Annotated in this window: 47 protein-coding genes, 1 tRNA gene, 1 pseudogene and 1 CRISPR repeat array (2 of these 50 cut by a window edge); of the genes and pseudogenes, 29 read left to right on the forward strand and 20 right to left on the reverse strand. The window is 72.1% G+C overall.

Annotation, left to right across the window (positions count from 1 at the left end; translation table 11 throughout):
- Positions 1–3,847: a CRISPR direct-repeat array (repeat unit 37 nt; unit sequence ATTCCAGCCGCTCGATTGAGCGGCTGAGGGTTGAAAC); it begins 830 nt to the left of the window's first position.
- A gap of 143 nt (positions 3,848–3,990) precedes the next feature.
- From EV699_RS08385 to EV699_RS08395, 3 genes are all read right to left on the reverse strand, one after another.
- Positions 3,991–5,685: a SulP family inorganic anion transporter gene (locus EV699_RS08385; RefSeq protein ID WP_132541452.1), complete on the reverse strand. Its 1,695-nt coding sequence runs from the start codon at positions 5,683–5,685 to the stop codon at positions 3,991–3,993.
- A gap of 67 nt (positions 5,686–5,752) precedes the next feature.
- Entirely contained in the window at positions 5,753–6,337 is a 585-nt protein-coding gene (locus EV699_RS08390; protein ID WP_165904080.1) for a class I SAM-dependent methyltransferase, read from the reverse strand.
- A gap of 125 nt (positions 6,338–6,462) precedes the next feature.
- Positions 6,463–7,407: a LysR family transcriptional regulator gene (locus EV699_RS08395; protein WP_132541458.1), complete on the reverse strand. Its 945-nt coding sequence runs from the start codon at positions 7,405–7,407 to the stop codon at positions 6,463–6,465.
- A gap of 295 nt (positions 7,408–7,702) precedes the next feature.
- Between EV699_RS08395 and EV699_RS08400 the strand changes: the two genes are divergently transcribed.
- The 7 genes from EV699_RS08400 to EV699_RS08430 all read left to right on the forward strand — a co-directional run bounded on the left by EV699_RS08400 (position 7,703) and on the right by EV699_RS08430 (position 12,989).
- Entirely contained in the window at positions 7,703–9,043 is a 1,341-nt protein-coding gene (locus tag EV699_RS08400; protein WP_243662598.1) for an MFS transporter, read from the forward strand.
- Positions 9,044–9,130: 87 nt separating this feature from the next.
- Entirely contained in the window at positions 9,131–9,673 is a 543-nt protein-coding gene (gene uraD / locus EV699_RS08405; RefSeq protein ID WP_132541461.1) for a 2-oxo-4-hydroxy-4-carboxy-5-ureidoimidazoline decarboxylase, read from the forward strand.
- Between the two features lie 13 nt (positions 9,674–9,686).
- Positions 9,687–10,154 (forward strand): hydroxyisourate hydrolase, encoded by a 468-nt coding sequence (uraH, locus tag EV699_RS08410; RefSeq protein WP_132541464.1) that lies wholly within the window; start codon positions 9,687–9,689, stop codon positions 10,152–10,154.
- A 99-nt stretch (positions 10,155–10,253) separates the two neighbouring features.
- Entirely contained in the window at positions 10,254–10,682 is a 429-nt protein-coding gene (uraH, locus tag EV699_RS08415; RefSeq protein WP_132541662.1) for a hydroxyisourate hydrolase, read from the forward strand.
- Positions 10,683–10,888: 206 nt separating this feature from the next.
- Positions 10,889–11,764, forward strand: coding sequence for a DMT family transporter (locus EV699_RS08420; protein ID WP_132541467.1), 876 nt, complete (start codon positions 10,889–10,891; stop codon positions 11,762–11,764).
- A gap of 51 nt (positions 11,765–11,815) precedes the next feature.
- Entirely contained in the window at positions 11,816–12,706 is an 891-nt protein-coding gene (locus EV699_RS08425; RefSeq protein ID WP_243662600.1) for an adenylate/guanylate cyclase domain-containing protein, read from the forward strand.
- Positions 12,707–12,716: 10 nt separating this feature from the next.
- Positions 12,717–12,989 (forward strand): hypothetical protein, encoded by a 273-nt coding sequence (locus EV699_RS08430; protein ID WP_132541470.1) that lies wholly within the window; start codon positions 12,717–12,719, stop codon positions 12,987–12,989.
- On the opposite strand, the gene EV699_RS08435 is transcribed toward EV699_RS08430, so the two are convergent.
- Complete coding sequence (locus tag EV699_RS08435; RefSeq protein WP_132541473.1) at positions 12,986–18,982, reverse strand: PAS domain S-box protein; 5,997 nt, start codon at positions 18,980–18,982, stop codon at positions 12,986–12,988. The genes EV699_RS08430 and EV699_RS08435 overlap by 4 nt on opposite strands.
- 28 nt (positions 18,983–19,010) lie before the next feature.
- Complete coding sequence (locus tag EV699_RS08440; RefSeq protein WP_243662601.1) at positions 19,011–20,156, reverse strand: response regulator; 1,146 nt, start codon at positions 20,154–20,156, stop codon at positions 19,011–19,013.
- Positions 20,157–20,351: 195 nt separating this feature from the next.
- On the opposite strand from EV699_RS08440, the gene bmt reads away from it, so the two are divergent.
- Positions 20,352–21,305, forward strand: coding sequence for a betaine--homocysteine S-methyltransferase (bmt, locus tag EV699_RS08445; protein ID WP_132541476.1), 954 nt, complete (start codon positions 20,352–20,354; stop codon positions 21,303–21,305).
- A 10-nt stretch (positions 21,306–21,315) separates the two neighbouring features.
- Here the strand turns inward: bmt and EV699_RS08450 are convergent, their stop codons facing one another.
- Entirely contained in the window at positions 21,316–23,565 is a 2,250-nt protein-coding gene (locus tag EV699_RS08450; protein WP_132541479.1) for a copper-transporting P-type ATPase, read from the reverse strand.
- A 90-nt stretch (positions 23,566–23,655) separates the two neighbouring features.
- Here EV699_RS08450 and EV699_RS08455 point away from each other — a divergent pair, with 90 nt between their 5' ends.
- From EV699_RS08455 to EV699_RS08465, 3 genes are all read left to right on the forward strand, one after another.
- Positions 23,656–24,060 carry a MerR family transcriptional regulator gene (locus EV699_RS08455; protein WP_132541482.1) on the forward strand — a complete coding sequence of 135 codons (405 nt, stop codon included), beginning with the start codon at positions 23,656–23,658 and terminating at the stop codon, positions 24,058–24,060.
- A gap of 68 nt (positions 24,061–24,128) precedes the next feature.
- Positions 24,129–25,073: an AEC family transporter gene (locus tag EV699_RS08460; RefSeq protein WP_132541485.1), complete on the forward strand. Its 945-nt coding sequence runs from the start codon at positions 24,129–24,131 to the stop codon at positions 25,071–25,073.
- A gap of 55 nt (positions 25,074–25,128) precedes the next feature.
- Positions 25,129–25,506: a YajD family HNH nuclease gene (locus EV699_RS08465; RefSeq protein ID WP_132541488.1), complete on the forward strand. Its 378-nt coding sequence runs from the start codon at positions 25,129–25,131 to the stop codon at positions 25,504–25,506.
- A 10-nt stretch (positions 25,507–25,516) separates the two neighbouring features.
- On the opposite strand, the gene trxC is transcribed toward EV699_RS08465, so the two are convergent.
- Complete coding sequence (gene trxC / locus EV699_RS08470) at positions 25,517–25,942, reverse strand: thioredoxin TrxC (RefSeq protein ID WP_132541491.1); 426 nt, start codon at positions 25,940–25,942, stop codon at positions 25,517–25,519.
- 93 nt (positions 25,943–26,035) lie between these two features.
- On the opposite strand from trxC, the gene EV699_RS08475 reads away from it, so the two are divergent.
- Complete coding sequence (locus EV699_RS08475; protein WP_132541494.1) at positions 26,036–26,686, forward strand: cupin domain-containing protein; 651 nt, start codon at positions 26,036–26,038, stop codon at positions 26,684–26,686.
- Positions 26,687–26,704: 18 nt separating this feature from the next.
- Here EV699_RS08475 and EV699_RS08480 read toward each other — a convergent pair whose 3' ends face one another.
- Entirely contained in the window at positions 26,705–27,337 is a 633-nt protein-coding gene (locus tag EV699_RS08480; protein ID WP_341540217.1) for a class I SAM-dependent methyltransferase, read from the reverse strand.
- Positions 27,338–27,743: 406 nt separating this feature from the next.
- Between EV699_RS08480 and EV699_RS08485 the strand changes: the two genes are divergently transcribed.
- Both EV699_RS08485 and EV699_RS08490 read left to right on the forward strand, forming a co-directional pair.
- Complete coding sequence (locus tag EV699_RS08485; RefSeq protein WP_132541497.1) at positions 27,744–29,450, forward strand: cation:proton antiporter domain-containing protein; 1,707 nt, start codon at positions 27,744–27,746, stop codon at positions 29,448–29,450.
- 72 nt (positions 29,451–29,522) lie between these two features.
- Positions 29,523–29,599 (forward strand) — tRNA-Arg (locus EV699_RS08490).
- A 44-nt stretch (positions 29,600–29,643) separates the two neighbouring features.
- Here EV699_RS08490 and yedA read toward each other — a convergent pair.
- Entirely contained in the window at positions 29,644–30,540 is an 897-nt protein-coding gene (yedA, locus tag EV699_RS08495; protein ID WP_207923000.1) for a drug/metabolite exporter YedA, read from the reverse strand.
- A gap of 116 nt (positions 30,541–30,656) precedes the next feature.
- Here yedA and EV699_RS08500 point away from each other — a divergent pair, with 116 nt between their 5' ends.
- A complete protein-coding gene (locus EV699_RS08500; RefSeq protein ID WP_132541500.1) occupies positions 30,657–31,097 on the forward strand; it encodes an Lrp/AsnC family transcriptional regulator in 441 nt (146 codons plus the stop codon).
- A 6-nt stretch (positions 31,098–31,103) separates the two neighbouring features.
- Here EV699_RS08500 and EV699_RS08505 read toward each other — a convergent pair whose 3' ends face one another.
- On the reverse strand, positions 31,104–32,288 hold the full coding sequence (locus EV699_RS08505; RefSeq protein ID WP_132541676.1) for an MFS transporter: 1,185 nt from the start codon (positions 32,286–32,288) through the stop codon (positions 31,104–31,106).
- 193 nt (positions 32,289–32,481) lie between these two features.
- Positions 32,482–32,943, reverse strand: coding sequence for a hypothetical protein (locus tag EV699_RS08510; protein WP_132541503.1), 462 nt, complete (start codon positions 32,941–32,943; stop codon positions 32,482–32,484).
- Between the two features lie 204 nt (positions 32,944–33,147).
- On the opposite strand from EV699_RS08510, the gene EV699_RS08515 reads away from it, so the two are divergent.
- The 3 genes from EV699_RS08515 to EV699_RS08525 all read left to right on the forward strand — a co-directional run bounded on the left by EV699_RS08515 (position 33,148) and on the right by EV699_RS08525 (position 35,972).
- Positions 33,148–34,155, forward strand: coding sequence for an SGNH/GDSL hydrolase family protein (locus EV699_RS08515; RefSeq protein ID WP_132541506.1), 1,008 nt, complete (start codon positions 33,148–33,150; stop codon positions 34,153–34,155).
- A gap of 153 nt (positions 34,156–34,308) precedes the next feature.
- The gene (locus EV699_RS08520; protein WP_132541509.1) at positions 34,309–34,779 is read left to right on the forward strand and encodes a substrate-binding domain-containing protein; all 471 of its coding nucleotides are present in this window, start codon (positions 34,309–34,311) and stop codon (positions 34,777–34,779) included.
- Complete coding sequence (locus EV699_RS08525) at positions 34,776–35,972, forward strand: hypothetical protein (protein WP_132541512.1); 1,197 nt, start codon at positions 34,776–34,778, stop codon at positions 35,970–35,972. Before EV699_RS08520 ends, EV699_RS08525 begins: the two co-directional genes overlap by 4 nt.
- Before the next feature lie 31 nt (positions 35,973–36,003).
- Here the strand turns inward: EV699_RS08525 and EV699_RS08530 are convergent, their stop codons facing one another.
- The 6 genes and pseudogenes from EV699_RS08530 to EV699_RS08560 all read right to left on the reverse strand — a co-directional run bounded on the left by EV699_RS08530 (position 36,004) and on the right by EV699_RS08560 (position 44,447).
- A complete protein-coding gene (locus tag EV699_RS08530) occupies positions 36,004–36,459 on the reverse strand; it encodes a chemotaxis protein CheW (RefSeq protein WP_165904081.1) in 456 nt (151 codons plus the stop codon).
- A 26-nt stretch (positions 36,460–36,485) separates the two neighbouring features.
- Positions 36,486–41,543, reverse strand: a complete 5,058-nt coding sequence (locus EV699_RS08535) for a hybrid sensor histidine kinase/response regulator (RefSeq protein ID WP_132541518.1) — start codon at positions 41,541–41,543, stop codon at positions 36,486–36,488.
- Positions 41,544–41,571: 28 nt separating this feature from the next.
- Positions 41,572–42,627 (reverse strand): annotated as a pseudogene (locus EV699_RS20085) (methyl-accepting chemotaxis protein); the annotation flags it as partial.
- 470 nt (positions 42,628–43,097) lie between these two features.
- Positions 43,098–43,628, reverse strand: coding sequence for a chemotaxis protein CheW (locus tag EV699_RS08550; RefSeq protein WP_132541521.1), 531 nt, complete (start codon positions 43,626–43,628; stop codon positions 43,098–43,100).
- A 5-nt stretch (positions 43,629–43,633) separates the two neighbouring features.
- A complete protein-coding gene (locus tag EV699_RS08555; protein ID WP_132541524.1) occupies positions 43,634–44,011 on the reverse strand; it encodes a response regulator in 378 nt (125 codons plus the stop codon).
- A gap of 76 nt (positions 44,012–44,087) precedes the next feature.
- A complete protein-coding gene (locus EV699_RS08560; RefSeq protein WP_132541682.1) occupies positions 44,088–44,447 on the reverse strand; it encodes a response regulator in 360 nt (119 codons plus the stop codon).
- 289 nt (positions 44,448–44,736) lie between these two features.
- On the opposite strand from EV699_RS08560, the gene gshB reads away from it, so the two are divergent.
- Genes gshB through EV699_RS08615 form a run of 11 tightly spaced genes read left to right on the forward strand, consistent with a single transcriptional unit; the run spans position 44,737 to position 53,148 of the window.
- On the forward strand, positions 44,737–45,684 hold the full coding sequence (gene gshB / locus EV699_RS08565; protein ID WP_132541527.1) for a glutathione synthase: 948 nt from the start codon (positions 44,737–44,739) through the stop codon (positions 45,682–45,684).
- Positions 45,681–46,751: an FAD:protein FMN transferase gene (locus tag EV699_RS20090; protein ID WP_132541530.1), complete on the forward strand. Its 1,071-nt coding sequence runs from the start codon at positions 45,681–45,683 to the stop codon at positions 46,749–46,751. Before gshB ends, EV699_RS20090 begins: the two co-directional genes overlap by 4 nt.
- A complete protein-coding gene (locus EV699_RS08575; RefSeq protein ID WP_243662602.1) occupies positions 46,748–47,149 on the forward strand; it encodes a NusG domain II-containing protein in 402 nt (133 codons plus the stop codon). Before EV699_RS20090 ends, EV699_RS08575 begins: the two co-directional genes overlap by 4 nt.
- A complete protein-coding gene (locus EV699_RS08580) occupies positions 47,146–47,697 on the forward strand; it encodes a Gx transporter family protein (RefSeq protein ID WP_341540218.1) in 552 nt (183 codons plus the stop codon). The genes EV699_RS08575 and EV699_RS08580 overlap by 4 nt, the downstream gene beginning before the upstream one ends.
- Positions 47,694–48,602, forward strand: coding sequence for an energy transducer TonB (locus EV699_RS08585; RefSeq protein WP_132541536.1), 909 nt, complete (start codon positions 47,694–47,696; stop codon positions 48,600–48,602). Before EV699_RS08580 ends, EV699_RS08585 begins: the two co-directional genes overlap by 4 nt.
- Before the next feature lie 54 nt (positions 48,603–48,656).
- Positions 48,657–49,217 (forward strand): YqgE/AlgH family protein, encoded by a 561-nt coding sequence (locus tag EV699_RS08590; protein WP_132541539.1) that lies wholly within the window; start codon positions 48,657–48,659, stop codon positions 49,215–49,217.
- A gap of 56 nt (positions 49,218–49,273) precedes the next feature.
- Complete coding sequence (gene ruvX / locus EV699_RS08595) at positions 49,274–49,744, forward strand: Holliday junction resolvase RuvX (RefSeq protein ID WP_132541542.1); 471 nt, start codon at positions 49,274–49,276, stop codon at positions 49,742–49,744.
- On the forward strand, positions 49,723–50,220 hold the full coding sequence (pyrR, locus tag EV699_RS08600) for a bifunctional pyr operon transcriptional regulator/uracil phosphoribosyltransferase PyrR (RefSeq protein ID WP_132541545.1): 498 nt from the start codon (positions 49,723–49,725) through the stop codon (positions 50,218–50,220). The genes ruvX and pyrR overlap by 22 nt, the downstream gene beginning before the upstream one ends.
- Complete coding sequence (locus EV699_RS08605; protein ID WP_132541548.1) at positions 50,217–51,197, forward strand: aspartate carbamoyltransferase catalytic subunit; 981 nt, start codon at positions 50,217–50,219, stop codon at positions 51,195–51,197. Before pyrR ends, EV699_RS08605 begins: the two co-directional genes overlap by 4 nt.
- Positions 51,197–52,480 carry a dihydroorotase gene (locus tag EV699_RS08610; RefSeq protein ID WP_132541551.1) on the forward strand — a complete coding sequence of 428 codons (1,284 nt, stop codon included), beginning with the start codon at positions 51,197–51,199 and terminating at the stop codon, positions 52,478–52,480. The genes EV699_RS08605 and EV699_RS08610 overlap by 1 nt, the downstream gene beginning before the upstream one ends.
- 2 nt (positions 52,481–52,482) lie before the next feature.
- Positions 52,483–53,148, forward strand: a complete 666-nt coding sequence (locus EV699_RS08615) for a hypothetical protein (protein WP_132541554.1) — start codon at positions 52,483–52,485, stop codon at positions 53,146–53,148.
- 13 nt (positions 53,149–53,161) lie between these two features.
- Here EV699_RS08615 and EV699_RS08620 read toward each other — a convergent pair whose 3' ends face one another.
- From EV699_RS08620 to gntR, 3 genes are all read right to left on the reverse strand, one after another.
- Positions 53,162–53,899 carry a PaeR7I family type II restriction endonuclease gene (locus tag EV699_RS08620; RefSeq protein ID WP_132541557.1) on the reverse strand — a complete coding sequence of 246 codons (738 nt, stop codon included), beginning with the start codon at positions 53,897–53,899 and terminating at the stop codon, positions 53,162–53,164.
- Complete coding sequence (locus EV699_RS08625; RefSeq protein WP_132541560.1) at positions 53,900–55,636, reverse strand: Eco57I restriction-modification methylase domain-containing protein; 1,737 nt, start codon at positions 55,634–55,636, stop codon at positions 53,900–53,902.
- A gap of 206 nt (positions 55,637–55,842) precedes the next feature.
- On the reverse strand, positions 55,843–56,009 hold the final stretch of the coding sequence (gntR, locus tag EV699_RS08630) for an HTH-type transcriptional regulator GntR (RefSeq protein WP_132541563.1). Its footprint extends 850 nt past the window's final position; the window shows 167 of its 1,017 coding nt (coding positions 851–1,017); the start codon falls outside the window, past its right edge — the gene reads right to left on this strand; its stop codon occupies positions 55,843–55,845.

Genomic DNA, 56,009 nt, shown 5'->3' on the forward strand with positions numbered 1-56,009 from the left:
GGCGCCGGCCAGCCACGGCGCTCCCGGGATTCCAGCCGCTCGATTGAGCGGCTGAGGGTTGAAACTTTCGTTTCCGGGGGGCCGATGCCGCAGCACCGACATTCCAGCCGCTCGATTGAGCGGCTGAGGGTTGAAACTGGCAACGACACGGCGCACACGAGCAACGACAACAATTCCAGCCGCTCGATTGAGCGGCTGAGGGTTGAAACGACATGCCGATGTTTTTGCCGACCGCCTCCTGCGTATTCCAGCCGCTCGATTGAGCGGCTGAGGGTTGAAACGGCAAAGCGTCGGTGGCACGAGGTCGGTGCGTGTCATTCCAGCCGCTCGATTGAGCGGCTGAGGGTTGAAACGCCGATCAGGCGATCCTGCTCGAGCGCGTCAAGGATTCCAGCCGCTCGATTGAGCGGCTGAGGGTTGAAACTTCTGGTCTCTGTCTACCTCCTGGGCATCGGCGGATTCCAGCCGCTCGATTGAGCGGCTGAGGGTTGAAACGTCGGCAACATCACGCCAGCGCGGCGCGCGCTCAATATTCCAGCCGCTCGATTGAGCGGCTGAGGGTTGAAACTACGCCGGGGCGCGGCCCAGCGCCGGGGCGGCGGATTCCAGCCGCTCGATTGAGCGGCTGAGGGTTGAAACTGGTACCGGTAATGGTCGGTGAAAAATGCCTCCCAATTCCAGCCGCTCGATTGAGCGGCTGAGGGTTGAAACAGTGCGAGAAATTGGTGAACATGCTTGAAACATTATTCCAGCCGCTCGATTGAGCGGCTGAGGGTTGAAACGAGGTACTACGAATGACAACGCCCAACGGAAACGATTCCAGCCGCTCGATTGAGCGGCTGAGGGTTGAAACTCAATGCGTCCGGCAGACTGCCATTCGGGCCATACATTCCAGCCGCTCGATTGAGCGGCTGAGGGTTGAAACCAAATAAATCGTCTCCACTTCAAAGTTATTCAAATATTCCAGCCGCTCGATTGAGCGGCTGAGGGTTGAAACAACGTCGGCATCATGACGCGATTGTTGCTGAAAGTATTCCAGCCGCTCGATTGAGCGGCTGAGGGTTGAAACTGCGATATGCAGGGCTCCGCGGCGGCCGAGCAGGATTCCAGCCGCTCGATTGAGCGGCTGAGGGTTGAAACAAATAACGCGCCACAAATTCGCCACGGAACCAAAATTCCAGCCGCTCGATTGAGCGGCTGAGGGTTGAAACGGCGATGCGCCGTTCAGCCACCTGTTCCGGCTGCATTCCAGCCGCTCGATTGAGCGGCTGAGGGTTGAAACACCGTCACGGCCTTTCGGGCGCGGCTGGTCACGGGATTCCAGCCGCTCGATTGAGCGGCTGAGGGTTGAAACGTTCGGGGTGAGCCAGCCGGGGGACTGGGTGCCGCATTCCAGCCGCTCGATTGAGCGGCTGAGGGTTGAAACAAGGGCCGCGGGCGGTTGCTCGCGGCCAAGGTCACATTCCAGCCGCTCGATTGAGCGGCTGAGGGTTGAAACGACTGGTCCTCTGCGATCCAGGCCGATCAACCGTATTCCAGCCGCTCGATTGAGCGGCTGAGGATTGAAACGGGATCGGCGCGAAGACAGGGGCCGCCGGCCTGGCATTCCAGCCGCTCGATTGAGCGGCTGAGGATTGAAACCATCGGCTCGCAACGGCTGCGGCTATGCGCCGTATTCCAGCCGCTCGATTGAGCGGCTGAGGATTGAAACTCGAGCTCGCCCATGCTCCACGGCTTGGGGATGCATTCCAGCCGCTCGATTGAGCGGCTGAGGATTGAAACAGTCCATCGACCACCGTGTCTTTGGTGACGCCGTATTCCAGCCGCTCGATTGAGCGGCTGAGGATTGAAACCCGGAGTTGACCGCCCGCGACACCACCCGCTGGGCATTCCAGCCGCTCGATTGAGCGGCTGAGGATTGAAACAGCAACGACCAGGTGACCTACAAGATCCGCCACATCATTCCAGCCGCTCGATTGAGCGGCTGAGGATTGAAACCTCTACCGCTTCGGGCTGCGCAAGGCGCTGATCGATTCCAGCCGCTCGATTGAGCGGCTGAGGATTGAAACCGGAGGCGGCAGGGCGGCCGGCTCCGACGCGGGATTCCAGCCGCTCGATTGAGCGGCTGAGGATTGAAACCTCTTAGGCGACACGAGCAAAAGGCGGCACTTGTATTCCAGCCGCTCGATTGAGCGGCTGAGGATTGAAACATCGCCGCCGTTGACGGCATCAGCGCTGGCCAGACATTCCAGCCGCTCGATTGAGCGGCTGAGGATTGAAACTGCTTGATCGGCTCGACGACCAGGTCGCCGTACCATTCCAGCCGCTCGATTGAGCGGCTGAGGATTGAAACAAGTACGCGACCCGGCTGCAATCGGAGGACCGCCATTCCAGCCGCTCGATTGAGCGGCTGAGGATTGAAACTGGGTCGGCTGGGTCTTTTGCCACGTCGTCGGCAGATTCCAGCCGCTCGATTGAGCGGCTGAGGATTGAAACGAAATCATCGCGTACCACAGCGGCTCACTCAGCGTATTCCAGCCGCTCGATTGAGCGGCTGAGGATTGAAACTCCGTCTTGGGCCGGGGCGTCAGCGCCCAGCTCACATTCCAGCCGCTCGATTGAGCGGCTGAGGATTGAAACGCCGGGCTGGTCGCCGCGGGCCGCGACGTCGGCATTCCAGCCGCTCGATTGAGCGGCTGAGGATTGAAACGGTGCGCCCGCCTTCGAGCAGACCCCAGGCCTCATTCCAGCCGCTCGATTGAGCGGCTGAGGATTGAAACCGCCGCGGCGAACCCTTCGACCCCGACACCCTGCATTCCAGCCGCTCGATTGAGCGGCTGAGGATTGAAACTGCGGCTGGGTGGCGGCGCAGAAAGGCCGATCGTATTCCAGCCGCTCGATTGAGCGGCTGAGGATTGAAACGCTGTTCTCGAACGACGTGATCACCTACAAGATCATTCCAGCCGCTCGATTGAGCGGCTGAGGATTGAAACTCGTGCACTTCGCCGCCCACAACCCCCGGGCGGCATTCCAGCCGCTCGATTGAGCGGCTGAGGATTGAAACGGCGTGCCGGTGCCCCCCTCGCGCGACTGCGTCGATTCCAGCCGCTCGATTGAGCGGCTGAGGATTGAAACGCGGCGATGGCCTGGGCGTCATCGTCGACGGCCGCATTCCAGCCGCTCGATTGAGCGGCTGCGGATTGAAACCACGACGGATGGCGGGCTCAGTGTGGCCATGTGATTCCAGCCGCTCGATTGAGCGGCTGCGGATTGAAACAAGTGGCGCCGGCATCCGTCGCGGGCCGACCTGCATTCCAGCCGCTCGATTGAGCGGCTGCGGATTGAAACCGGTCCCGCTGCACCTCGGGCACGGAACCGTCGCATTCCAGCCGCTCGATTGAGCGGCTGCGGATTGAAACGAGACACGCCTAGCTCGCTGGCTCGGTTGTGGACATTCCAGCCGCTCGATTGAGCGGCTGCGGATTGAAACAGCGGGGCGGAGAACGCCCAGCGCGCCATCAGGGCATTCCAGCCGCTCGATTGAGCGGCTGAGGATTGAAACGACCATACGCGCGCGTCGGTGCCTGCGGCACAAGCCATTCCAGCCGCTCGATTGAGCGGCTGAGGGTTGAAACCTTTAGTTCGCGCAACATCGCCCGTAAAAACGGAATTCCAGCCGCTCGATTGAGCGGCTGAGGGTTGAAACCGTCCCTCGCCGAGTCCTTGCGTACCTTCTCCGTATTCCAGCCGCTCGATTGAGCGGCTGAGGATTGAAACTGCCGCGTCGCGCCGATCGCCAAGACGGCCGGCATTCCAGCCGCTCGATTAAACGGCTGAGGATTGAAACACCGTCACCTGCTATATGGAGCCCAGATCGATGTATTCCAGCCGCTTGACCGATCCGGCGAGAAATTCTCGGTTCCTCACTCCGAGTCTTCACGGCCAACCACTCTCTGCAACCGATCCCGCCAAAGCACGACAACCACCACCTCACGCCCCATGACCATCACTCCGCGCCGGGCCGGCACGCAGCGCGGTGATGGCCTCGCGTTCGGTGCGGAAGCATTGCCGGCGGCCGAACACGTCGGCGGCGCCGGCGTGTTCGAGCAGCTCCCACACCGGGCGCTTGAGCGCGCACAGGTACAGCGTGACGCCGCGCTCGGCGAGGTTGGCGCGCAGTTGCAGCAGCATGTCGAGGCCGGTGGCGTCGAGGTCGTTGACGGCGCTGCCGACCAGCAGCACGTGCCGCACGCCGGCATGCAGGCGGTCGAGGATGAAGTCCTCGATCAGTGCTGCGGTGACGTAGACGATGGCCGTGTCGGGGCGCACCGCGAGCAGGTCGGGGGCGATCGGCCCCAGGCCGTAGCGGCTGCGCTCGCGCAGGCGGCCGTCGGGCAGCATGCCGAGCTCGACGATGCGCGGCTGGCTGCGCCGGTAGAGCGAGGCGATCATGCTCGCCATGAAGCCGGCGAACACGCCCCAGTGCAGGTGCGGCACCGAGAACAGCGTGGCGGCGAAGGCGATCGCGGCGACCAGGCCGTCGTCGGGCGAGATCCGCCACAGCCGGCGCATCGCGGCGACGTCCACCAGGCCGAGCACCGGGACGATGATCACCGCCGCCAGCACCGCCTGCGGCAGCGGCTGCAGGTAGTCCATCCCCCACAGCAGGCACAGCAGCACGCACAGCGAGGCGAACAGCGCCGACCAGCCGCTGCGCGCACCGGCGTAGAGGTTGAGCGCCGAGCGCGAGAACGAGCCGCTGACCGGGAAGGCGCCCGACAGGCCGCTGGCGATCTTCGCCAGCCCCTGGCCGATCAGTTCCTGGTCCTCGTCCCAGCGTTCGCCGCGCTTGCGGGCGAGCGTGCGGGCGCTCGACATCGCCTCGGTGAAGCTCACCAGCGCGACGATCAGCGCTGCCGGCAGCAGCGCGCGATGCTGCTCGAAGTCGAGTGCTGGCGGCAGTGCGAACTCGGGCAGGCCGCCGCCGACCGGCCCCACCACGCTGCCGCCGAGTTCGGCGAAGCCGCCGTAGTGGCTGACGACGATGCCCAGCACGCAGACGTAGAGCACGCCCGGCTGGCGCGGCCGGTAGCGCCGCAGCGCGAACAGCAGCAGCACCGCGCCGAGGCCGAAGGCGGCGCTGCCCGCGGTCGCCAGCGGGCGCTCGGCGAGCACGGTGAGCGTGCGCGCCGGCCAGCTGGTGTCGAGCCCCGACGGCAGGCCGAGCAGCGCCGGCAGCTGCGAGGCGACGATGATCAGCGCCGCGGCGTTGATGAAGCCGGTGATGGTCGGCCCCGACACCAGGTTGGCGATCGCCCCCAGGCGCAGCGCACCCAGCCCGAACTGGATCAGGCCGGCGTAGAGCGCGAGCCAGACGGCGACCCCGACCCATTCGACCGTGCCCGGCACCGCGAAGGGCTGCAGCGCGCCGAAGGTGAGCAGGCTGGTCAGCGCCACCGGGCCGGCGGCGAGCAGCGGCGAGGAGCCCCACAGCACGCCGACGATGCCCGGCAGCAGCGCCGCGTACAGCCCGGTCGGCGCCGGCATGCCGGCGAGCCTGGCGTAGGCGAGGGCCTGCGGGATCAGCACCAGGCCGACGGCGATGCCGGCGCCGGCGTCGGCGAGCAGGCCCGCCACGCTCGGCCGCGGCCAGTTCAGGAACGGCAGCAGGCGGCGCCCGTTCATCGTTCTCCCGCCGCTGTCACGCCGCGGATGCAGCGTCGGCCGCCACCCGCGCGCCATCTGGCCGGGTTCATCCGGCGGCGCCGACCTTCTTGGTGCGCAGCAGGAAGCGAACTTCCCGCGCCGGCACCATCCAGCACAGGAAGCGCTCGTAGACGCGTCGGGTGAACCACGAATGGTTCACCAACCGCTCCAGGATTCCCCTGGGCTGCGCGGTCCAGAAGCGGATGCTGGCATCCTCGACGCGAAAGCGCGCGCCCGGCCAGTAGTTGGGCACGTTGCGCCCCACCTGGTCGGCCGGATCGGCGAAATAGTTCATTGAGAACAGACCGAAGAAGCGCACGTGCGTGGGATCGGAATAGCCGTTCGGATTGGAGAAGTGCGGGACGATGATTTCCAGTTGCCCGTCATGGCGGACCAGGCGGTGCAGTTCCTGCATCAGGCCCGGCAGATTGTCGATATGTTCCAGCGTGTGCGACGAATACACCTCTTCGACGCAATCGTCGGGTAGCTCGGTGAGCCCTGCGTTGAGATCGGCGACGATGTCGACGCCCTTGCCAGCGCGGATGTCGACCCCGTAGAAGCCGGTGCGCCCGGTGTCCCCGCAGCCGATGTTGAGCCGTATCGGCCGCCCGCGGCCGATGTCGTCGATCACAGCCGGATTCAAGACCTGCATAGCGTTGATCTGCATTGTATTTTGATGATTTCAGGGCGCCGGCCGGCGCGCCGGTCGACACTATAGCGGCGCTCGGACAGCGTCAACGCGCAGACTGCAGCCGCTCAGCCGCGCGCGGGCGGGCGTTGCGCCCGCAGCCGGTCGCCCGCCTCGCCGAGCAGGCCGCGCAGCCAGCGGTGGCTCGCCGAGTAATGGGTGCGGTCGTGCCAGAGCTGATAGAAGCGCATGCGCGGGAAGTCGAGCGGTGTCGGCCGGATCACCAGCGGCAGCAGCGCCGCGTAATGCTCGGCGAAATGCCGCGCGGTGGTGAAGATCAGGTCGGTGCCCGGCAACAGGTACGGTGATTGCGCGAAGAACGGCAGCACCATGCGCACGTTGCGTTCGAGGCGCAGCGAGGCCAGGTGGGTTTCGACCACGCCACGCTGTGCCACGGAATAGGGCATCGGGGCGATATGCGGCGCCTGCAGATAGGCGTCGACGCTCAATTCGGTCCGCGCCAGCGGATTGTCGGCGCCCATCACGCAGACCAGTTCATCCTCGAGCAGCAGCGACAGACGCAGCCCCTCGGGCGGTTCGGGCCAGTTGCCGATGACGATGTCGAGTCCGCCGGTGGCCAGTGCCTGCTCGTAATCCAGATCGGGGCCGAGCGACTGCACGACCACGCGGGCGTGCGGCGCCTGCCGGCGCACCGAGACGGCGAGATGGGCGAGGAACGACGCGGCGAGGAAATCCGGCGAACCGATGCGGAAGGTCTGCTGGGTCGAGGCGGGCTCGAAATGCTCGCGCTGGACGAACAGGCGCTCGATCTCGCCCAGCGCCAGGCGCGCCGGCTCGCGCAGTTCCGCGGCGCGCTCGGTCGGCACCAGGCCGTCGCGCCCGCGCACCAGCAACTGGTCGTTGAAGATCTCGCGCAGGCGCTTCAGCGCGGCGCTGATCGCCGGCTGCGACTGGTTCAGGCGGATCGCGGTGCGCGACACGCTGCGCTCGGCGAGCAGCGTGCAGAGCACGCGCAGCAGGTAGGTGTCGAGTGGATCGCTGGCCCGGCCCATGCCGCCCCCCGACGGTCCGGGCGGCGGTCGCGACGCCGTCCGTGTTCATGCGCGACCACCGCGGATGGCTACGCCCGCACCGGCGGGGCCGGACTTGGGATTTCCTGATAGGGACTATAACAGACGCCCCGTAGTCGCCCGCCGGGGGCTTCCGGATACTCGTCCCACACACGCCAGCCGGTTAATGCAGGCGCCGCGATACCGGCAGCGTGGTGGTTTTACGAGAAATGCGACAGACACGAATGGCGCCCCGAGCTACCCGGCAGCGACTATCAGCAGTGGAGAAGAGATACCGATGAGTGCGAATGCAACGACGATGGCGGGGGAACTGGCACCCCCGCGACAGGCGGCGGTCGACAGCGTCTACAAGAAGATCACGCTGCGACTGATACCGTTCCTGGCGATCCTGTGGATTCTTGCCTGGCTCGACCGCGTCAACATCGGTTTCGCGAAACTGCAGATGCTCGACGATCTGAAATTCAGCGAAGCGGTCTACGGCCTCGGCGCCGGCATCTTCTTCCTCGGCTACTTCCTCTTCGAGGTGCCGAGCAATCTGCTCCTGGAGAAGATCGGCGCGAAGAAGACGATCATGCGCATCACCATCGGCTGGGGTATCACCTCGATGCTGATGATGTTCGTCAGGACGCCGGAAGTGTTCTATTTCCTGCGCTTCCTGCTCGGCGTGTTCGAGGCCGGCTTCTATCCCGGCATCATCCTGTTCCTGACCTACTGGTACCCGACCGACCGCCGCGCCAAGGCCTTCGGCATGTTCATGTCGGCGTCGGCGCTGGCCGGGGTGATCGGCGGGCCGCTGGCCGGCTGGATCATGACCTCGCTCAACGGCGTCAACGGCTGGTCCGGCTGGCAGTGGGTGTTCCTGATCGAAGGCATTCCGTCGGTGATCGCCGGCTTCGTCACCTGGTTCTACCTGACCGACAAGCCCGAGCACGCGCACTGGCTGAATGCCGACGAGAAGCGCCTGGTCGCCGAAGAGCTGAGCAAGGACCAGGCCGCGCTCGGCCACCGCGAGCACAGCATCCTGGCCGCCCTGCGCGACCCCAAGGTCTGGCAGTTGATCCTGATCTACTTCTGCATCATCGCCGCCAACTCGACGCTGACCTTCTTCGGCCCGTCGGTGGTCAAGGAAGTCGGCTTCGCGAGCCCGGTCGCGGTCGGCTGGATCATGGCCGGTGCCTACCTGTGCGGCGCGGCCGGCATGATCCTCAACGGCTTCTCGTCCGACCGCCACAAGGAAGCGCGCTACCACTGCGGCCTGGCCGCGCTGCTCGGCGCGGTGGCGATGGCGACGCTCGGCACGATGATCCCGCACAGCCCGCTGCTGTCGCTGCTGGCGCTGACGCTCGCGATCGTCGGCACGATGAGCGCGATCCCGGTGTTCTGGCAGGTGCCCAACTACTTCCTGTCGGGCAGCGCGGCGGCGGCCGGCATCGCGCTGATCAACTCGGTGGCCAACCTCGCCGGCTTCGGTGCGCCGTATGCAATGGGGTTGATCAAGACCAGCACCGGTCAGATGTCGCCCGGGCTGTATGCGGTCGCGATCATCGAGGCTTTGGCGACGGTGTTCCTGCTGTACTTCATCCCGCGCCGCGGCAGCGGGATCGACGGCAAGCGCTAATAAGCCCAGGCCAAACCGGATCCGCGGGACGCACGCCCCGCGGACACCGCCAGACGACGACGGCATTCCCCCGCGGAGACGAACCCGATGAACCCATCCCCTCTCAACCTCGACCGTATCAACCGCATGGACCGCGCCGAGTTCGTGCAGACCTTCGGCCACATCTTCGAGCACTCGCCTTGGGTGGCCGAGCTCGCCTGGGAAGCGCGCCCCTTCGACAGCGCCGAGGCGATCCACCGGGCGATGATCGCCGCGGTGGAGAGCCGCGACCGCGCGCAGCGCATCGCGCTGCTCGCCGCGCACCCCGACCTCGCCGGGCGCGAGGCGCAGACCGGCACGATGACGCAGGACTCGACCCGCGAGCAGGCGCGCGCCGGGCTCGACGCGCTGAGCGCGACGGAACTGGCGCGCATCGGCGAGCTCAACGCCGCCTACCGCGCACGCCACGGTTTCCCGTTCATCGCCTGCGTACGCCACTACACCAAGGACGGCATCCTGTTCGAGTTCGAGCGCCGGCTGACCAACGACACCGAAGCCGAGTTCCGCACCGCGCACGAGCAGATCTACGCCATCACCGGCTTCCGGCTGCGGGCGCTGTTCGCCGCCGCCCAGCGCGACTTGGCCGCCTGAGGAGGACACCACGATGGGCGACACCTCCCTGAAGCTCGACCGGCGCGGCTTCCTCGCCGCCGGTGCCGCCGGCCTCGCGGTGGCTGCGATCGGCGCCGCCGCGCCGGCGGGCGCGGACACCGCCGCCAAGCCGCCGCGGCTGACGCTGCACGTGCTCGACGTGCACCGCGGCCGCCCGGCGGCCGGGATGCGCATCGACCTCTCCCGCCTCGACGGCAGCGGCGCGCACGCCGTGAAGACGGTGCAGACCCAGGCCAACGGCCGCACCGCCGAGCCCGTGCTCGTCGGCGACGACCTGGTGCCGGGCGAGTACGAGCTGCTGCTGCACCTCGGCGACTACTACGCCGCGCAGGGCGTGCGCCAGTCCGAGCCACCGTTCCTGCGCCAGGTGCCGATCCGCTTCACCGTGTACGCGCGCGAGGCCTTCCACATCCCGGTGCTGGTCACCCCGTGGAGCTACTCGACCTACCGCGGCAGCTGACATCCGCCCCGCGGCCGGCGGCGGACGCCGCCGGCCCGCCCCGCGAGGAGACAAGACGACATGACCACCGACACCTCCACCGGCTTCAGCCGCCGCGACATGCTCGCCGCCGGCGCCGCCCTGGCCACGCTCGCGCTCGCCCCGGCCGCCCAGGCCGCCGACGGCGCGCCGAAGAGCCGCCTCACCACCCACGTGCTCGACACCTACAACGGCCGCCCGGGCGGCGGCATGCGCATCGACTTCCTGAAGCGCGACGGCGAGCGCTACGTGCTCGACAAGACCGTCAGCACCAACGCCGAGGGCCGCGTCGACACCCCGCTGCTGCCGGTCGAGGGCGCCGCGGCGATCGGCCGCTACCAGCTCGTGTTCCACGTCGCCGAGTACTTCGCGACGAACGGCGCCGAGCAGTCCAACCCGCCCTTCCTCGACAAGGTCACGCTGGAGTTCGCGATCTTCGAGGCCGAGGAGCATTACCACGTGCCCCTGCTATGCTCGCCGTGGAGTTACACCACCTACCGCGGGAGCTGAGTTCCCGCCTACGAGCAGTGGCCCGTGCGTCCCGGCCTGGATGGCCGGGCGCCGGGGGGGCGGCCGGCACGGCGACCGCGCCGCCGGGTCGGCCGCCCCCGGGCCATGCAACACCGTCTCGCACCTCAACGCCGTAGCCGCAGCCGACGGCGGCCGACGCCGGCTACCATGGACGGCCGCCCGCCGCGCCCGCCACAGGTTTCCCGATGTCCCCCGGTTCCGCCCGCCCCCGTCCGCTGCTCGGACTCGCCCTGACCCTGCTCGCCGTGCTCTGCTTCGCCGTCCTCGACAGCACCGCGAAGTACCTGTCGCAGTACTACCCGGTGCCGATGGTGGTGTGGGCGCGCTACGCGGTGCACCTGGTGCTGATGCTCGCAGTGTTCGCGCCGCGCCGCGGGGCGGCGCTGCTGCATACCCGGCGCCCGGTGCTGCAGGTGCTGCGCGCCGGGCTGCTGCTCGCCGTCACCGCGCTGTTCATGAGCGGCCTGCAGCACATCCCGCTCGCCGAGGCGACGGCGATCATCTACCTGACGCCGCTGCTGGTGACGGCGCTGTCGGTGCCGCTGCTCGGCGAGAAGGTCGACGCCGTCGGCTGGCTCGCGGTGCTGGCGGGCTTCGCCGGCGTGCTGGTGGTGGTGCGCCCGGGCGGCGCGCTGCTGACGCCGGCGGTGCTGCTGCCGCTCGCCGCCGCGCTCTGCAACAGCCTCTACCAGATCCTGACCCGCACCTTCGCCGGCAGCGAGAGCCCGCTGACCAGCAACTTCATCACCGGGCTGGTCGGCACCGCGCTCGCCAGCCTGCTGCTGCCGGCGGTGTGGACCACGCCGACGCCGGCGCACGCGGGGCTGATGGTGCTGCTCGGGCTGGTCGGCTACGGCGGCCACCAGCTGCTGATCCTCGCCTTCGGCCACATCTCGCCGGCCACCGTGGCGCCCTACACCTACGGCCAGATCGTCGTGGCGACGCTGATCGGCTGGCAGCTGTTCGGCACGCTGCCCGACGCGGTGTCGTTCACCGGCATGGCGCTGATCGCCGCGAGTGGCCTCGCGGTGGCGCTGCGCCGCCGCCGTCCGGCGCACTGAGCGGCGCGCGCTCGCTTACACTCTCGCCACGGTGGCGGGGGGCCGGGTGTGATGAGTGGCGTCGAACGCGAGGTGGCGGTGCTGTTCGCCGACGTGGCGGGCAGCACGCAGTTGTACGAGCGCCTCGGTGATGCCGCGGCGCTGCTGGCGCTGGAGCGCTGCATCGGCTGCCTCGACGCGGCGATCGCCGCGCAGCACGGGCGCGTGGTCAAGACCATCGGCGACGAGGTGATGGCGGTGTTCACCTGCGCCGAGGCCGCCTGCCGCGCGGCGGTGGAGATGCAGCGGCGCACCACCGAGCTGCCGGCGGTGGCCGCGGTGAAGCTCGCGATCCGCATCGGCTGCCACTTCGGCAACGCCATCGAGGATCACGACGACGTCTTCGGCGACACCGTCAACACCGCCGCGCGCATCGTCGGCCTGGCCAAGGCCGGGCAGATCCTCGCCAGCCGGCAGACCGTCGACGCCATCGCCCCGGCGCAGCGCCCGCCGGCGCGTGACCTCGACCAGTTCGCGGTCAAGGGCAAGGCGGTGTCGGTGCACCTGTTCGAACTGCTGTGGCAGGAAAACCCCGAACTCACCACGCTGACGCAGATCGTCACGCTGCCGGTGGCGGCGGCGCCGTGCTGCGTCGTCAGCTACCGCGGCCGGGTCTGGCAGCTCGACGCCGCGCAGCGGCAGCTGACGCTCGGCCGCCAGCCCGGCAACGACGTGGTGATCGCCGACCGCAAGGCCTCGCGCCAGCACGCCCGCATCGAGTGGCGCGGCAGCAAGTGCGTGCTGGTCGACCAGAGCACCAACGGCAGCTTCGTCCGGGTCGACGGTGAATCCGAGGTGTTCCTGCGCCACGAGGAGCTGCCGCTGCGCGGTCGCGGCCGCATCGGCTTCGGCAGCTCGCTCACCGACCCCGACGCCGACCCCGTCGGCTTCGAGTACCGCTGAGCGCAGCGCCGTGATCGACGCCCGCAAGCTCGCGATCTACCGCCGCTACGGCGGCGACGCTGACGCCTGGGCGCGGCTCGGCACGGCCGACGAGAAGGCCGCGCTGCGCGACGCCGACTGGATCGCGATCCGCGACCTGCTGCAGGAACTCGCGCTGGTCGCCGGCGGCCGCGCCGCGCCGCGCTACGCCCGCGCGATCGACGCGCGCCTGCGTGCGAGCACGGCCGATGCGGCGGTGGCCGCCGCGCTCGAAGCGCTGGCACGCGAGCCGCCGCCGGGCTAGCCCGGCGTGTCGGTCGCGGCCTGCCCGCGGGCGGCACGCAGCGTGGCGAGCGCCTGTTCGTAGTCGAAGTGCCTGACCTGGCGCTCCAGCTCGTCCATCGGCGCGCCGAGCGCCGCGCGCAGCTGCGGCGCGGCGTCGCGCAGCACGCGGCTGGCTTCGAGATCATCGGCGGCGAGCAGGGCTTCGAGGCGGTCGAGGAGCGGCGCGAGCTCGTCCGGCGCGGCGGCGGCGACCACCACGGCCTCGGCCACCGGCAGCCGGCGGATGACGTCGACGAGCGCCGCCTGGCGGGCCTGCAGCTCGGCGATCAGCGGCGCGAGCGCCTCGACGCCGTGCGCGGCCAGGATCGCGGCTTCCAGCTCGCCCGCGCGCGCCGCCAGCCGGGTGAAGCCGAGCGAGCCCGCCGTCCCCTTCAGCGTGTGCGCGAAGCGCCGCGCCGCAGCGCGGTCGCCGGCGGCGAGCCAGCCCCGCAGCGCCTCGAATTCGCCGTCGTCGTGTTCGGCGTAGCGCCGCAGCAGGCGCAGGTAGCTCTCCACCCGGCCGCGCACCCGCCCGAGCCCGGCCGCGACGTCGACACCGTCGACGGCGGCGAGCGCCTGCAGCAGGCCGGGCGGTTCGGGGACGCTGGCGACGGCGGCGGCCGGCGCGGGTGCTGTGGCAGCGGTGCGCGGCGGCAGCCAGCGCAGCAGCGCCGCGAACAGGAGCTCGGGGTCGACCGGCTTGGCGATGTGATCGTTCATGCCGGCGGCGAGGCAGGCCTTGCGGTCCTCGCCGAAGGCATTGGCGGTCAGCGCCAGGATCGGGAGGGTTGCGCACCCCGGCAGGCCGCGGATCGCGCGCGTCGCCACCAGGCCGTCCACCTCCGGCATCTGCATGTCCATCAGGATCAGGTCGTAGCGCTCGCGCTGCGCCATGGCGATCGCCTCGGCGCCGTCCTGCGCCACGTCGACCTGCAGGCCGGCGGCGGTCAGCAGCTCCAGCGCCACCTCGCGGTTGACGGCGTTGTCCTCGGCGAGCAGCAGCCGGGTGCCGGCATAGGCCTGCTGCAGCGTGCGTTCGGCCGCGCTGGCACCGGCCGCCGCCTCCGGCGTCCGCCCGAGCTCGGGCAGGGCCCGGCACAACGCTTCATACAGCGGCGAGGGCGTGACCGGCTTGACCAGCACCGCGCCGCAGCCGACGCGGGCGGCCTCGGCCTTGCGCTCGGCGGTGTCGTCGGTCGTCACCAGCACGCAGGCGGGCGCCGCCGGGCGCTGCGCCAGCAGCCGCGCGGCCTCGATGCCGCCGCTCTCCGGCAGGTGCTCGTCGAGCAGGGCCGCGTCGAAGGCATCGCCGACGGCCGCGGCCGAGTCGAGCGCCGCCTGCGCCGCCGCGGCGGAATCGGCGACGAGCACGCGCAGGCCCAGCGCGCCGAGCATCTCGGCGATGGCCTCGCGGGTGTCGGCGAAGGCATCCGCCACCAGCACCCGTCGCCCCTGCAGGCCGACGCCGGGGCGCGGCTCGCCGTCCGCCGCGCTCTTGCCCAGGCGCACGGTGAACCAGAAGGTGCTGCCGACCCCGAGCGCGCTGTCGGCGCCGGTCTCGCCGCCCATCAGGCGCGCGAGGTGGCGGTTGATCGCAAGCCCCAGGCCGGTGCCGCCGTGGGTGCGGGTGGTCGAGCTGTCGGCCTGCTCGAAGGCGTGGAACAGGCGCCCCAGTTGCTCCGGGGCGATGCCGGCACCGGTGTCGTGCACCGCGAAGCGCACCAGCAGCTCGCTGTCGCGCTCTTCGAGCAGCCGCGCGCCGATGACGACCGAACCGCGCTCGGTGAACTTCACCGCGTTGCTGACGTAGTTGAGCAGCAGCTGGCCGAGCCGCGTCGGGTCGCCGCGCAGGCGCCGCGGCAGGTCCTCGACCTCGGTGGCGATGGCGAGGCGCTTGTGGCGGGCGCGGTCGGCGACCATCGCGCAGACGTTGCGCAGCACCTCGTCGAGCTCGAAGTCCGACTGTTCGAGCACCAGCTTGCCGGCCTCGATCTTCGACAGGTCGAGGATGTCATTGATGATGCCGAGCAGGTGGCGCGCCGCGCCGTCGATCTTGGCCAGCCGCTCCTGCTGCGCCGGGTCCTGGGTGTCGCGCCGCAGCAGGTAGCTCAGGCCGAGGATGGCGTTCATCGGCGTGCGGATCTCGTGGCTCATGTTGGCCAGGAACGCGCTCTTCGCCCGGTTCGCCGTTTCGGCCGCCTCCTTGGCGCTCTGCAATTCGGTCGCGCGTTGCTGCAGCGCGGCGTTCAGCGCGGCGACCTCGCGATCACGCTTCTGCCGCTCGCTGTTGTCGAACAGCGTCGAGCGGGTGGCGACGAACTGCCCCGCGGCGTCCCGGAGCACCGTGGCGGTGAGGACGACCGGCAGCAGCATGCCGTCCTTGCGCACCAGTTCGTATTCGAGATCGCGGACCCAGCCATGCGCCTTCAGCCGCGGGAAGGCCTCGGCGAACACCTGCTGCGAGTGCGGCGTCAGCAGATCCTGCAGGCGCAGCCGTCCGACCACCTCCTCGCGGCGGTAGCCGAGCCAGTTGAGCTCGGTGTCGTTGATCTGCAGGAACACGCCCGCGGGGTCGAGCGAGTGGTAGCCGCAGGGGGCGTGGTCGTAGAGGTCGGCGACCTCGGCGGCGCGCTGCGACAGCGCCAGGTTGGCCGCCTCGAGCTGGCGGGTGCGCTCGGCGACCAGCTCCTCGAGGTGATGGCGGTGCTGCTCCAGCTCCTGCTCGATCAGCTTGCGGTCGGTGACGTCGCGCGCGGTGCCGACCAGCCGCAGCGGCCGGCCGGCCTCGTCGTAGGTGGCGCGGGCGAGGTCGGAGACCCAGCGGATCGCGCCGTCGGAACGCCTGATGCGGAAATCCGCGGCGAACACCTCGCGACGCGCCAGCGCGTCTTCGACCGCGCGCATGAAACCGGCGAGGTCGTCGGGGTGGAGCAGGCGCCGGAAGGCGGCGAGGTCGGCGTCGAAGCCCGCCGCATCGACGCCGAAGATCTCGTAGCACTCCGGCGACCAGTACACCCGGTCGGCGGGGATGTCCCATTCCCACACCCCCATGTGCGAGGCGACCAGTGCCATCTTCAGCCGCGCCTCGCTCTCGCGCAGCGCCTCGGCCGCCTGGCGGCGCTGCGAGATGTCCTCGACCACCGCGATGAAGAAGTTCGGCCGGCCGTCGGCGTAGCGGGTCAGCGACACCGTGAGGTTGACCCACACCGCGCTGCCGCCCTTGTGCAGGTAACGCTGCTCGCGCACGCAGGTGTCGAGCTCGCCGGCGAGGATGCGCCCGAGCGAGCGTTCGTCCTCGGCGAGGTCATCGGGGTGGGTGATGTCCTGGAAGCGCATGCGGCAGAGTTCGTCGGCGCCGTAGCCGAGGATCGCGCACAGCCGCTCGTTGACCTGCAGGCACTGCCCCTGCGGCGACAGCACCGCGATGCCCACCGCGGCCTGGTTGAAGATGGCGCGAAAGCGCTGCTGGCTCGCCCACAGCGCCTCCTGCGCCTGGCGCCGCTCGGTGATGTCCTCCGACAGGAGGATGAGGCCGCCGATGCTGCCGTCGGCCTCGTACCAGGGCAGGACCTCCCAGCGGATCCAGTCGACGCAGCCGTCGGCGCGCTCGAAGGCCTCCGCCTCGCAGCGCTCGGTGGCGCCGGCCAGGCAGCGCGCGTGCACCTCGCGCCAGCGCTGCGCCATGTCGGGAAAGATCGCGTAGTGGCTGCGGCCGAGCAGTTCCTCGTCGCCGAGGTGGTAGTCGCTGAGCCAGCGGCGGCTGACGCAGAGGTAGCGCATCTCGCGGTCGAACATCGCGATCGCCGCCGGTGCGTGCTGGATGAACAGCCGGAGCTTGGCCTCGCTCTCGCCGAGGCGCAGCTCCATGCGCTTGCGCTCGCCGACGTCGTGGGCGAAGCCGTGCCAGAGGGTGTCGCCGCCGTACTCGCGCCGCGGCATCGCGTGCCCCTCGACCCACAGTTCGCCGCGCAGCGGGTGGCAGACGCGGAACTCGTCGCGCCAGGGCGCCAGCGCGCGCGCCGAGGCGGCGAGCCCGGCCTCGACGTGGTCGAGGTCGTCCGCATGGATGCGGGCGAACAGGGCGCCGGCGTCGTCGGTGAGCGCCTCGGGGCGCAGGCCGAACAGCGCCTCGATCGCCGGGCTCGCGTAGGGGAAGCTGCGCCTGCCGTCGGCGCGCCGGCGCAGCGAGAACAGCACGCCGGGCACGCTGGCGGCGGTCAGTTCCAGGCGCTCCTGCAGCGCCACCCGCTCGCGCAGCGCCAGTTGCGCGCCGCGTACCGCGGTGATGTCGCGGGCGACGCCGAGCACGCCGATCAGGCCGCCGGCGGCGTCGCGCATCGGCGTCTTGGTGGTTTCGAGCAGCATGCGGCGGCCGTCGCTCGCCTGCGTGACCCACTCCTCGTTGCTGCGCGGCCCGGAGGCGGCCAGCGCTTCGAGGTCCTTGCCGCGGAAGAAGTCGGCGAGCTCCCGGTCGACGAAGTCATAGTCGGTGCGGCCGACGATCTCGGCCTCCGTCGCACCGAACAAGCGCTCGAAGGCCGGGTTGCAGGCGAGGTAGACGCCCTGCGGATCCTTCAGCCAGACCAGGTCGGGGACGGTGTGCACCAGCGTGCGCAGCCGGCTGCGCTCGTCGGCGAGCTGCCGCAGCACCCGCAGCCGCTCGGCCTGGCGCTCGCGCTCGTGGCGGGCGGAGCGCAGCTGCCGCGCCTGGTGCACCAGGTAGGTCGCGACGGCGGCGGCGAACAGCGCCAGCACCACCGCCAGCGCGACCCACGTCGCTTCGCGTCGCGCCGGGCCGAGCAGCTCGCTGCGGTCCACCTTGGCGAGCAGGAACCAGTCGGTTCCCGGGATCGCCCGCACCACGCCGGTCACCGCCACGCCACGGTAGTCCACGCCCTCCAGCGCGCCGCCGATGCGCTCCGGGTCGCGCAGGGCCTGCGCCGCCAGCAGCTCCGGGGTGCCCAGCGGCAGCCTGAAGCTCAGCGCGGCATCCGGGCGGAAGCGCAGCCCGGTGAGGTACAGCACGTGTTCGCCGTCGCGCCGGAACAGTACCGCCTCGGCGCTCGTGCTGGGCAGCGGCCACGACTGCACGTACGGAAACAGCGCGCGTGCCGGGTCGGAGCGCAGCGCCAGCGCGAAGCGGGCGCCGTCCGCGTCCGCGTGGAGCGGCGCCACCAGGTCGAGGCTGAGCGGATCGGCGCTGGCCTCGCCGACGCGATAGATGCCGGAACTCACGGGGCGGTCGGCGGTGAGCGCGCGCGCTACGGCGTCGCGCAGCGGCTGCGGCGGCGTCCCGAGCATCCCGTCGGTGGCCTCGACCACCCCCCCGTCGGCGTCGAACAGCACCGCGCTCCGGTAGCCGTGACTCGCGCGCACGCGCTCCAGGAGCCGCTGCAGGCGCGCGCGCTCGGGCGCCCCGAGCGCGTCGCTGCCGCGGCGCAGCAGCTCGCCGATGGCGTCGTCGTCGCGGAGGATGTCGAGGTCTTCGTAGCGGTCACGCAGCCACTCCGAGATCTGGCCGACCTTGAGGTCGGTGACCGCCTGCAGCTGGGCGACCGCGGTGTCGTGTTCCTGGCGCGCGACGTAGCCGACCACGCTGACCCCGAGGGTGACGATGCCGATCGCGAGCAGCAGGAAGGCCGGTGCCGTCGTCGGCCAGCCGCTGGCGGCGACGCGCGCCCAGCGCCCGCCCGCCGTCGCCTCGGCAGGCTCGGCGGCGGCATCGGCCACGCCGCCTTCGTCATCCGCGAGGTGCCGCGCCCAGCGCCGCAGCAGCACGTACAGCAGCACCGAGGTGATCGCGACGAACACCCAGCCCTTGACGGTGCTGGCGATCACCCGGTGCGCGGGGTCGCTGATGATGAGGGCGAGCAGGTGGTCGGACAGCAGGATCCACGCCGCGCTGAAGGCGGCGTAGAGCAGCACGATGCGGCGTGCGGCAGCGGACGACACTTGCCGCGGCGGTTCGCTCATCGCCCGTCCCGTCCGGCTGGCGTCCGCCTCAGGCCCGCGGCGGCCCGGCCTCGTCGGTGTCGCGGTAGTGCGCGGCGATCGCCACGAAGGTGTCGAAGGCGGCCACGAAGGCGTCGACCACGTCGGGGTCGAAATGCCGCCCGCGCATCTCGACGATCATGGCGCGCGCCTGCTCGAACGACAGCGCCGCCTTGTACACGCGCCTGGAGATCAGCGCGTCGAACACGTCGGCCAGCGCCATCAGGCGCGCCGAGATCGGGATCGCCTCGCCGGCCAGGCCGTCGGGGTAGCCGCTGCCGTCCCAGCGCTCGTGGTGCCAGCGCGCGATCTCCTTGCCCAGCGCGAGGAACTCGACCGGCTGGACGGCATCGCGCTCGGCCTGCTCGATCGCCGCGGCGCCGAGCACGGTGTGGGTCTTCATGATCGCCCAGTCCTCGGCGCCGAGCGCGCCGGGCTTGCGCAGCACGTGGTCGGGGATGCCCACCTTGCCGATGTCGTGCAGCGGTGCCGACTTCGCCAGCACCTCGATGGTGCGGGGGGTGAGGAAGGCGGCGAAGCCGGGGTGGTCGCGCAGCGCGAGGGCGAGCGTGCGCACGTACTCGCGGGTGCGCAGCAGGTGATTGCCGGTTTCGGAGTCGCGGATTTCCGCCAGCCGCGCCAGCGCGTGGATGCTGACGTCCTGGATCAGCTGGTTCTCGGCCATGCGCCGCGTGACCTCGGCTTCGAGGAAGGCGTTCTGGTCGCGCAGCCAGTCGCGCGCGCGCTTCAGGTCGAGCTGGGTGCGCACCCGCGCCAGCACCACCGGCGGGCGCAGCGGCTTGGTGATGTAGTCGACCGCGCCGAGGTCGAGGCCGTGCTCCTCGTCCTCGGCGGCATCGAGCGCGGTGATGAAGATGACCGGGATGTCGCGCGTGCGCGGGTTCTCGCGCAGCAGCGCGAGCACGTCGTAGCCGTCCAGCTCCGGCATCATCACGTCGAGCAGCACCAGGTCGGGCCGCGGCTCGGAGGCCGCGATCTGCAGCGCCCGCCGGCCCGCGGTGGCAACCCGCACGCGGTAGTACGGCTGCAGCAATTCGCCGAGGATGTCGAGATTTTCCGGGGTGTCGTCGACGATCAGGATCGTCGCCAGCCGCCCCGCTTCCCCCGTTGCGGTACCCTGCACCTTCATGTCCATGTCATTCCACCCTGTCATCTTGTGGAGGGGCGGGTTCGTGGCACCACCCCGTTCCTTGCCATCGCTGACCTGGCACGAGCATAGCCCGATGCACGCCTCCGCGCTCCGCCGCCGGCGGATTTCCGCCGCCCGTCCGCCCCGGCGGGCGCCGCCGCACCGCCGCATGACGACCTGCCGGCGCGCGCGGTGCACCCGATGAACCGCCTGCTCGAACGGCTCGCGCACGGCCGGCCGCTGCTCGCCGACGGCGCCACCGGCACCAACCTGTACCGCGCCGGGCTGCGCGTCGGCGACGCCCCCGAGCCGTGGAACCTCACGCAGCCGGCGCGCATCGCCGCGCTGCACGCCGCCTTCGTCGCCGCCGGCGCCGACGTGATCCTCACCAACAGTTTCGGTGCCAACCGCTTCCGGCTCGGCCGCCACGGCGCCGCGCGGCAGGTGGCCGCACTCAACGCCGCGGCGGCACGGCTCGCACGCGGCGCGGCGGCGGGTGCGGAACGGGGCGTGGTGGTGGCCGGGTCGATCGGGCCGACCGGCGAGGTGCTGGCGCCGCACGGCCCGCTCGCCTTCGACGCCGCGGTCGCCGCCTTCGCCGAGCAGGCGCGCGCGCTCGCCGACGGCGGCGTCGACGCGCTGTGGCTCGAAACCCTGTCGGCGCCCGCGGAACTCGACGCGGCACTGGCCGGGGCCGCGGTCGCCGGGCTGCCGCTGGTGGTGACGCTGACCTTCGACGCCGACGCACGCACCCCGGCCGGGCTCGACCCGGCCGGGCTGGTCGCGCGCGCGCGCAGCGCCCCCGTCGTGCCCTGCGCGCTCGGCAGCAACTGCGGCGCGGGCCCGGCCGCGACCGTCGCCAGCGTCGTCGAGCTCGCCGCGGCCGCCGGGCCCGGCACGCCGCTGGTCGCCAAGGGCAATGCCGGGCTGCCGCGCAGGGTCGGCGACGATTTCGTCTACGACGCCTCGCCGGCGCTGATGGCCGAATACGCGCGCCTCGCGCTCGACGCCGGCGCCCGCCTCGTCGGCGGCTGCTGCGGCACCACGCCGGCGCACCTGCGGGCGATGCGCGCGGCGCTCGACGGCTGGCACCGCGGCCCGCCGCCGCAGCGCGACGCCATCGCCACCCGCCTCGCGGCGGCGGCCGGCCGCTGACGGGGCGTGCTCAGGCGCGGCGCAGGCGCAGCGCGTTGGCGACCACCGACACCGAGCTCGCGCTCATCGCCAGCGCCGCGAGCAGCGGCGACAGCGCGAGCCCGAAGGCCGGGTAGAGCACGCCGGCCGCGACCGGCACGCCGAGGCCGTTGTAGAGCAGCGCGAACAGCAGGTTCTGGCGCATGTTCGTGACCGTCGCGCCCGCCAGCCGGCGCGCGCGGGCGATGCCGCGCAGGTCGCCCTGCACCAGCGTCACCTGCGCGCTGTGCATCGCCACGTCGGTGCCGCTGCCCATGGCGATGCCGACGTCGGCCCGGGCCAGCGCCGGGGCGTCGTTGATGCCGTCGCCGGCCATCGCCACCACGTGCCCCGCGGCCTGCAGGCGCTCGACCAGCGCGAGCTTGTCCTGCGGGCGCAGCCCGGCGTGCACCTCGTCGATGCCGAGCGGCGCGGCCACCGCGTGCGCGGTGGTGGCCGCGTCGCCGCTCGCCATGACGATGCGGATGCCGGCGGCGCGCAGCGCCTGCACCGCCTCGGCCGTCGAGGCCTTGAGCGGATCGGCGACCGCGATCAGGCCGGCGAGGCGCCCGTCGAGCGCGACGAACACCACGCTCGCGCCGGCGCGCCCGAGGCCCTCGGCGGCGGCCCGCAGCGGCGCGGGGTCGAGCCCCAGCGCCTGCAGCAGCGCCGCGTTGCCGAGCGCGACCGCATGGCCGTCGACCGTCCCGCGCACCCCGCTGCCGCTGGTGGCGGCGAAGTCCTGCGCCGGCGCGAGCGCCAGCCCGCGCCGGCCGGCCTCGGCGACGATGGCCGCGGCCAGCGGATGCTCGCTCGCCCGCTCCAGGCTCGCGGCGAGGCGCAGCACCTCGTCCGCGGCGTGGCCGGTGGTCGCCACCAGCTGCCGGAACGCGGGCCTGCCGAGCGTCAGCGTGCCGGTCTTGTCGACCACCAGGGTGTCGACCCGCTGCAGCGTCTCGATCGCCGCGGCGTCGCGGAACAGCACGCCCTGCAGGGCCGCACGGCCCGTCGCCACCATCACCGACAGCGGCGTGGCGAGGCCGAGCGCACACGGGCAGGCGATGATCAGCACCGCGACCGCGTTGAGGATCGCGTGGGCCCAGCGCGGTTCGGGGCCGAACACGCCCCAGGCGACGAAGCTCAGCACGGCGACGGCCACCACCGCCAGCACGAAGCCGCGCGCCACGCGGTCGGCGAGGCGCTGCAGCGGCGCACGCGAGCGCTGCGCCTGCGCCACCAGTTGCACGATCCGCGACAGCGCCGTCTGCTCGCCCACCTGCTCGGCGCACAGCACCAGCGCGCCGCTGCCGTTCAGCGTGGCGCCGATCAGCGTGTCGCCCGGCTGCTTGTCGACCGGCAGCGGCTCGCCGGTGAGCATCGACTCGTCGACGTGCGAATGCCCCTCCAGCACCACGCCGTCGACCGGCACCTGCTCGCCCGGACGCACGCGCAGGCGGTCGCCGACCTGCACCTGCGCGATCGGCACGTCGGTCTCGCCGCCGTCGGCGTCGAGGCGCCGGGCGGTCTGCGGCGCCAGGCCGAGCAGCGCGCGGATCGCCGCCGAGGTCTTCGCCCGCGCGCGCAGCTCCAGCATCTGCCCGAGCAGCGTCAGCGAGACGATCGCCGCGGCGGCCTCGAAGTACACGCCGACGTGGCCGTCGACGCGGAACGACGCCGGGAACGCCTGCGGCGCCAGCGTCGCGACCGTGCTGTAGGCGAAGGCGGCGCCGACGCCGGTGGCGATCAGGGTCCACATGTTGGGGCTGCGGTTGACGAGCGATTGCAGGCCGCGGGCGAAGAACGGCCGGCCGGCCCACAGCACCACCGGCGCGCTCAGCAGCAGTTCGACCCAGGGGCGCACCGCGTGGTCGAGCCCGGGCACGGCGTGGCCGGCCATCGCGAGCGTCATCACCAGCAGCGTCGCCGGCAGCGTCCACCAGAACCGGCGCGAGAAATCGACCAGCTCCGGGTCGTCGCCGTCGTCGCGCGGCAGCTCGGGCTCCAGCGCCATGCCGCAGAGCGGGCAGTCGCCGGGCCCGTCCTGGCGCACCTGCGGGTGCATCGGGCAGACGTAGGTCGTGCCTTCGGGTTGCGCCGCGGGCGGCGCCGCTGCGGGGGCGTGCGCGGGGTGGTGATGGCCGGCGGGGGCGGTCGGCGGCGCATGGCCATGCGCATGACCGCAGCACGCGGGCGCGCCGGGTGCGCTGGAACCGGCGGTGGAATCGAAGGTGTGAAGGTTCATCGCGGCGCTCCTTGTTGTGCTCGATGCAGGGCGCCGATACGTTTAGGACCGTACCTGGGTACGGGATCAAGCATGAACCGCGAACCGACGATGAGCATAGGCGCCCTCGCGGCGGCGGCCGGGGTGAGCGTCGAGACGGTGCGCTACTACCAGCGCCGCGGGCTGCTCGCGCGCCCCGACCGGCGCTACGGCACGATCCGCCGCTACACGGCGGCGGACCGCGAGCGGCTGCTGTTCGTGCGCCGCGCGCAGCGCCTCGGCTTCACCCTCGACGAGATCGCCCAGCTGCTGGCGCTCGACGCGGTCCGCGACCGCGCCGAGGCGCGCGCGCTGGCCGCCGCCAGGCGCGACGACATCGACGCGCGGGTGGCCGACCTGCTGGCGATGCGCCGCGCGCTGGACGCGCTGATCGAGCACTGCAGCCACGGCCGCGCGAGCGAGCCCTGCCCGATCATCGACGCCTTCCGCCACGCCCCGCCCCCGGCCGCGGACTGAGGCCGCCGCGCCCCGCCGCCGGCACTTGGGCTACGCTGCGCCCCGCCCCCCGCCCGAGGTCCCCGCGCATGGCCGTGTTCCAGAACATCGTGCTGCTGACGGCGCCGCTGTTCCTGCTGGTGCTGCTCGGCTACGGCCTCAGCGCCTGGGCGCGCTGGCCGAAGGCGGTGTCCGACGCGCTGACGCGCTTCGTCTTCTCGGTGGCGGTGCCGGCGCTGCTGTTCCGCATGATGAGCGACTTCTCGCGCCTGCCGCCGACCGACGCGCGGCTGCTGCTCGCCTTCTTCGGCAGCTGCCTGCTGGTGTTCGTGCTCGGGCGGCTGGTGGCGCACCACGTGTTCCACCTCGACGCCACCGCGCAGTCGGTGTTCGCGCTCGGCGGCATCTTCTCGAACAACGTGCTGCTCGGCGTGCCGCTGGCGCAGATCACGCTGGGCGCGGCGGCGATCCCGTCGGTGTCGCTGGTACTGGTGTTCAACGCGCTGACCCTGTGGACGCTGGTCACCGTGTCGGTGGAGTGGGCGCGCCACGGCCGGGCGTCGTGGACCGGGCTGCGGCGCACGCTGCGCGGCGTGCTCACCAACCCGCTCATCGTCGGCATCCTCGGCGGCACCGCCTTCGGCTTCACCGGCCTGGCGCTGCCCGGCGTGCTGGCGCAGACGCTGACGCTGGTCGCGCAGGCCGCGGTGCCGCTGTCGCTGATCGCCCTCGGCATGGGGCTCGCCGAGTACGGCGTGCGCGAGGGCTGGCGCGAGAGCCTGGTGATCTGCACGATCAAGCTCGTGGTGCAGCCGCTGGTGGTGTTCGCGCTCGCCCGCGCGCTGGCACTGCCGGCGCTCGAAACCCAGGTGGTGGTGATGCTCGCCTCGCTGCCGGTGGGCGCCAACGTCTACCTGATGTCGCGCCAGTTCGGCGTGCTCGGCGGTCCGGTGGCGGCAAGCCTGGTGCTGTCGACCGCGGTCGCCGCGCTGAGCACGCCGCTGGTGCTGACGCTGGCCAGCGCGGCGCACTGAGCCCCCGCGGCGCACTACACTCGGACCGATCGCAGCCCCCGTGGAGCCCGTCGCCATGCCCGAACCGAAACCCCCCGCCGCCAGCAAGCTCGACCGCGTCGTCGCCGAGGCGCGGCGCAACCGCGAGGCGCGCGAGCAGGACTACCGCGAGCGCGCGCTGAAGCTCTACCCCTGGGTGTGCGGCCGCTGCGGGCGCGAGTTCACCCGCGTGAACCTGCACGAGCTGACCGTGCACCACCGCGACCACAACCACGACAACAACCCCCCCGACGGCAGCAACTGGGAGCTGCTGTGCCTGTACTGCCACGACAACGAGCACCAGAAGTACGGCGAGTACGCCGCACACGGCGACGGCAGCGGCGGTGGCGGCAAGGCCGCGGCGGCGACGCACAACCCCTTCGCCGCGCTGCAGGGGCTGCTGAAGAAGGACTGACGCGCGCCGCTCAGCCGGCGTTGGCGAGCAGCCAGCGCTCGAACTCGCGCGCCGGCAGCGCCCCGCTCACCCGCGCGCGCTCGGCGCCGCCGCGGAACAGCGCGAGCGTCGGGATGCTGCGGATCGCGTGGGTGGCGGCGAGCGCGGTCTCGGCCTCGGTGTCGACCTTGGCGAACACCAAGCGGCCGGCATGCGCCTGCGCCGCCGCCGCGAAGGTCGGCGCGAAGCTGCGGCACGGGCCGCACCACGGCGCCCAGAAATCCACCACCAGCGGCAGCGGCGCGTGCGCGATCAGCTCGCCGCCGGCGGCGGCGTCGAGCGCGAGCGGCGCGCCTTCGAGCAGCGGGCGCTTGCAGCCACCGCAGTGCGGGCGGGCGCCGAGGCGGGCGGGGTCGAGGCGGTTGCGGGTCTGGCAGTGCGGGCAGGTCAGCAGCATGGCGGTGGCACCGGAACGGGGGTTTGCAGCGCCCGATCTGGACGCGCATCGTGCGGGTTTCAAGGCCCTGCCCCACCGCCCGGAGCGCCGCCGATGCCCGCCGACCTGCCCGACGTCAATCCCGACCGCCGCCTGCGCGTGGTGGTCGACACCATCGTGCAGCCTTGGGAGCCGAGCCCGAGCGGCACGGTCTGGCGCAAGCCGCTGTACCGCAGCGGCGGCGAGTTCGGCCCGGTGACCAGCCTGGTGCGCTACGCCGCGGGCGGTGCCTTCGCCGCGCACGCCCACCCCGAGGGCGAGGAGATCCTGGTCCTGAGCGGCGTGTTCGCCGACGATCACGGCGAGTACCCCGCCGGCACGCACCTGCTGAACCCTGACGGCAGTCGCCACGCGCCGCGTTCGGTGGACGGCTGCGAGCTGTTCGTGCGGCTGCGCCAGTACGCCGGGCGCGAACGCCGCGTGCAGCGCGCCGACGGGCCGGCGACGCCGGCCGCGGGGGTGGCGGAACAGCTGCTCTACGCCGCGGCCGGCGAGCCGCGCATCGCGCTCGAAGCCTGGGCCGCCGGCGCCGGCGGCAACCCCCGCCGCTGGCCCGGCGGCGGCGAGATCTTCGTGCTCGCCGGCACGCTGCACGACGAACTCGGCCGCTACGGCGCCGGCTGCTGGTTGCGCCTGCCGCCCGGCAGCGTCCACGTGCCGTTCGCGCCCGCGGGCTGCCGGCTCTACGTGCGCGCCGGCGCCTGAGCGCGCGCCGGCGACGCTTCAGGCGCCGGCGTGGACGACGTTGTGCCAGAGATCGACGCGGGCCGGCGGCAGGTTGCCGAGGACCACGGTGCGCTGCGCCGGCCGGGCGCCGAGCGCGACGAGGGGGGAGTCGCCGAACAGGGCATAGGTGTACTGCACCACGTGGCCCTGCGGCGCAAGCACGGCGCGACAGGCGGCGATGATCGCCTCCACGCTGGCTTCGGGCAGCGAGCGCAGCGGCAGGCTCGACACGATGGTGTCGACGCGCCGCTGCGTGCCGAGCCGCGCCGGCAGCTCGCAGGCGTCGCAGTGCAGCACGTTGACCTGGCGGAAGCGCCGGCGCAGGTGCGCGGCGAGGCGCGCGTCGCGCTCGACGACGTACAGGCGCTGCGGCGCCAGGCCGCGTTCGAGCAGCGCCTCCGTCACCGCGCCGAGGCCGCCGCCGAGCTCGACGACGACGCCGTCGCCGTCGAGCGGCGCGAGCCGCGCCATCGCCCGGGCGAGGCGCTGCGAAGCCGGCCAGACCGCACCGACCGCGCGCGGGCTGTCGAGCCAGGCACGCAGGAACACCCAGGGGCTCTGCCAGACGGGCAGCTCGGTCGCGTCGGCAGGCGACCCGGTCGTGAACATCACTTCGGATTCTTCTGGCATCGCATCCTGTATCCGGTGGCACGGAGCGCGACCGCGGGAGCAGCCCGGCAACGGCGGAAGTTCCGTTGCCCGATGACGCTGACGACACCTGCCCGTGGGCAGGCAACGGTGATGTCACGGCTTGCGCCGGCGAACGGCCGCGGGCGCATCAGAGGCGCTACGCGCACCGCCGTCAAGCGCCGCGCACGCCGGCACCCGCTACACGACGCCTGCCCGCACTTTTTGCTAATCTTCAAAGCTTTTCATTATCAAACAGTTGAAGACCTTCCCGCGGCGACCGCAGGGACGCGCCCGGAACCACCCGGCGCGCTCGCGGGTCCCCTCTGCATGCCGCACCACGCCCCAGGCCGGGGCACGCACCACGCCGGGGGCGGGAAGCCTGTGCATTTGCAGCCACGAGGATCGCATGCCGCACGACGTCAGCCTGATTTCCACCATCGCCACCGGCCTGGGCCTGGCGATGATCCTGGGGTACCTCACCTCGCGCCTGCGCATGCCGCCGCTGGTCGGCTACCTGCTGGCCGGCATCATCATCGGCCCCGGCACCCCCGGCTTCGTCGCCGACGTCCACCTGGCCGGACAGCTCGCCGAGATCGGCGTGATGCTGCTGATGTTCGGCGTCGGCCTGCACTTCTCGCTCGAGGACCTGCTCGCCGTGCGCCGCATCGCCGTGCCGGGTGCGATCGTGCAGATCGGCGTGGCGACCGTGCTCGGCATGGCACTGGCGCTGTTCTGGGGCTGGGAGTTCGGCGCCGCGCTGATCTTCGGCTTGGCGCTGTCGGTCGCCAGCACGGTGGTGCTGCTGCGCGCGCTCGAGGCGCGCGGCGTGCTGGAATCGCTCAACGGGCGCATCGCCGTGGGCTGGCTGATCGTCGAAGACCTGGTGATGGTGCTGGTGCTGGTGCTGCTGCCGGCGGTGGCGGGCCTGCTCGGCGGCGAGACCGGCGCCGCGCCGGTCCAGCACAACGACGGCGAGCTGTGGCTGACGCTCGGCTACACGCTGGCCAAGGTCATCGCCTTCCTCGCCCTGATGCTGATCGCCGGCCGGCGCGTGTTCCCGCGCCTGCTGTGGCTGGTGGCGCGCACCGGCTCGCGCGAGCTGTTCACGCTGTGCGTGATCGCCGCCGCGGTGGGCGTGGCCTACGGCTCGGCCAAGCTGTTCGACGTGTCCTTCGCGCTCGGCGCGTTCTTCGCCGGAATGATGATGCGCGAGTCGGAGTTCAGCCACCGCGCCGCCGACGAGTCGCTGCCGCTGCGCGACGCCTTCGCGGTGCTGTTCTTCGTCTCGGTCGGCATGCTGTTCGACCCGCGCGTGCTGCTCGAGCAGCCGCTGAAGGTGCTCGCGGTCGCCGCCGTGATCATGGCCGGCAAGACGCTCGCCGCCGTGCTGCTGGTGCTGATCTACCGCTACCCGCTGAAGACGGCGCTGACGGTCGGCGCGAGCCTCGCGCAGATCGGCGAGTTCTCGTTCATCCTCGCCGGCCTCGGCGTCAGCTTCGGGCTGCTGCCGGCGGCCGGGCAGAGCTTGATCCTCGCCGGGGCGCTGATCTCGATCGCCCTCAACCCGCTGATGTTCTCGGCGATCGAGCCGGTGCAGGCCTGGCTCACCGCGCGCTCGCGCCTGGTGCGGCGGCTGGAGGCACGCAGCGACCCGCTGGCCGAGCTGCCGATGTCGGTCGACCAGGCGGTGCTGACCGGGCAGGTCGTGCTGGTCGGCTACGGCCGCGTCGGCCGGCGCATCGCCCAGGCGCTCGGCGAGCGCGGCATCCCCTACGTCGTCGCCGAGCAGAACCGCGAGATCGTCGAGCAGCTGCGCGCGCAGGGCGTGCCGGCCGTCTCCGGTGACGCCGCCGATCCGGCGGTGCTGATCCAGGCGCACATCGTCAACGCCGGCATCCTGGTCATCGCCACGCCCGACACCCTCAACGTGCGCAAGATGGTCGAGATCGCGCGCACGCTGAACCCGGACATCGAGACCGTGGTGCGCTCCCACAACGAGACCGAGGCCGAGCTGCTCGAGCACGAACGGATCGGCAAGGTCTTCATCGGCGAACGCGAACTGGCGCACGGCATGGCGCAGCACGTGCTGGCACGCATGGGCGCGCTGCACTGACGCGAACCCCGGCACGGCATGGACGCCGCCGCCGGGCGAGAGTATCCTGCGCCCTCCGCAACACCCCCCAACGCGCCCGTAGCTCAGCTGGATAGAGCGCTGCCCTCCGGAGGCAGAGGTCAGGGGTTCGAATCCCTTCGGGCGCGCCATCTCCTTCCAGTCCTTACCCGCACACCCGCGCCGACGCCCGGCCTCAGCCGCGCCGCTGCGCGAGCAGCAGGACCACGCCGGCGAGCACCACTGCCGCGGCGAGCCATTCGAACGCGGAGATCGTCTCGCCGCCGAGCGCCACGCCGAGCAGCATCGCGATCACCGGGTTGACGAAGGTGTAGCTCGCCGCGAGCCCCGCCGGCGCACGCGCGAGCAGCGTCATGTAGGCGTTGAAGGCGATCAGCGAGCCGAACACCACCAGGTACAGCCAGGCGCCGACGGCGAGCGGCTGCGGCGGCCACTGCGGGCGCTCGCCGACCGCGAACGCGAGCAGCAGCAGCACCAGGCCGCCGCCGATCATCTCGCTGGCGAAGCCCATCGCGCCGGGCGCGAGCGGCAGCGCGCGCTGGCTCAGCACGCTGCCGAACGACCACGCGACGGTGGCCACGGCGATCGCCGCCAGCCCCTGCGGCGAGGCCTGGAAGCCCGCCCCCTGCGTCAGCAGCAGCACGCCGAGCAGGCCGACGCCGATGCCGGCGAGCTCGCTGCGCGCCGGGTAGACGCGCCACAGCAGGTTGACCGCGACGATCAGCAGCGGCACCACGGCGATGAAGGCGACCACCAGCCCGGAGCCGACCGTCTGCTCGGCGAACGCCGTGCCCCCCATGCCGCCGCCGAGCATCAGCGTGCCGACCACGCCGGCGTTGCGCCACTGGCGGGCATCGGGCAGCGGCGCGCCGCGCCAGCGCATCCAGGCGAACAGCACGAGCCCGGCGACCAGGAAGCGCGTGCCCATCTGGAAGAACGGCGGCAGGCTCAGCAGCGCGAACTTGATCGCCAGGTAGGTGGAGCCCCACACCAGCCAGGTCGCCGCCAGGCAGGCGACGACGAGCGGCGTGAGCGGGCTGCGGGTGGTCAGGACGAGGGCGGGTGTGGACATCGGCAGGCTCCTGGTGGCCGCCACATGCTAGGCCGCGGGGTCCGGCGGCTGAACCGCACGCTCACGCTTTCATGGCATCATCGCTTTCGATTCGACGGTAATCCGGGCCCGGCACGATGAAAATCGAACTCGATGGCTATGACGGCCGCATCCTGGCCGAACTGCAGGCCGACGCCCGGATGTCCATGACCGAACTCGGCCGGCGCGTGCACCTGAGCCCGCCGGCGGTGGCCGAGCGGGTGCGCAAGCTCGAAGCCGCCGGCGTCATCACCGGCTACCACGCCTGCGTCGACCCGGCGGCGCTCGGCTACGCGATCCGCGCGCTGGTGCGCGTGGGGCGCGCCGAGTTCGCGCGCATGACCGACACCATCGCCGCCACCGCCGAGGTCACCGGCGCCTGGAACGTCACCGGCGAGGACAGCTGGATCCTCGAAATCGCCGTCACCGACGTCGCCCACCTCGACCGCGTGCTCACCGCCTTCTGCGCGCTGGCGCAGACCTCCACGGCGATCATCCTGAAGACGGTGCGCGAGCGCGGCCCGCTGCTGCCGCCGTGACGGCGCTCACGCCGTGGCGAGCGCCGGGCGCAGCACCGGCGCCTCGCGGATCGGCAGGTTGACGAGCGCGGCGGCGGCGGCGAGCGCGATGTCGGCGTACCACATCCAGTCGAAGTTGCCGAAGCGCGCCAGCGCGATGCCGCCGAGCCAGGCGCCGAAGAAGCCGCCGACCTGGTGCGACAGCAGCGTCATGCCGAACAGCGTGGCGAGGTAGCGGGTACCGAACAGCTTGCCGACCAGCCCGGCGGTGGGCGGCACGGTGGCGAGCCAGGTCACGCCGAGCGCGGCGGCGAACACGTAGAAGGTCAGCGCGGTCTTGGGGGCGAGCAGGTAGAGCGCGACGATCAGCGCGCGCGAGGCGTACATCCACACCAGCAGCCACTTCATGCGGTAGCGCTGCGCCAGCGCGCCGGCACCGAGGCTGCCGGCGACGTTGGCGAGCCCGATGATCGCCAGCGCGGTCGCCGACACCCCGGCCGACAGCCCGCACAGGTTGACCTCGCCCGGCAGGTGCGTGACCAGGAAGGCGATGTGGAAGCCGCAGGTGAAGAAGCCCGCGTGCAGGCACCAGTAGCTGCGGTCGGCGAAGGCCTGGCGCAGCTGGTCGCGCATGCCGAGGCTCGCCGGTGCCGTACCGTCCCCCGCCGCGCCGCCGGTGACGACGGTCGGCGCGTGCGGCGCGGTGCGGCGCAGCGGCCAGGCGAGCGGCAGCGTGAGGAGCGACAGCAGCGCCAGCGTCAGCATCGAGTGCACCCAGCCGAAGGCGGCGATCAGCCCCTGGGTGAGCGGCGCGAACACGAACTGTCCGAAGGAGCCGCCGGCGTTGATGAAGCCCGAGGCGAAGGCGCGCCGCTGCGGCGGCAGGCGGCTCGCGGTCGCCCCGATCAGGATCGAGAAGCTGCCGGCACCGGCGCCGGCCGCGGCGAGCAGGCCGAGGCTCAGGATCAGCGTCGCCTCGCCGTTCACCAGCGGCGTCAGCGCGAGCCCCGCGGCGAGCAGCAGCCCGCCCGCGACCAGCGCCCGGCCCGAGCCGTAGTGATCGGCGAGCGCGCCGAACAGCGGCTGCGAGGCACCCCAGACGAACTGCCCCACCGCGAGCGCGAAGCTGATCTTCTCGATGCCGAGCCCGGTGGTGACGCCGAGCGGCAGCACGAACAGGCCGAGCGACTGGCGTGCGCCCATCGTGATCATCAGGATCGCGGCGGCGGCGAGCGAAAGCGTCCACGCGGACGCGGCGGTGGTGCGATGAGCGGTCACGGCCGGAACCTCCCCTGCTTGGAAGCGCGCAGCGCGGCGGGGGATCACTATGTGGCGCCCCGCCGGGCGCTACCAGCACCGCACCGGCATGGGAGCCATGCGGCCCGGCGCGCGCCGGGCGGCGGGCTCAGACCGGGCCGAGCTCGGGCGTGGTCGAGTCGGCGAAGGAGCGCCCGCAGGTCAGGCAGCGGTACCAGTGGTAGTGGGTGTCGGCGCTGCTGCTGTCCTCGCGGTGCAGGTAGGCGAGCACCCCGCGCTCGGCGCAGACGTGGCAGATGGCGTGCGGCGGCAGGCCGGCCGCCTCCGCCACCGCGGGCTTCAGGCGCAGGATGAAGGCGCCGTCCGGGGTCCGCACCGGTTCGTAGTCGTTGAAGCGCAGCTTCGCCTTCAGGCTCGCGATCTCGGCCAGCAGGTCGTTCTCCACGGCCTGGGCGGCCAGCAGCTTGCCCTGCAGGTCGATCACCGCCGACTGGATCGCGATCAGGTGGTCGTTGGCCAGCACGTCGGCCTGGTCGTCGGCGAGGCGCTTGACCAGGCCGGCGAGCGTCTGCGCCGCGGCGAAGGCGGCGGTGAGCGGGGAGGTATCCATGACGGGACTCCGGGCACAGGGACTGCTGAAACCCTAGCAGCGATTCGCCGCAGCGGCAGCGGCAGGTGCGGCCCGTGCCGGTCGACGATTGCCGACCCGTACCGCGCCCACTAACCTTGCGGCTCGCACCCCAACAAGAACGGCAGGAGCCGCTCCACCGGCGGACCCTGCGCATAACTCGCTCCCAGTGCCGCGAGGCCCCCCATGCACATGTCCCGTCTGTTCCGCAGCGTCTGCGCCGGCGCCGCCCTGCTCGTCGCGAGCCTCGCCCACGCCGGGCCCTACACCTCGATGGTCGTTTTCGGCGACAGCCTCTCCGATCTCGGCAACATCGCCACCATCACCGGCGGCGCCGTCCCCGGCGCGCCCTACTCCGGCGCCTTCACCAACGGCGCCCCGTGGGTCAACGGCGCCGCAACGGCACTCGGCCTGCCGCCGCTCGGGCCCTCGCTGCTCGGCGGCAGCGACTACGCCTGGGGCGGCGCGCGCACCAACGGCCACTCCAATCCGGCGCTGGCGACGACCGCGAGCATCCAGGCGCAGGTCGGCGCCTACCTCGGCAGCCACGGCGGCGCGGCCGACCCCGGCGCGCTCTACGTGCTGTGGGGCGGCGCCAACGACCTGCAGGATGCGCTGTTCGCGGCGGCGGCCAACCCGGCCAACGCCTTCGCCATCGTCTCCGCCGGCGTCACCGGCAGCATCGGCCGCATCGGCGACCTGCTGGACGACCTGATCGGCGCGGGCGCCGGCACCATCGTGGTGCCGAACCTGCCCGACCTCGGCCTCACCCCGCGCATCGCCGCTTTCGGTGCGCTCGGGGTGTCGCTCGGCAACTTCGCCTCGACGCTGTTCAACGGCCTGCTCGACGGCGTGCTGGCCGCGCGCAGCGGCAGCGCCGACCTGCGCGAGGCCGACATCTTCGGCCTGCTCAACGATGCCGTGGCCAACCCGGCCAAGTACGGCCTGAGCAACGTCAACGCGCCGTGCTACACCGGCGACGACATCAACTGGACTGGAGGAGGCAGCGTGTGCGCGGATCCGGGCGCCTATCTGTTCTGGGATACCTTCCACCCGACCTCAGCGGCGCACGCGTTCATCGCTGCCGAGATCGCGCAGGTCGCGATCCCGGCACCGGGCGTGCTGCTGCTGTTCGCCGCGGGCCTGCCGCTGCTGCGCCGCGAACGTCGACGCGCCGACGCCCTGACCGCCTGACACGCACACCCGCATGCGGCAACGCGGAGCACGGGCGCGGCCGGCCGCCGGGGTGCGGTGCGCTGCGCTGCCCGGCCTCCGCCGGCAGGATGGCGCCCGCGCGCCGCAGCCTGCCGGGGTGCCACCCCCTTCTGCACATCCCCAGCGGTGACGATGCGCAACTGGATCCTGGTGCTGACACTGCTGGGCGGGTCGCTGCTGTCGGCGCACGCGGCGCCCGGCGGCGCCGACGGCGAGCCGGCGGGCGAATCGGCGATCGAGGTCATCGTCGCCCCCGACGTGCCGGTCGACACGCTCACGGTCAACCAACTGCGGCTGATCTTCTCGCTGCGCCTGCGCTCCTGGCCCAACGGCGCGCCGATCCGCGTGGTCACCGAGCCCGACGACGCGCCGGTCCACCAGGCCTTCTGCCGCACCCACCTCGGCGTCTACGCCAACAGCCTGCGCATCGCCTGGAACCGGCTGATCTACACCGGACTCGCCGCGGGCCCCACGGTGGTCAACGGTGAGGCGGCGATGCTCGAGCGCGTGGCGAACCTGCCCGGTGCCATCGGCTACGTCCGCCAGGGCGAACGCGGCGATGCCGGCGTGCGCACCGTGACCGTCACGCCGGAGCCGCGATGAAAGCGCCCTTCCCGCCTATCGCTCCCTGGTTCGTGGCCGCCTGCCTGCAGTGCGTCGTCCTGCTGCTGCCGGGCGGCGGAAGCCACGCCGAAACGCCGGCGACGGAGCCGGAGTTCTCGCTGCACGGCTTCGCCAGCCAGGGCTATTCGAACTCGACGGCGAACAACTTCAACAGCAGCGGCCAGTCGGGCGGCTCCTTCGACTTCCGCGAGGCGGTGGTCAACGGCCGCTGGCGCTTCGCCGAGCACACCTCGGTGGCGGCGCAGGCGCTGTACCGCGCCGCGCCGGTGTCGGTCGACGACGGCGTGCGGCTCGACTACGCCTTCCTCGACCATGCCTTCACCGGCACGCTCGGTGCCACCGGCGGCGTGCTGCTGGGGCGCTTCAAGAACCCCTACGGCTTCTTCAACGAGACCCGCGACGTGCCCTTCACGCGCTCGGGCATCATCCTGCCGCAGTCGATGTACACCGAGCGCGGGCGGCCGTTCACGATGAGTTCGCAGGGCATCCTGGTGTACGCCGACCTCTACCAGCCGTGGGGGACGCTCGGCTTCAAGGGCAGCTACGGCAAGCCGGTACGCGGCGGTGCGCCGCTCGAGTACATCCTGTTCTCGCGCGACCTGCCCGGCGAGTTCGAGCCCGACCGCGCCGCCACCGCGCAGTTGCGCTACGACGGGCCGGAATACGGGCGCGGCTGGAGCGCGGCGCTGAGCTACCAGCAGTACGCCTACGACTTCAGCCAGCCGCGCTCGCTCGGCGTCGACGACTTCCATTTCGACTTCCACACCATGGCGGCATCGCTGCAGTACGACAGCGGCGAGCGCTGGAAGGTGCTCGGCGAGGTGGCGCGCGGCAAGGCCTTCGACGGTGCGATCCGCCTGGGCGGCTACCTGCAGGCGAACTACCGGCTGCGCCCGGACGTGGAAGTCTTCGCCCGCGGCGACCTGATGATCCTCGACGAGCGCGACCGCTGGGGCAAAAAGTACGCGCAGAGCGGCCGCTGCCCGGACTACTGCCGCTACGCCAAGGACTTCTCCGTCGGCCTCAACTGGGACATCCGCCCCGACCTGCAGCTGCGGCTCGAATGGCACCACGTCAACGGCACCGCCTGGCTGAGCGGCGCCGAGAACGATCTGCGCGACTCCACCGAGCGCTGGAACCTCGGCCTCGCGCAGCTCTCCTGGCGCTTCTGAGCGTCCCGCCAGACGGCGCCCCCGCCGCCGCTCAGTTGCGGTAGATGCCGAGCGCCGCGAGTGCGGCGTCGAGGTGGTCGAGGTCGGGGATCAGCGCTTCGCCGTCGTGCAGGCGCACGCGGCGCAGCACGCCGGGGGGCGGGGGCGCGTCGTCGAGCGCGCCCAGGTCGGCGCGGGCGAGGGTCAGCAGCTGGGGCACCTCGACGGTGACCACGGCGACATGGCCGACGCGCCCGCCCGGGGTGCGCAGCACGACGATGCGCGAGCGCGGCCCGGTGATCGTCGCACTGCCGGCCAGCAGCGGCTCCATGCCGATCAGCGGCACGGTGCGGGCGCGCCACAGCAGGCTGCCGAGCACCCACGGCGGGGCGCCCTCCACCCGCAGCGGCGGCGCGTAGGGCAGGGCCTCGACGACCAGGCCACCGGGCACCAGCAGGCGGCCGCCGGCGAAACCGATGAGGAGACAGCGCAGGTCTGGGTCGGCCACGGGCACTTCCTCTCGCACGCGCGGGCTCACGGCGACGGCAGCGCCGCGGCGCGCGCGCCGAGCACCGCGCGGATCGTCGCCAGCAGTTCGCGCTCCTGGTACGGCTTGCCGAGGTAGGCGTTCACGCCGAGGCGGGCGGCGCGTTCGCGGTGTTTGTCGCCGGTGCGCGAGGTGACCATGATCACCGGCAGGTGGCGCAGCCGCGCCTGGTTGCGGATGTGGGCGACCAGCTCGAAGCCGTCCATGCGCGGCATCTCGATGTCGAGGATGACCACGTCGGGCACGCTCTGGTCGAGCCGCGCCACGGCATCGATGCCGTCCTTGGCAAGGCCCACCTGGATGCCGTGGCGTTCGAGGAAGCGTGCCGTCACCTTGCGCATGGTGATGGAGTCGTCGATCACCAGCGCCGACACCGGCGGCCCGGCACCGCCCTCGCGCGCCCGGCGCAGCACCTTGGCCTCGGCGGCGAGCAGGGTCTGCTGCGCGAGCTTGCGCAGCAGTGCCGCCATGTCGAGGATCAGCACCACCTGGCCGTCGCCGAGCACGGTCGCACCGGAGATGCCGGGGATCGCCGCGAGCTGCGGCCCCACCGGCTTGACGATGATCTCCTGGCGCCCGAGCACCGCGTCGACCTGGATCGCCGCACGCTGGTCGGCGCTGCGGAACAGCAGCACCGGCGGGCGCCCCTCGATGCTGCCCGGCTGCGGCGGCTCGCCACCGACGGCGACCGCGAGGCTGTGCACCGGGAAGACATCGCCGGCGTAGTCGTGCTCCACCGGGTGCCCGCCCAGGTAGTCGCGGAAGGCGCGCCCGCCGAGCCGCCCGACCGCCTCGACGGCGAGCAGCGGGATCGCGTAGGTCTCGCCGCTCGCGCGCACCAGCAGCGCCTGGGTGATCGACAGCGAGTACGGCAGGCGGATGGTGAAGGTCACGCCCTGGCCGCCGCGCGAGTGCACGTGCACCGCCCCGCGCAGCGTCTTGACCGCCTCGGCGAGCACGTCGAGGCCGACGCCGCGGCCGGCGACCTGGGTGACTTCGCGCGCGGTCGAGAAGCCCGGCATCATCAGCAGCCCGGCGAGATCGGCCTCGCTCGCCAGCGCCCCCGGCGCCAGCACGCCGCGCTTCTCGGCGGTGGCGCGGATCGCGGCGAAGTCGAGCCCGGCACCGTCGTCGGCGACGGTGATCAACACCTCGGAGCCCTCGCGCCGCAGGTTCAGCGTGATCGTGCCGGTCTCCGGCTTGCCGGCCGCGGCGCGCAGCGCCGGCGGCTCGATGCCGTGCGACACGGCGTTGCGCAGCACGTGTTCGAGCGGCGCGACCATGGTGTCGAGCAGGGTGCGCTCGACCTCGGCGTCGGCGCCCTCGATCAGCAGCTCGGCGCGCTTGCCGGTGTCCTCGGCGGCCTGGCGCACCACCCGGCGCAGCCGCGGCACCACGCTGTCGATGCGCACCACGCGCGTCTGCAGCACGCCCTGCTGCAGCTCCTTGTCGACCTTGCCCTGCTGTTCGAGCAGGCTGCTCATCTCGTGGGTCTGGTCGAGCAGGCTCTCCTGCAGGCTGCCGAGGTCGTCGGCGACTTCGGCCAGCGCGCGCGACAGCTGCTGCACCTCGGAGAAGCGGTCGAGTTCGAGCGGATCGAACTCGGCGTTGCCGTCGGCGCCGCCGCGTTCGTAGCGGAACAGGATCTGCTTCTCGGTCTCGATCTCGAGCTGGCGCAGCTGGGCGCGCAGGCGCTCGACGGTCTGGCGCAGCTCGCCGAGGTTGCCGCGCAGCGTCGACACGCCCTGTTCGAGCCGCGCGCGGAAGATGCTCGTCTCGCCGATCTGGTTGACCAGCGCGTCGAGGAGGCGGTTGCTGACGCGCACCGATTCGACGTTGCCGCCGGCGACCGCCACCGCGCCCGCGCGCGGCGCCGGCACGGCGGCCGGTGCCCGCACCGTGCCGCTGGCGAGCAGGTCGTGCAGGTCCTGGATCAGCTCGTCGGCGGCAGCGGCGGCGTCGCCGCCCTCGATCACGCCGAGCATCTCGACGAAGCGGTCGAGCGCGCGCTGCAGGCCGTCGGCGATGGCGTCGCTGGCCACCGCGGTGCCGTTGGAGACGGCGTCGAGCAGCGACTCGGTGGCGTGCGCGAGGTCGCCGACCTGGGTGTAACCGGCCATCCGCGAGCTGCCCTTGAGGGTGTGCATTTCGCGGCGCAGGTCGTTCAGCAGCGCCGGGTTGGCACGATCGTGGCGCCAGCGCGCGAGCGTGACCTCGGCGGCATCGAGGATCTCGCCGGCCTCGCCGATGAACACCGTGGCCAGCTCGCGGTCGGCCTCGCGCCGCGCCGCGGCCACCGGTGCGGTCACCACCAGCGCCTGGCCGCGCCGGGTGATGTGGTCGAGCAGTTCGTCGACCGCCTCCGCCTCGACCGCGCTGCCCTCGGTGAGATCGCCGAACACCGCGGCACATTCCTCGCAGAGCAGGATATCGTTGCCGTCGAGCCCGCGGCCGAGCGCCCGCAGCCGCACCAGATAGGCCTCGAGCGCCGCCGCGAGGCGCATCACCGCTTCGGGGAAGTCGGGCCCGGTGAGCGGGCGCAGCGCCTGGATCAGCGCCTCGCGGCTCGCCGTGCTGCCCTCCTGGCAGTCGTCGAGCACCAGCAGGATGGCTTCGAGCCACTCCGGCCCGCTCGGCAGCGCCGGCGGCGGCGCCGGCGGCGGTGCGAAGGCCGGATGCCCGGCGAGGGCGCCGAGGGTGCGGTCCAGCGCCTGCTCGGTGACCGGCTCGGGCGCCGCCACCGGCTGGGCAGCGGGCTCCTCGGCCGCAGCCGCAGGCACGGGCACCGGTTCGGGTACCGGTTCGGGCGCGGCGACGGACTCGGGGGCGGCGGGCACGACCGCTTCGGGCGCCTCCAGCGCCGCCGCCAGCAGCTCGACGATGCGCGCCTCCAGCGCGCGCAGGCGCTCGCGAGTGGCCGGCGCGCGCTGCGGATCGGCGAGCCAGGCCTGCAGCGCGCGCGCCGCCTCGGCGATGGTCGCGATCAGCACCGGCGTGCTCGGGCAGCGCCCTTCCAGCACCTGGTTCAGCAGGTTCTCGACCGCCCAGGCGAACTCGCCGGCGACCTGCTCGCCGACCATGCGGCCGCTGCCCTTGAGGGTGTGGAAGGCCCGGCGCACGTGGCGCAGGGTTTCGAGGTCGTCGGGGCGCCGTTCGAGCCGCGCGAGGTGCCCGGCGATGCTGTCGAACTCGCCCGCCGCCTCCTCGAGGAAGACCTCCAGCAGGTCGAGGTCGATGTCGGCCGCTGCCGCGGCGGCGGTCGGCGCGGGTTCGGCCGCCCGCGCGGCGACGAACAGGCGTTCGAGCTCGGCATCGTCGGCGACCTCGAGCTCGGTCGGCAGCGCGTGCTCGGCCGGCGCCGCAGGAGGTTCCGGCACCCAGTCGAGCGCCGCCGCGGCGGGCTCTTCGGCAGGCACCGGCGGTGCCTGGATGGCGTCGGCGGCGAAGGCGGGCTGCGGCTCGGCGCGCGGCGGCGGCAGGTGCGGCACGTCCACGCGGCGCGCGGCGACGAGGTGCTCGCGGGCGCGCTCGATTTCACCGTCGGCGAATGCCTGGCCGGCGGCGCGCTGTTCGAGCGCGTACTCGGCGACCACCATGGCGTCGGCGACGGCGCCGGCGAAGGTGTCGTCGACCGCACCGGCGCCGGCGAGCGCGCGCACCGTGGCGAGCAGTTCGGTCACCAGCGCCTGCTCGGCGCCGCATTCGAGCACGGCGAGGATGCCGATCACCCGCCCCAGGTGGGCGGCGGCCTCGTTCCAGGCGACGTCGCCGGCTTCGCCGCGCAGGCGCGCATCGACCTCGCCGCGCGCCTGGCGCAGCAGCTCGACCGCCTCGCGCAGCACCGCGCTGCGCGCCTGGCGCGTGTCGATCGCGGTGAGGTCGGCGAGCGGGTCCTGCGCGACGCTGCCGGGCGGGGCGAAGGCGAGCGTGCCGAGGTGCTCGACGCTGCTTTCGAGCAGCACCAGATCGGCAGCGAGCGCCATCAGCTCGCCCTCGTCGAACGCCTCGCCGCTCACCGCCGCCGCGGCGAGGCGGTCGAGCCAGTGCCGCGCCAGCGCCACCGGCGCCTCGGCTTCGAGCAGATCGAGGACGTTCGCCACCTGCGGCAGCAGCGCGAGGTCCTCGGCGAGCTGCCCCGCACCGAGCGGGGCGCTGCGGCTGCTGGCGTCGAGCGCGCCGCGGCACACCGCGAGCTGCTCGGCGAGCTCGGCGGCGATCAGGCGCACGGTTTCGGGATCGGCGAGCACGTACCCGCCGGCATCGCTGCCCGGGGCTTCCGGATGGTAGTCGACGCGGTCGGTGAGCCACATGCGCCCGGTCGCCGAGGTGGTCAGTTCGGCTTCGAGGCGGCGGATCAGGTCGACGCGCCCGGCGGCGTCGGCGTCACCCGCCCCGGTCTCGGCGAGCAGGCGCAGCTGCCGGTCGGCGTCGCGCAGCAGCAGGTTCTGCGCGCGCACCGGTGGCAGGCCGAACTGCGCGAGGGTCTCGGCCACGCCCTGCAGGCGCCACCAGAGTTCGTAATCGGCGCCGCTGCGGCAGGCGGCCTTCAGCTCGGTGCAGATGCGCTCGATCGCGGCGAGGTGCGGCCCCGGCGACGGTCCCCGCAGCAGGCCGAGCAGCGCGCGCTGGAACGCCGGGCGCACCCCGGTGGCGATGCTGCGCACCAGCGCGCGGGCCGGATCGTCGTCCGCCTCCCCGGCGGGCGCTTCGGGGCGCCGCCCGACGCGCTGCCAGGCGAGCCGGTGGCCGAGCGCGAGCACCTGTTCCAGCAGGTGCTCGCGTGCCTCGGCGGGCTCCAGGCCACCCTGCTGGCCGATGCGCGTGGCGAGATCGAGCAGCTCGGCGGCCTGCGCGGCGCTGTCGGCATCCTCCAGCATCGCGCAGGCGCCCTGGATCTGGCGCAGCCCGGCGATCACGCCGTCGAGCGAGGCGCTCCCCGTCGGCGCGGCGAAGAAGGCTTCGAGCGCGCTGCGCACGCGCCCGAGGGTGGCGTCGAGTTCGGCACGCACCTCGGCGTGCGCGATGTCCGCCCGCGGCTCGCTCATGCCCGTCCCCTGTGCGCGTGCTCGCGCGTCACGCCGCGCCCGCCCCGGGCAGGCGGAACCCGGCCACCGACTGGCGCAGGTCCTGCGCGAGCGAGGACAGCTCGCCCATCGCGCGCGCCGTGGTCGCGCCGCCGGCGGCGGTCTCGGCGGTGGTGGCGTTGATCGCCTCCATGCTCACCGCGACGCGCCCGGCCATCGTCGAGACCTCGGTGGCCGCGGTGGAGATCTCGGCGATCAGCGCGGCGAGGCGCGCCGCCACGCTCTCGATCTCGCCGAGCGCCTCGCCGGCCTTCTCGGCGAGCCCGGCGCCGTTGACCACCTCGGTGGTGCTCTTCTCCATCGAGATGATGGCTTCGTTGGTGTCGGCCTGGATGGTCTTGACCAGCGCCTCGATGCGCCGCGTGGCGTGGCCGGAGCGCTCGGCGAGGCGCTGCACCTCGTCGGCGACCACGGCGAAGCCGCGCCCGGCCTCGCCGGCGGCCGAGGCCTGGATCGCGGCGTTGAGCGCGAGGATGTTGGTCTGGTCGGCGATGTCGTTGATCAGCTCGACGATGTCGCCGATCTCCTGCGAGGACTCGCCGAGCCGCTTGATGCGCTTCGAGGTCTCCTGGATGTGCTCGCGGATCGCGTCCATGCCGTGCATGGTGCGGCGCACGCGCTCGCCGCCCTCGCGGGCGAGCCCGGCGGACTGGTGCGCGACCTCGGCCGAGGTGCTGGTCTTGCCCGAGACCGCGTCGAGCGCCTGCGCCATCTGCGCCACCGTGGTGTTGGAGGCCTCGATCTGGCGCGCCTGCGCCTGCGCGGCCTCGGCGAGGCGGTCGGCCACCGCGCGCGTTTCCACCACCGCCGCGGCGACGCGCTCGGAGGTGGCGTTGATCGTCGTCACCAGCTCGCGCAGCGCCTCGATCGCGTAGTTGATCGAATCGGCGATCGCGCCGGTGATGTCCTCGGTGACGCTCGCCTGGACGGTCAGGTCGCCTTCGGCGAGGCCGCCCATCTCGTCGAGCAGGCGCAGGATGGCGTCCTGGTTGCGGCGGTTCTGGTCGTCGGTCTGCTCCTTGCGCCGCTCGGTGTCGACGTTGCGGTGCTCGATCTCGCGCGCCCGCCGCCGCGCGTCGCCCACCTGCTGCTGCAGCAGCAGCACCAGCAGCAGCACCGACACCGCCGCGCAGGCGTAGACCACGCGCCGGTCGACGTCGATGCCGAGCACCTGCGCCTTCGCCGGGCCGTCGACGTCGCCGCGGTCCTGCGCCGCGGCGAGCCGGCCGAGGCGCTCGCTCGCGGCCTGCAGCCGGGCGATGGCGCCGTCCGCGCCATGGGCGGCCTCCTGCGCGAGTTCCGGCAGGCTGCGCGCGACCCGCCCGAGCTCGGCGGCGAGCGCCGTGCGGTTCTCGGCCTCGCTGCGCTCGGTGGCGAGCCAGCCCGCGACGGTGAGCGCGACGGCGACCACCAGCAGCACGATCAGCGCGAGATAGCGGGCGTTGCCCGCGGCACCGGCGGAGGGGAGCGTTTCGTTCATGGTTGTTCTCGGCTCTCGGAAGGACGCGCGGCGCGCTACAGCGCCGCCGCCATGAAACGCGGATCGGCCAGCAGCCGGCCGAGATCGAAGGCGAACCACAGGCTGCCATCGACCTCGTAGGCATCGCGCAGGTACGGCCGCAGCGTCGGGTCGACGGCGGGCAGCGGGCGGCGGTTGGCCGTGCCGCTCGGGCGCATGCCGACGATCTCGTCGACCAGCAGGGCGTAGCTCCAGGCCTCGCCGGGCACCACCACCAAGCGGCTGCGCGGGCCGACGACGCTGCGCCGGCCGGTGAGGAAGTCGAGCAGGTCGATGACGGTGGTGATGCGCCCGCGCAGGCTCATGATGCCGAGCAGCCAGGGCTGCGCGCCGGGCACCTGGGTGAGCCGCGGCAGCGGCACGATCTCGCCGGTCTCGCGCAGGTCGAACAGGAGCTGGGTGCCGCCGAGGCGCAGGCCGAGCGCGCCGACGCCGGCCCCGGCGCTGCCCGGGGCGGGCGCCGCCTGGCTGCGCCGCTCCAGTTCGAGCAGCTGGTCGAAGGGGTGCGGGCGGGCGGGCGCGGCCATCGGCGTCAGGACCGGCGGGCGAGCACGGCGCCGATCTTCGCCAGCAGTTCGGCTTCGACCGGCGGCTTCACCACGTATTCGACCGCGCCCTGGCGCATGCCCCAGATGCGGTCGGTCTCCTGGTCCTTGGTGGTCACCATGATGATCGGGATGTTGGCGGTCTGCGGCGCCTTGGCGAGCTTGCGGGTGGCCTGGAAACCGTTCATGCCGGGCATCACGACGTCCATCAGGATCAGGTCGGGGCGTTCGGAGAGGGCGGTGGCGATGCCCGATTCGGCGCTGTTCGCGCTCAGGACCCGGTAGCCGGCGGGTTCGAGCATCCGCGTCAGAGCGAACACCTCGGTCGCGGAGTCATCGATGATCAGGATGCGGGCATTGGCCATGGTGCTGTTCCGTTTGAGCATCCGCACGGGGCCGGCCGCCCCGCGACCGGTTCCGGGTCCGACCCATCCCTAGAGCTCACCGGGTGGTGTGGACATGCAGGTGGATCGCCTCGAGCAGATCCTCGCGAGTGAACGGTTTGGTGATGAACTGCTCGGAACCGGCGAGCTTGCCGCGCGCCTTGTCGAAGATGCCGTCCTTGCTCGACAGCATGATCACCGGCGTGGAGCGGAAGCGGCGGTTGCTCTTGATCACCGAGCAGGTCTGATAGCCGTCGAGGCGCGGCATCATGATGTCGAGGAAGACGATGTCGGGTTCGCTGTCGACGAGCTTGGAGAGGGCCTCGAAGCCGTCGTCGGCGGTGACCACGGTGAAGCCCTCGCGTTCGAGCAGGGTTTCGGCGGTGCGGCGGATGGTGCGACTGTCGTCGACCACCATGACCTTGATCGTGGGATTCGCGCTGCCCGCTGGCTCCACCTGGATTCTCCTCAGACGTCGCGCCGCCCGCCCGCCCGGCCCTGTCGCCGGCTCGCGCGGGAGCCCGCGCCGCCGATGCGGGGGTGTATCATCCGCCCGCCCCGGCGGTGCCTGCGAGGCACCGCGAAGCAGCGCCGAGCCCCCTGAATTCGGCTTGGCACCATAACCGAAATCCGTTTCCGCTGGAAACACCTGTCGAACCGCACCGCGGGCCGTGCCAGCGCGGCCCGCGCGCAGCCGGAATGAGCCCATGAACAAGCGTCTCGGCGTGGTGATGGACCCCATCGCCAGCATCACCGTCAAGAAGGACACCACCTTCGCCATCCTGCTCGCCGCCCAGGCGCGCGGCTGGTCGATCGCCTACTTCGAGCAGGCCGACCTGTGGCTGCGCGACGGCCGCGCGTGGGGGCGCGCACGCGCGCTCACGCTGCGCGACGATCCCCACGACTGGTTCACCCTCGGTGCGCCGCACGACGCCCCGCTCGCCGAGCTCGACGCCATCCTGATGCGCAAGGACCCGCCGTTCGACATGGAGTACGTCTACACCACCTACCTGCTCGAACGCGCCGAGGCCGAGGGCGTGCTGGTGGTCAACCGCCCGCAGAGCCTGCGCGACGCCAACGAGAAGCTCTACACCGCCTGGTTCGCCGAGCACTGCCCGCCGACCCTGGTGGCGCGCGACGCGGCGCGCTTCAAGGCCTTCCTCGCCGAGCACGGCGACGTGATCTTCAAGCCGCTCGAGGGCATGGGCGGCAGCGGCATCTTCCGCGTGCGCGCCGACGACCCCAACGTCAACGTCGTCATCGAGACCCTCACCGAGCGCGGCCGGCGCTTCGCGATGGCGCAGCGCTACCTGCCCGAGATCGTCGCCGGCGACAAGCGCATCCTGCTGATCGACGGCGAGCCGGTGCCCTACTGCCTGGCACGCATCCCCGCCGCCGGCGAGACCCGCGGCAACCTCGCCGCCGGCGGGCGCGGCGTCGGCCAGCCGCTGACGGACGAGGACCGCGCGATCTGCGCCGCGGTGGGGCCGGTGCTGCGCGCCCGGGGGCTGCTGTTCGTCGGCCTCGACGTGATCGGCACGCGCCTCACCGAGATCAACGTCACCAGCCCCACCTGCGCGCGCGAGCTCGACGCGCAGTTCGGCCTCGACATCGGCGGCGAGCTGATGCGGGCGATCGAGGCGCGCTGCGCATGAGCGACCACCCTGCGCCGCGGCCGCGGCCGGGGCTGCGCGCCGCGCTGTTCGGCCTCGTCGTGGCCTTCGCACTCGCCGCCTGCGAGCGGCCCGATCCGCTGCAGACCCAGCGCCTGCTGGTGTTCGGCACCGTGGTCGACCTCAGCACCTGGGGCGTGGCCCCGCGCGACGCCAGGGCCGCCTTCGACGCGATCGACACGCGCCTGCGCCAGTGGCACGCCGACTGGCACCCGTGGCAGGACTCGCCGCTGGCGCGCGCCAACGCCGCCTTCGCCCGCGGCGAGGCCGCCGCACTGACGCCCGAGCTGGTCACCCTGGTGCAGCACGCACAGGCGGCCGCGCAGGCGAGCGGCGGCCTGTTCGACCCCGCCATCGGCCGCCTGGTGGAGCTCTGGGGTTTCCACCAGGAGACGCGCCCGGCCGGCCCGCCGCCGGCGCCGGCGGCGATCGCGGCGCTGGTGAAGCAGCACCCGGCGATGGAGGACCTGAGCCTCGACGGCACCCGCATCAGCAGCCGCAACCCGGCGGTCGCGCTCGACTTCGGCGGCATCGCCAAGGGCTACGCGGTCGACCGCGCGATCGAGGAGCTGCGCGGGCGTGGCGTGCACAACGCCCTGGTCAACGCCGGCGGCAACCTGCGCGCGATCGGCACCAAGGACGGCCAGCCGTGGCGCATCGGCGTGCGCAACCCGCGCGGCGAGGGCGTGCTCGCGGCACTCGAACTGCGCGGCGACGAGAGCGTGTCGACCTCAGGCGACTACGAGCGCTTCTTCGACTGGCAGGGGGTGCGCTACCACCACGTGCTCGATCCGCGCAGCGGCTTCCCGGCCATCGGCAGCATGGCGGTGACGGTGATCGCGGCGAGCGCCGAGCAGGCCGACATCGCCTCCACCGCGCTGATGGTCGCCGGGCCGGGCGAATGGCTGGGCGTGGCACGGCGCCTCGGCGTGACCCAGGTGCTGCGCATCGACGAGCGCGGCCAGGTGCACATGACGCCGGCGATGGCCGCGCGGCTGCACTTCGAGGTGCAGCCGGCACCCGCGGTCGAGGTCACCACCGAGCCGTGAGCGCGGCGGCGGGCGGGCCCCGGGCGCGGCGCGCGCTGCTGCGCCCGGCCGATGCGCTGGTGCTGGCGCTGGCGCTGGCGCTGCTCGGCGGGCTCTACGCCCGGCTCTGGGGTGATGGCGGTGCCGGCGCCGAGGTGCGCATCAGCGTCGACGGCCGCGAGTTCGCGCGGCTGCCGCTCACCGAGGCGCGCACCGTCGAGGTGCCCGGCCCGGCCGGCATCACCGTGGTCGAGGTGCGCGACGGCCGCGCCCGCTGCGCCGCCTCGCCCGGCCCGCAGCACCTGTGCGAGCGCGCCGGCTGGCTCGCCCGCGGCGGCGAGGTGGCGATCGGCCTGCCGAACCGCGTGGCGATCGAGATCCTCGCGCGCGAGCGCCACTTCGACGGCTTCACCTATTGAACGCCCCGCCCCCCGCCGAACCGCCGCCGCCCGCCGTGCTGCGCCTCGCGGTGACCGCCGAGGATCAGCGCATCGCCTGGTTCGCCGCGCTCGCGATCGCCGTGCACCTGGCCGAGGCCGCGCTGCCGAGCCCGCTGCCGGGGGTCAAGCCGGGGCTCGCCAACGTCGTCACGCTGCTGGTGCTGGAGCGCCACGGCTGGGCCGCGGCGGCGTGGGTCGCCGCGCTGCGGGTGCTGGTCGGCAGCCTGCTGCTCGGCACCTTCCTGTCGCCGACCTTCCTGCTGTCGGCGGGCGGCGCCGCCGGCAGCCTCGCCGTGCTCGGGCTCGCGGCGCGCGCCGGCTGCTTCGGCGCGGTCGGCTACGGGGTGCTCGCCGCCTGCGCGCACATGGCGGCGCAGTTCGCGCTGGCGTGGACGCTGCTGATCCCGCACCCGGCGCTGCTCAAGCTGCTGCCGCCGCTGATGACCGTGGCAGTCGTCACCGGGCTGCTCAGCGGTATCATCGCGCGCACCGTGCCCGCTGCCGAAGCCGACGCCCCGCCACCATGAACCCGATGCTGCGCGACGACCTGCGCACCCACCCCGGCCACCGCCTCGCGCTCGCGATCCCGGTGGCCGCGGCGGTGCACGCGCTGCTGATCGCAGGGGTGCAGTTCGCACCGCCGACGGTGCCGTCCGACCCGGTGCTGAGCTTCAACGTCAGCCTGGTCGAGCGCGTCGGCAGCGGCCCCGAGCACGCGCCGCTGGCCCCGACCCCCACCCCGCCGAAGCCGCTCGCCGCCGCCGCGCCGGCCGAGACCGAACCGCTGCCACCCCCGCAGGCGCCGGCCGAGGCCGAGACCGCGCCCGCCGCAGCCGTCACCGAAGTCACCACCACGGCGATCGCGCCGGGCGCGGCGGCGCACCGTGCCGAGGCGCCGCGGGCCGAACGGCCGCGCCCGCAGCCGCCGGCGCCGCGCCCGGCCGAGCCGCGCCCCCCGCGCCCGGCGCCGCCGCCGCGCCCGAGCGGCCCGCCGAGCGCGCTCGACCTGATGAGCAGCGGGCTCGACATGGCCGCCAACGAACTCGCCGCGCCGCCCGCTGCCAGCAGCCGCGGCCGCACCAAGCGCGCCGACCCGAACGACACCACCTCGCTCGAGGGCTACTACGCCGCCGCCTGGGTGCAGAAGGTCGAGCGCATCGGCACCCTCAACTTCCCCGAGGAGGCGCGCCGGCACAACCTCACCGGCAACCTGGTGATGACCGTCCAGGTGCGCGCCGACGGCGGCATACAGTCGATCGTGATCAACCGCTCCTCGGGCATCCCCGCGCTCGACGCCGGCGCGCGGCGCATCGTCGAGCTGGGCGCGCCGTACGCGGCCTTCCCCGCCGAGCTGCGGCAGAAGTACGACGTGCTCGCCATCACCCGCACCTGGCAGTTTCTGCAGGGCGCGCAGCTGCGCAGCAGCCGCTAGGCGCCGCCGCCGGCGTCCTTGTAAAGCCCCGGACCTGCTCGGATACTGAGACCCATGATCGAGCAGACCTTCCTCACCAACCAGTTCCTGATCGCGATGCCCGCGCTCGCCGACCCGCACTTCGTGCGCACGGTGACCTACATCTGCGAGCACAGCGCGGCAGGGGCGCTGGGGATCGTGATCAACCGCCCGCTCGACCTCGACAGCTCCGAGTTGCTCAGCAACCTCGGCATCCAGTTCGTGCCGGGCAGCGCGGCGCAGCCGGTGTTCGCCGGCGGCCCGGTGCACCAGGAGCAGGGCTTCGTGCTGCACCGGCCCGCCGGCGGCTGGGGTTCGTCGCTCGCGATCACCGACGAGATCGGCATCACCACCTCGCGCGACATCCTCGAGGCCCTCGGCCGCGGCGAGGCGCCGGCGGACATGCTGATCGCGCTGGGCTACGCCGGCTGGGGGCCGGGCCAGCTCGAACGCGAACTCGGCGACAACGCCTGGCTGTGCGGCCCGGCCGATCCGGCGGTGATGTTCCGCCTGCCCGCCGAGCAGCGCTGGTCGGCGGCGGCGGCGCTGCTCGGCATCGACCTCACCCTGCTCTCGGCCGAGGCCGGCCACGGCTGACACCCACCGATGATCCTTCCTGCACACGGCCGCCCGACCCTAGCGCGGGGCCGGCGATGAGCGCGCCGGCGCGCCCGCGCACCATGCTCGGCTTCGACTTCGGGCGGCTGCGCATCGGCGTTGCGGTCGGCCAGGAGCTGACCGGCACGGCGACGCCGCTGGTCACCCTCGCCGCGCGCGACGGCCAGCCCGACTGGGACGGCATCGCGCGGCTGCTCGCCGAGTGGCAGCCGGCGCTGCTGGTGGTCGGCGTACCGCGCCACGCCGACGGCAGCGACAGCAACAGCACCGCGCAGGCGCTACGCTTCGCCCGAAGGCTGCACGGACGCTTCGGGCTGGCGGTCGAGACCATCGACGAACGCCTGTCCTCGCACGCCGCCGACGAACGCATCGCCACCTCCGCGACGCTGCGCCGTCGCGGACGCCAGGACCGCTCCGCGCGTGACCGCTACGCCGCGGCGCTGATCCTGGAAAGCTGGTTTCATCACGCACAGGCACCACAGCCATGCACGACATCGAGCGACTGATCGACACCCTGGCGAACGCGCTCAGGGCGGCACTCGCCGCGCGCGCCGCGAGCGCCCCCGCGCTGGTCGGCGTGCACACCGGCGGGGTGTGGATCGCCGAGCGGCTGCGCGAGCGCCTGGACCTGCCGGGGCCGATCGGCACGCTCGACATCTCCTTCTACCGTGACGACTTCACCCGCGTCGGCATGAACCCGCAGGTGCGGCCCTCGCACCTGCCCTTCGACCTCGAAGGGCGTCACGTCATCCTGGTCGATGACGTGCTGCACACCGGGCGCACCACGCGCGCCGCGCTCAACGAGATCTTCGACTACGGCCGCCCGGCCTCGGTGCTGCTGGCGGTGCTGGTCGACCGCGGCGGCCGCGAGCTGCCGATCGCCGCCGACGCGGTGGGCGCGCACGTCGACCTCGCACCGGGCGAGAACATCAAGCTCACCGGCCCCGATCCCCTCAAGCTGACCATCCAGAAACGCCCATGAACCCGGCTTCCATCCAGCTCGACGCCCAGGGCCGCCTGAAGCACTTCCTCACCATCGAGGGGCTCAAGCGCCAGCACCTGATCGACATCCTCGACACCGCCGAGAGCCTCACCGGCGTCGCCGAGCGGCGCGTGAAGAAGCTGCCGACGCTGCGCGGCAAGACCGTCGCCAACCTGTTCTTCGAAAGCTCCACGCGTACCCGCACCACCTTCGAGCTCGCCGCCAAGCGCCTGTCGGCCGACGTGCTGACGGTGAACATCGCCACCTCCAGCACTTCGAAGGGCGAAACCCTGCTCGACACCGTGCGCAACATCGAGGCGATGCAGTGCGACATGTTCGTGGTGCGCCACGCCGCCAGCGGTGCCGCCGAGTTCATCGCCCGCCACGTCAGACCGCACATCGCCGTGCTCAACGCCGGCGACGGCCGCCACGCGCACCCGACCCAGGCGATGCTCGACATGCTGACGATCCGCCGCCACAAGGGGCCGGCGTTCCAGGACCTGCGCGTGGCGATCGTCGGCGACATCCTGCACTCGCGGGTGGCGCGCTCCGACATCCACGCGCTGAACGTGCTCGGCTGCGCCAACGTGCGCGTGGTGGCGCCGCGCACGCTGCTGCCGCCCGAGGTCGGCACGCTCGGCGTGCAGGTGTTCCACGACCTCGACCAGGGCCTGCGCGACGTCGACGTGGTCATCATGCTGCGCCTGCAGCGCGAGCGCATGAGCGGCGCGCTGCTGCCGAGCGCGCAGGAGTACTACCAGCAGTACGGGCTCACCGAGGAGCGCCTGGCGGTGGCCCGGCCCGACGCCATCGTCATGCACCCCGGCCCGATCAACCGCGGCGTCGAGATGGCCTCGGCCGTCGTCGACGGCCCGCGTTCGGTGATCCTCGAACAGGTCACCAACGGCATCGCCGTGCGCATGGCGGTGATGTCGATCACCCTCGGCAACCAGTCCAGCCCGGCGGAGGACGCCTGATGCGCATCGCCATCCGCGGCGGTCGCCTGATCGACCCCGCCCACGGCCGCGACGGCCGCCACGATCTCTACATCGCCGAAGGCCGCGTGGTCGGCATCGACGCCCCGCCCGGCGGCTTCGTGCCCGAGCGCTCGATCGACGCCAGCGGGCGCATCGTCTGCCCCGGCTTCATCGACCTCTGCGCGCGGCTGCGCGAGCCCGGCGCCGAGCACAAGGCCACCATCGCCTGCGAAACCCACGCCGCCGCGCGCAACGGCATCACCACGCTGGTGGTGCCCGCCGACACCGACCCGGTGATCGACGAAACCGCGGTGGTCGAGCTGATCCGCCGCCGCGCCGAAGCCGCCGGCTTCGCCCACGTGCTCACCCTCGGCGCCCTGACCCGCGGGCTCAAGGGCGAGCATCTCGCCGAGATGGCCGCGCTCAAGGAGGCCGGCTGCGTCGGCGTCGGCAACGCACTGGCGCCGGTGGCCAGCACGCTGGTGCTGCGCCGTGCGCTGGAGTACGCCGCCTCGCACGGGCTGACGGTGTTCCTGACCCCGCTCGACCCCTGGCTCGGTGCCACCGGCTGCGCCCACGACGGCCAGATCGCCGCGCGCCTCGGCCTCGCCGGCATCCCGGTCGCGGCGGAGACCGCCGCGCTCGGCCGCGACCTCGCGCTGATCGAGGAAACCGGCGTGCGTGCCCACATCGGCCGGCTGTCGAGCGCCCGCGCCTGCGCGATGGTCGCCCGCGCGCAGGCCGAGGGCCTGCCGGTCACCGCCGACGTCTCCGCCCACCACCTGCACCTGTGCGAGCAGGACATCGGCCGCTTCGACGCCAACGCCCACGTGCTGCCGCCGCTGCGCACGCTGCGCGACCGCGAGGCGCTGCGCGCCGCGGTCGCCAGCGGCACCCTGCTCGCGGTCTGCTCCGACCACCAGCCGCACGAGGCCGACGCCAAGCTCGACCCCTTCGGCCTGACCGAACCCGGCATCAGCGGCCTCGACACCCTGCTCGGGCTCACGCTCAAGCTGGTCGACGAGGGCGTGCTGCCGCTCGCCGAGGCCATCGCCCGCATCACCCGCGGGCCGGCCGGCGTGCTCGGCATCGACGCCGGCCAGCTCGGCATCGGCGCGGTCGCCGACGTCTGCGTGTTCGACCCCGAGCGCCACCGCGCCCTCACCGCGCGCACCCTCGCCAGCCGCGGCCACAACACCCCCTTCCTCGGCTGGGAGCTGCGCGGCGAGGTCACCCACACACTGCTCGCCGGGCGCGTGGTGTACGCCCACGAAGGAGCCTGACGATGCCCGAGGCCCGGCTGCTGAAGGTTTCGGAACTGCCCGGCGGCCACCTGCTGGAGCGCTGGTCGGTCGGCGAGCTCGCGCAGACCGCGCAACCCGGCCAGCGCCTGCGCCTCGACGCGGTCGAACGCCCGCTGATGCGCGCCGGCCCCGCCCACGGCTGGGTCGACTGCCTGACCCACGCCGCCCCCGACTTCGAGACCGCCCCCGCCGCGCTGGTGGGCGCGGCCTTCGACCTCGCCGCGGTCAGCCCGCGCGCGCTGCTGATCGGCGACATCGACGGCTTCGCCGCGCTGGTGTTCCTCGCCGAGCGCCTGCGCACGCTCACCGGCACCCGCATCAAGCCGCTCGCCGTGCTCGAGATCGGCCTCGACGCCCCGTTCAACCCGGCGCCGTCGCGGCTCATCGTCCCCGGCATGCCGGCCTGGGTGATCGCCACGCTGCCGCTGTTCGAGGACTGGAGCATCCCCGCCCGCCTGTGCTGCCCCGAGGACCGCCCCGGCTGCTTCGACGGCCCGCCCACCGAGCTCGCCCGCCGCTGGCTCGACACCCTGCAGGGCAGCGCCGACGTCAGCCTCTTCGCCTGCGGCGACGACGCTCTGCTCACCGCTGCCGCCGCCCTCGCCGCCGACCGGCGCCTGCCGTTCCAGGGCGTGACGGCGGGCTGAGGCCCCCGGCGCTTCAGCCGAGCCGGGCCGCCTGCACCGCGACGTGCCCGGCCAAGGCCGAGACGAACGTCCGCAAGCCGGTCAGCGCGGATATTTCTGCATAGGCCCCGGTCTCGGCGGCACTGCGCGGCGCGGCGATCAGCGCGGCCGCCGTATACAACTGCTCCCGGACCAGCTTCTGGCACAGCAGGTCGTAGCGCCTGAGGTAGGAGGCACCTGCGAATTCAGCGAGCACCGGGAAATGCCGCGATGAGTCCTTTACCGCCGAACGCGACCCCTGCGCATCTTCGACCAGCATCAGCCAGCCCACGAAAGGACGCGGCTGTTCGCCAAAGGCCCCTTCGCGATAGGCGGTCCACAGGTCGTGCGCAGTGCCGATCGCCTCCTCGGTCCGGTTGTTGAAATTGTTCCCGAACGAGCCGACCTGGCTTTTCAACTCGATGGCCGCGACCAGTTCGCCCCGGTACACGACCAGGAGATCCCACAGCTTCGTCGGCCGGAAGTAGCCCGGCAGCGTCAGCATCGCCCGGTCGCGGTGAATGTCCGCATGCGCCAAACCGTTGGCACGCACGATGTCAACCATCAAGGCGAGGAACCCGTCCATGTTCTTGCCGGCGGTGACGCCCGCCCGTTCGCCCTGATCGACTTTGCCGGATTCCCTCTGTTTTCGTTCCGCTGCTGCCCGCTTGAGCCAGAAAGCTTTCACGGCCGCGCCGGCCTTGCGTTCGTAATCGACGAGATCGAGGGCCATTCAGTCTCCGTTACCCCCCAAGGCCGCACACTCTTCGTGACTCAATCCGTACAGCTCAAATACCGCACGGTTGCATGCCGGCAGGTCCCGCCTGACAGCGGCGTCCGCCAGCTCCGCGCGCAGGGGTTCGGGCACGTCCACCCACCGCGGCACGCGGATTCGGCGCAGGTACTGGGCCTGGAAGCGGAGAAACCCTCCGCGCATGCGGGTCGAGTAGGTCGCCACGAACAGGCGGGCGACAGCCGATAGCAGGACGGCCTGTAGCGCGCGTAAATCCCATTCATCGGACGTGACGTAGTAGAGATTGTGATGCGGGTAGAGCCCTCCGGGCTCAAAAACGATATGTGCCTCCCCCTTGATGTCTGGAATCAGGAGCTTGGGCACCCCCGCCAGTATCGGAGTGATCCTGTCGATCGTGCGATACCAGTTGGCCGGGGCTTTGCGCGCGCAGTGGCGCTTCGCGATGACCTGTCGACGTGCCTCCAGGTAACGGCGCAAGCGCGGGTAGTCCCGCAGGTCGACCAAGCCGCCCGCGTCGGCGAACGGGTTGACGACGCCTTGTCCATGCCATCGGACCTCACCGGAGGAAATGTCCCTCGTCGTCACCAGTGGCAGTTTCCGCTCCGGCTCGACATCGAGCGCGTCATAGTCACCGATGAATGCTTTATCAGCACCGGTTGCCACCCCGATCCCCACCTTGCAGCCCACCTCTTCCAGGCTTGGAAAGCGTCGTTCGAGATCACGGATCAGCGCCATCTGATCCGACGATTCGAGCAGCCACGGCTCCGCTCCCGCAGCGACCCCTGGCAGTTCACGCACCGGTCCGACCTTCGGCAGCGTCCGCGCCTGCAGCGCCTCGGCCAGGCTTGCCAGCGCGGCGCGGTCGATGGCCGGACGATGGGCGATGCGGGTCGCGCCCGGCGCTTCCCGGCCGATGACGGTGATCGCCGGGTAGGCGATCACCTCGGAGTGGAACGCCGGCGTATCCACCATGTCGACGTAGATCTTCAGGTGAAACCGTTCGGCCACGAAGCTGCGCAGCGGCCCGCCGTAGCGGTTCTTCATCCAGCGATCCGCGCAGATGAATCCCAGGCTCCCACCCTCGGCCAGCAACGACAACGACCGTTCAATGAACGGGATGTAGAGATCGGCACGGTCGTACATCGTCGGGTAGCGTCTGCGGTACTCGGCTAGCAACGGCGCCGGAATCAACTCCTGGCGCACGTAGGGCGGATTGCCGACGACGAAATCGAAGCCGCCATCCAGCGGCGCCAGCAGGAAATCACCTTGTGACAGCCAGCGATCGGCCAGCGCCCGTGCCGTCCCTGCCGTCAATCCTTCGCGTTCGAGACGCTCCACGACGACCGTGTGCGTCGATCGAAAAGTTGCGCGATGCAATTCGACGGCGCGGATGGCGTCGCCCAGTTCGTCAAGCACCGATCCGCCATTCGTCGTTGCTCGCCAAGAGGCCAGCAGGCGATCGATGGCGGCCAAGAGGAAATCGCCGCGACCCAATGCCGGCTCCAGCAGTCGGCATTTATGCAAGGATCGGATTTCGGTGTAGCCGACCAGATCGAGGATGAAGCCGACGACTTCCGGGCGCGTGAAGACCGCACCCCGCGCCTCCGCCCCGGCGGCCGAGGCCAGTTCTTCGACCGCAGCGACTACCGTCGGCGAGCTGGCGCCATTCCACTCGTCGCCAAGATCGAAGTCGAGTTGCTTCTGCCCTAAGCCCATCGCCTGCCTACCTCCCGCCTACTCACGAACCTTCGTTAAACAGCTTCGGCGAGCAGCCGTTACGCATGTTACCGGCACGCCTGTGCCATCCCGGGGCGAAGCCCGCAAGCGTTTCTCACCACCCTGCCGCGCACACTCGAAACCGGCCATGCGGTGCGGGAATTCGGAACGATCGGCTGCCGCCGTGGCCGACGGCCTGCGCCGGCTCAGGTGCTCTGGCGGACCACCAGACTGAAGCCGAGGTCGCGCTGGCCGTCCGCCGGGGGCTCGCCGGCGATCGCGGCCAGCAGCAGGTCGGCCGCCGCGACGCCGATCTGGTGGCGCGGCGTCGCGATCGTGGTCAGCGCCGGGTTGATGCAGGCGGACATCTCCA

Origin of the sequence: Plasticicumulans lactativorans (assembly GCF_004341245.1) — a bacterium.
Lineage (GTDB): Bacteria > Pseudomonadota > Gammaproteobacteria > Competibacterales > Competibacteraceae > Plasticicumulans_A > Plasticicumulans_A lactativorans.

What these genes read in the sequence shown, in the direction of transcription:
- EV699_RS08385 (WP_132541452.1), bottom strand. Translation starts at nt 5,685, where the DNA reads ATGAACGGGCGCCGCCTGCTGCCGTTCCTGAACTGGCCGCGGCCGAGC.
- EV699_RS08395 (WP_132541458.1), bottom strand. Translation starts at nt 7,407, where the DNA reads ATGGGCCGGGCCAGCGATCCACTCGACACCTACCTGCTGCGCGTGCTC.
- EV699_RS08400 (WP_243662598.1), top strand. Translation starts at nt 7,703, where the DNA reads ATGAGTGCGAATGCAACGACGATGGCGGGGGAACTGGCACCCCCGCGA.
- uraD (WP_132541461.1), top strand. Translation starts at nt 9,131, where the DNA reads ATGAACCCATCCCCTCTCAACCTCGACCGTATCAACCGCATGGACCGC.
- uraH (WP_132541464.1), top strand. Translation starts at nt 9,687, where the DNA reads ATGGGCGACACCTCCCTGAAGCTCGACCGGCGCGGCTTCCTCGCCGCC.
- uraH (WP_132541662.1), top strand. Translation starts at nt 10,254, where the DNA reads ATGCTCGCCGCCGGCGCCGCCCTGGCCACGCTCGCGCTCGCCCCGGCC.
- EV699_RS08420 (WP_132541467.1), top strand. Translation starts at nt 10,889, where the DNA reads ATGTCCCCCGGTTCCGCCCGCCCCCGTCCGCTGCTCGGACTCGCCCTG.
- EV699_RS08425 (WP_243662600.1), top strand. Translation starts at nt 11,816, where the DNA reads ATGAGTGGCGTCGAACGCGAGGTGGCGGTGCTGTTCGCCGACGTGGCG.
- EV699_RS08435 (WP_132541473.1), bottom strand. Translation starts at nt 18,982, where the DNA reads ATGAGCGAACCGCCGCGGCAAGTGTCGTCCGCTGCCGCACGCCGCATC.
- EV699_RS08440 (WP_243662601.1), bottom strand. Translation starts at nt 20,156, where the DNA reads ATGGACATGAAGGTGCAGGGTACCGCAACGGGGGAAGCGGGGCGGCTG.
- bmt (WP_132541476.1), top strand. Translation starts at nt 20,352, where the DNA reads ATGAACCGCCTGCTCGAACGGCTCGCGCACGGCCGGCCGCTGCTCGCC.
- EV699_RS08450 (WP_132541479.1), bottom strand. Translation starts at nt 23,565, where the DNA reads ATGAACCTTCACACCTTCGATTCCACCGCCGGTTCCAGCGCACCCGGC.
- EV699_RS08455 (WP_132541482.1), top strand. Translation starts at nt 23,656, where the DNA reads ATGAGCATAGGCGCCCTCGCGGCGGCGGCCGGGGTGAGCGTCGAGACG.
- EV699_RS08460 (WP_132541485.1), top strand. Translation starts at nt 24,129, where the DNA reads ATGGCCGTGTTCCAGAACATCGTGCTGCTGACGGCGCCGCTGTTCCTG.
- EV699_RS08465 (WP_132541488.1), top strand. Translation starts at nt 25,129, where the DNA reads ATGCCCGAACCGAAACCCCCCGCCGCCAGCAAGCTCGACCGCGTCGTC.
- trxC (WP_132541491.1), bottom strand. Translation starts at nt 25,942, where the DNA reads ATGCTGCTGACCTGCCCGCACTGCCAGACCCGCAACCGCCTCGACCCC.
- EV699_RS08475 (WP_132541494.1), top strand. Translation starts at nt 26,036, where the DNA reads ATGCCCGCCGACCTGCCCGACGTCAATCCCGACCGCCGCCTGCGCGTG.
- EV699_RS08480 (WP_341540217.1), bottom strand. Translation starts at nt 27,337, where the DNA reads ATGCCAGAAGAATCCGAAGTGATGTTCACGACCGGGTCGCCTGCCGAC.
- EV699_RS08485 (WP_132541497.1), top strand. Translation starts at nt 27,744, where the DNA reads ATGCCGCACGACGTCAGCCTGATTTCCACCATCGCCACCGGCCTGGGC.
- yedA (WP_207923000.1), bottom strand. Translation starts at nt 30,540, where the DNA reads ATGTCCACACCCGCCCTCGTCCTGACCACCCGCAGCCCGCTCACGCCG.
- EV699_RS08500 (WP_132541500.1), top strand. Translation starts at nt 30,657, where the DNA reads ATGAAAATCGAACTCGATGGCTATGACGGCCGCATCCTGGCCGAACTG.
- EV699_RS08505 (WP_132541676.1), bottom strand. Translation starts at nt 32,288, where the DNA reads ATGATCACGATGGGCGCACGCCAGTCGCTCGGCCTGTTCGTGCTGCCG.
- EV699_RS08510 (WP_132541503.1), bottom strand. Translation starts at nt 32,943, where the DNA reads ATGGATACCTCCCCGCTCACCGCCGCCTTCGCCGCGGCGCAGACGCTC.
- EV699_RS08515 (WP_132541506.1), top strand. Translation starts at nt 33,148, where the DNA reads ATGCACATGTCCCGTCTGTTCCGCAGCGTCTGCGCCGGCGCCGCCCTG.
- EV699_RS08520 (WP_132541509.1), top strand. Translation starts at nt 34,309, where the DNA reads ATGCGCAACTGGATCCTGGTGCTGACACTGCTGGGCGGGTCGCTGCTG.
- EV699_RS08525 (WP_132541512.1), top strand. Translation starts at nt 34,776, where the DNA reads ATGAAAGCGCCCTTCCCGCCTATCGCTCCCTGGTTCGTGGCCGCCTGC.
- EV699_RS08535 (WP_132541518.1), bottom strand. Translation starts at nt 41,543, where the DNA reads ATGAGCGAGCCGCGGGCGGACATCGCGCACGCCGAGGTGCGTGCCGAA.
- EV699_RS08550 (WP_132541521.1), bottom strand. Translation starts at nt 43,628, where the DNA reads ATGGCCGCGCCCGCCCGCCCGCACCCCTTCGACCAGCTGCTCGAACTG.
- EV699_RS08555 (WP_132541524.1), bottom strand. Translation starts at nt 44,011, where the DNA reads ATGGCCAATGCCCGCATCCTGATCATCGATGACTCCGCGACCGAGGTG.
- EV699_RS08560 (WP_132541682.1), bottom strand. Translation starts at nt 44,447, where the DNA reads ATGGTGGTCGACGACAGTCGCACCATCCGCCGCACCGCCGAAACCCTG.
- gshB (WP_132541527.1), top strand. Translation starts at nt 44,737, where the DNA reads ATGAACAAGCGTCTCGGCGTGGTGATGGACCCCATCGCCAGCATCACC.
- EV699_RS20090 (WP_132541530.1), top strand. Translation starts at nt 45,681, where the DNA reads ATGAGCGACCACCCTGCGCCGCGGCCGCGGCCGGGGCTGCGCGCCGCG.
- EV699_RS08585 (WP_132541536.1), top strand. Translation starts at nt 47,694, where the DNA reads ATGAACCCGATGCTGCGCGACGACCTGCGCACCCACCCCGGCCACCGC.
- EV699_RS08590 (WP_132541539.1), top strand. Translation starts at nt 48,657, where the DNA reads ATGATCGAGCAGACCTTCCTCACCAACCAGTTCCTGATCGCGATGCCC.
- ruvX (WP_132541542.1), top strand. Translation starts at nt 49,274, where the DNA reads ATGAGCGCGCCGGCGCGCCCGCGCACCATGCTCGGCTTCGACTTCGGG.
- pyrR (WP_132541545.1), top strand. Translation starts at nt 49,723, where the DNA reads ATGCACGACATCGAGCGACTGATCGACACCCTGGCGAACGCGCTCAGG.
- EV699_RS08605 (WP_132541548.1), top strand. Translation starts at nt 50,217, where the DNA reads ATGAACCCGGCTTCCATCCAGCTCGACGCCCAGGGCCGCCTGAAGCAC.
- EV699_RS08610 (WP_132541551.1), top strand. Translation starts at nt 51,197, where the DNA reads ATGCGCATCGCCATCCGCGGCGGTCGCCTGATCGACCCCGCCCACGGC.
- EV699_RS08615 (WP_132541554.1), top strand. Translation starts at nt 52,483, where the DNA reads ATGCCCGAGGCCCGGCTGCTGAAGGTTTCGGAACTGCCCGGCGGCCAC.
- EV699_RS08620 (WP_132541557.1), bottom strand. Translation starts at nt 53,899, where the DNA reads ATGGCCCTCGATCTCGTCGATTACGAACGCAAGGCCGGCGCGGCCGTG.
- EV699_RS08625 (WP_132541560.1), bottom strand. Translation starts at nt 55,636, where the DNA reads ATGGGCTTAGGGCAGAAGCAACTCGACTTCGATCTTGGCGACGAGTGG.